This window comes from Psychrobacter sp. ANT_WB68 (assembly GCF_008369115.1).
GTDB lineage: Bacteria > Pseudomonadota > Gammaproteobacteria > Pseudomonadales > Moraxellaceae > Psychrobacter.
Window position 1 is genome coordinate 1 of sequence record NZ_VOAZ01000002.1, and the last position, 57671, is coordinate 57671.

Here is a 57671-nt window from a genome sequence, read left to right on the forward strand (position 1 = left end):
GTGAAACATCATTGCGCCAATGGTAGTGTGGCTCCGGCCATGTGAGAGTAGGTCATCGTCAGCTCTCTATTCTTAAAGCTAAACCCCCTTGCACTTTGTGTAAGGGGGTTTTCTTTGTCTGCGGATTTGGGTTTTAAGGGCAAACTCTCTTATTTGAGCTTGGTGAGCTTTATATCATAATATTTATCTCTTAAAACAATTCATCATAAAAATTATATTGTTATATTACTGGCTTGCAATACTTATATTTTACTTAAAAAATATTGAATTATTACCTGTATTAAGGAAGAGAATTGAAATTACGTAAAAGAAAGACTAAATCTATTCTCGATGCTTCAATTGATTCAGCCCTCTTAGCAGTTGAAATTTATAATAAACCGAGAACTACTTTTCGTAGTGAAGGTTTTATCACTATGATGATAATGGCGTGGACTAGATTATTTCATGCTTATTTTAATATAAAGATAGGTGATAGATACTATCACAAGAAGAAGAATGGTCATTATGATACAGTTATGGTGAAAAAAAGGCATGGGAGTTAGCTACATGTATTAAAGAGTATGATGGAAAGCTTGCTTCTGGAGTAGAATCGAATCTCAATTTTTTTATTAAGCTTAGAAATAAGATTGAACATCGACACATTGAAAAAGAGAGGTAGATACTCTTATATTTGGCGAGTGCCAATCTTTATTATTCAACTATGAAAGCCAGTTGATTGAATTTTTTGGTAGTTCTTATTCAATAAATGAAGCATTAGTATATAGCCTTCAGTTCTCTCAAATACGTTCACAACAACAAGAACAAGCGAATAGATCTGCATTATCAAAAGATTTATCGGAAATAGTAGCTTTTGTTCAAAAATATAGAAATACGTTAGATGATGATACGTACAATTCTATCGAATATAGTATTAAGCTTATACAAATTCCTAAAATTTCTAATACTAACAGAGCTGATGCAGCCATAGAGTTTGTAAAATGGGATGCCTTTAGCGATGAAGATATAGCTGCATACGAAAAGCTTAACGTAATTATCAAAGATAAAACTATAAAAATAGAAGCTGTAAATGTTGGTAAGTTAAAACCTTCAGAGGTTGTTAGAAAAGTTAATGAATTATTGAGTGGCAAGTCCATAACACAAAGTTTGCATACTACTTTATACAAAGTATTTGCTGTTAGACCAGCTAAAGGTTCAGAAGACCCTTTCAATACACAGGCAGAATTCTGTCTTTATGATGAACTACATGATGACTATGTTTATCAAGATGCTTGGGTCTCGTTCCTGACACATTTTATGCAAATTACAGATTTGGATGCACCTCAACTTAGACAAAAAGAGCGAAATGGAGAGCAGCTAGTTGTAGATGAGCATCGTGTCTAACAGATGTATGTTTTTGGATTGATTTCCCGCTTTTTAAGCAGTCAATACCTAAAGACTTTGTTTAAAAGTTTCTACACTAACTCCTTAGATACTGATTACCTAATCTAAAAATCTTGAAAGAGCTGAATTTCAACAAATATAACTATTAAAGAGAACAAGACCACTATGACAACCTCAAAAGTAACTTATCAAGGCGACCTACGCACTACTGCTATTCATCTACAATCTAATAATGAAATTATTACTGATGCACCGACTGACAATCAAGGTAAGGGCGAAGCATTTTCACCGACTGATTTATTAGCGACGAGCTTAGCTAGTTGCATGTTAACGATTATTGGTATCAAAGCTCGCGATATGGAAATCGATATTGCAAGAACTACGGCTGAAGTGACGAAAGTGATGGCAGCTGATCCAAGACGCGTCAGTGAAGTACATGTCGCGATTACTTTTAATCAAGAGTTAGATGACAAAACGCAAAAGATATTCTATAACACCGCACTCACGTGTCCGGTTGCTAAAAGCATTCATCCTGATATTATTCAAAAAGTGACTATCAATTCTAAGAGCTATTAATTCTAAGAGCTATTGATTCCAAGAATTACTAATTCCAAAAACTAGTAACCTCTATCATGGTGATTGATATGACTAGCAAAACCTTACTTATCGTCGCGCATGCACCGTCGCCTAATACCAAAAAATTAGCCCAAGCGGCTTATAACGGTGCTAATCATCCTAACTTAGATATCAATGTCATATTAAAGTCCCCACAGGACACCCAGCCTGAAGATGTATTAGCAGCAGATGCGCTATTACTAGGGACGACTGAGAATTTGGCCTATATGGCAGGACTGACCAAAGATTTTTTTGATCGCTGTTACTACCCTGTGTTAGAGAAGAAGCAGGGCATGCCATTTGCATTATATATTCGAGCAGGTCATGATGGTACGGGCACTAAGCTTGCTATAAAGACGATTACGACAGGATTACGTTGGGAATGGATTCAAGAAGCATTAATATTGCAAGGTGATTGGCAAGAGGCATTTACCGAGCAAGTCGAAGAGCTGGCGATGACTTTAGCAGCTGGGGTAGAAGCAGGAATTTATTAACCCTAGGTGTTTCGCTATTATTAATATCGAGATATCAATGATATAAAATTTAGGATGTTAATAATGCATAATAATACTGATTCTATTTCTGCTGCATTACCCTTTTCTCAAGCGTGTGAAAATAATAAGCAGCCGATATTGGAAGTTTTACAGCAAGAGTTGCAAGACTTTACTCATGTATTAGAAGTGGGTTCAGGGACGGGTCAGCATAGTGTATATTTTGCACCGAGATTGACGCATTTAAATTGGCAGACCAGTGATGTATTCGCGCATCATGCTACCATCAATGCTTGGCATGGTGCTTATCCTGCGCCTAATTTATATGCGCCGCTCACTTTTGATGTATCGTGTGATTCGGTACCAATAAACAAGGCTGTCGATGCGCCTTACGATGCAGTATTTACTGCCAATACTTTGCATATTATGTCGTGGTCTTTGGTGGAAAAATTATTTGAGTTAGTGGGTCATGCTTTACCTATCAATGGAAAGTTGATCATTTATGGACCGTTTAACGAAAACGAACATTACACCAGCGCCGGTAATCAGCAGTTTGATATCAGCCTCAGACAACGCGACCCAAAGAGCGGTATTCGTCATTTAGAAGACATAATAGCTTTGGCAAAGAGGCATCATCTAAACCTATCTGATAAGTATGCAATGCCATCTAATAATCAGCTATTGGTGTTCCAAAAATACTAAATCAGCGAAAATTTAGAACAAAAAAGACCTCTTAATCAAAATCTTATACGATCGATTGAGAGGTCTTTTTGTGTAGAGCTGCTAATATTTTTTGCATACAGTCAAATTATTTATAGGCTTCTGCTAAAAAATCTAAATAACGCTGCCAAGAACGCTCATCAGCACGAGCGTTATATCTATCGCTGCCGAACACGCTAAAGGCATGTGGCGCGCCACTATAAGTCACCATCTCATGCGGCACTTTTGCCGCTTCTAATGTCTTGCCCAAAGTAGCAAAGCTCTCTAAGGATACAGAATCATCAGCAGAGCCGTGGAAAACTAAGATCTCGCCAGTCGTTTTGTCATAACTTTGACCCGTTGGGATATCAAAGGCTCCATGGAAAGGTACAAATGCTTTTTGCGGGAATCCTGAGCGTGCTAGCTCTAGAGCAACCGTACCACCAAAACAATAGCCCATCGTAACGCCTTCACGGACATTATTACCTTGTTGTTGTCCTGCATTCAGTGCCCCTTGCAGTAAGCGGCGCATTTTACTGCGATCGTTATATAAGTCTCCAGTTAAGCGTTTATTGTCCTCAATGTTCGTCGGGCGGATGCCTTGCCCAAACATATCAGCAGCCAATACATTATAGCCTTGCTCCGCTAACATATCAGCGCGTTTGCGCTCATAGTCCGTGAGTCCATCCCAATCATGAATGAGTAAGATAAAAGGCGCATTGGCTTTGTCGGCTTTGGCGTAATAGCCTTCATAGGGTTGATTGTCTACCGTATAAGTGACATTTTTAGTGGTAATCGCAGTGGCGGTTTGGCTGAAAATTAATGCCATCAAGCCTAAAGAGGCGCTAGACAAAAACCTTGCGTTATAACACTTAGGTAAATCAGTAAAAATGGATATCATGGGTAGCCTCATTATGTCAGTGAAAAACAACACACATTAGAGTTAAAAACCTATCCATCTCTTTAACTAATAATAAATAGATTCTTATAAAGAATACGATAAAGAATAACTATATAACAACCCTATATTGTTAAAAATAATAGACTTGAAACGATTTTCAATGCTCATTAATGATTACCTTGCTTAACCAAATATCAACACGCTTAACTATATAGTTGACATACCTGCCTAAGATTTTTGAGTAAGATAATTATTGAGCTCAGCATTGCTATCTCAAGAGTGCTTGAGTCAATTTTTATCCTTAATCGTGCTACACGCAGAAAATTAAACGACATGTGAAGTCAAAACTATCTCCAAGGATATAAAAACTGTGTTAGCACCTATTTAATGGGCTATCTATAGCCCATTTTTACTCATTATCTAGGATATTTTATGAATAATAATATCGATCATACCGACCCCGCTAAAGACATGAATACTGAACGCGGCAATGGCGGTGAAACTCACCAACGTGCTAATGGCGACACTAAAGCCATGACAACCCAGCAAGGCGTTGTCATTTCGGACAATCAAAACTCCCTTAAGATTGGCGCTCGTGGCCCGACGATATTAGAAGATTTTGTCTTACGCGAAAAGATTAATCACTTTGACCATGAGCGTATTCCAGAACGTATCGTCCATGCACGTGGTAGTGCCGCCCATGGTTATTTCGAGCTGACCGAATCGTTAGAAGAATTTACCACCGCTAAGATTTTAACCGAAACAGGCAAACAGACACCGTTATTTGCCCGTTTTTCTACGGTTGCTGGTAATAAAGGCTCAAAAGATACACCGCGTGATGTGCGTGGTTTTGCGGTGAAAATTTATACTGAAGAAGGTAATTGGGATATCGTTGGTAATAATATGCCGATTTTCTTTATTCAAGATGCGATGAAATTCCCTGACTTGGTTCATGCGGTTAAACCAGAGCCTGATCGTGGCTTCCCGCAAGCGGCTTCTGCCCATGATACCTTTTGGGATTTTGTCTCGCTTAGCCCTGAGACCATGCACAATGTCATTTGGCTAATGAGTGATCGTGCTTTGCCTCGTAGTTTGGGGATGATGGAAGGCTTCGGTATCCATAGCTATCGCTTTATTAATAAAGATGGTAAAAGCACCTTTGTACGCTTCCATTGGAAGCCAGTACTAGGCGTACAGTCGACCACATGGGATGAAGCGGTTAAAATCTCTGGCGCGGATCCTGATTATCATCGCCGAGATTTATTTGAATCGATTAATAATGGTGACTATCCCGAGTGGGAATTTGGCGTACAGCTATTTACTGAAGAAGAAGCCAATGCGTTTCCGTTTGATCACTTAGATGCGACTAAACTGATTCCAGAAGAGATGGTGCCGGTACGCATCGTGGGTAAAATGGTGTTAAATCGCTATCCGGATAACTTCTTTGCCGAAACGGAACAAGTGGCGTTCTGTCCATCGCATCTGCCACCGGGCATCGACTTTAGTAACGACCCTTTATTACAAGGCCGTCTATTTAGTTATTTGGATACGCAGCTGTCGCGTTTGGGCTCACCGAATTTTGCGCAAATTCCAATTAACGCGCCAAAATGTCCGTTTGCTAACAATCAGCAAGACGGTCATATGCAAATGCAAGTGCCAAAAACTCGCGTGTTATATGAACCACAAAGTCTTGATCCAACAAGGCCACGCGAAAGTGTTAAGAAAGGCTTTGAGTCGTTCCATGAGCAGCTAGATGATGGCGTCAAAGGTCGTGTGCGCGCTGAAAGCTTTGCGGACCATTATAGCCAGCCGCGCATGTTCTACCTTAGCCAAACGCCAACTGAGCAAGCACATATTGCTTCAGCATATGCCTTTGAGCTTGGCAAAGTAGATACGGCGCATGTACGTACGCGTATGCTCGGGCATTTACGTAATATTGATGAAGACTTGGCAAAACGTGTCGCAACAGCATTGGGTATGGACTTGCCAGCAGCGGCAGAGTCTGCAGCGCCGATACAAGATATGGCGACTTCTGAGAAGTTACAAACGATTGGCTTGACGCCTAAAACCCTAAAAAGTCGCTTAATTGGCATTTTAGTCGCCGAAGGCTCAAAACACAGTGAGATTAAGAAGTTTGAAGAGGCCGCGAAAGCAGAGGGCGCTCGGGTGAAAATCGTAGCGCCAAGTAAAGAGGTAATCTTAGACGACGATACTCGCATACAAGCCGATGAGCGCGTTGCAGGTGGTCCGTCAGTAATGTTTGACGCGGTGGTCAGTATCATTATGCCTGAGCAAGCAAAGAAGCTGGCTGAAGACAGCGCTACCCTTGATTGGTTTACGGACGCCTACGCGCACTGTAAAGCCATTGCTTATTGTGGGGCAACCGATGAGTTTATCTTAAGTAAATTACCAATCGAGAAAGATGCTTTTGTCACACCACTGGCGGAATTGGATACCTTTATCGAAAATGCCAAATCTCGCTTGTGGGAACGTGAGCCAAAAGTCCGTGACTTGGCATAACGCTTTATAAAAGCTATCTATCGAGAAAGTTAGCTATTTTCATTTAAATGATTAAAAAAAACTCAGCTTAAGGGCTGGGTTTTTTTGTTTATGAACGAAGTGTAAAAGCCAATAAATGGTTGATAAACGCCTAAATACTAAAGCTTAGCCACAAGCGTTCACTGAATATCATTCATAAACCAATACTGAGCGTTATAATGACAAATCATATTGCTTAGAGCGTGTTGAAGGACGGCTGCGCTTTTATATATAAATGTTTATAAATAGCTAGGCTAAAGACTATATCAAAATAAAGGAATATTATGAGTTTAATAGATATCGTTGCCATAGAGGGATATATTCAGACAACGTATATGGCGGTTTATCCTGACAAGTTGCTATTGTTAGATTCAGGATGTCGCTGTGATGTAGATAAAGTTTTAGCATATATTACCGATAATCTAAAACGTCCGGTCGAGCAACTTAAGACAGTCATGGTCACGCATATGCATCCTGATCATGCTGGCGGCGCTGAACTTTTGAAACAAAAAACAGGCTGTCAAATCGTCACCGCTATGTCTAAAAAGCCTTGGTATCATGGTGTTTCGGGCAGAGTCGCTCATCTGAATGATTTGGGATTGACTTATTATGTGGCCAATCGACAAGGTAAGTCGGTTACCAATGTCTGGTACAATCCCATTCTAAAAGCAGATGTCAACGTTCAGGATGGTGACCCTGTGCCAAACTTTGAAGATTGGATCGTCTTGGACACACCAGGGCATACCGATCGGGACTTGTCTTTATGGCATCCGCCAAGCAAGCAGGCGTATACCGCCGATTTGATATTAATCATCAAAAATAGATTTGTCTCGCCTTATTTAATTACCTTGCCTGACGCTTACCGTGCATCATTGGCCAAGGTGAAAGCACTGCAACCAGATACTTTATTACTGGCACATGATAAAAGGGTTAAGCTCAGTGATGAAGACTTTGAGCGATTGATAGAACAGACACCGAATGAACCACGAGAAACCACGCTAAAAAATGGTTTTAAACTCATGCTTGCACAGGTTAAGTTTGCGCGCAAAAGAGTGAATACGCCTTAGTGAAATAAGTATTAAATAATATCGGCCAAAAAAAAGCCCAATCATTAAATGATTGGGCTTTCCTAAATATGGTGGGCCGACCGCGACTCGAACGCGGGACCAATTGATTAAAAGTCAACTGCTCTACCAACTGAGCTATCGGCCCTGAAGAGTGTATAAAAAAGCACTGCTTTTTTAACTCTGCAAGAGAATTTACATTTTCGTAAATTCTATAAAGCGTTCTAAAAGAAAGCTTCTTAAAACTTATTACGCTACTACCGGATAGGGTAGCATACATGATAAGGATAATACTAAATATGGTGGGCCGACCGCGACTCGAACGCGGGACCAATTGATTAAAAGTCAACTGCTCTACCAACTGAGCTATCGGCCCTGAGAAGCGTTAAAAAATTGCAGGACAATTTTAGCTTCGCAAGATAAATTTCCTTAAAGGGAAATTTATTAAAACCAGACATCTAAAAAATGTCTTAAAGCTTCATTTCTTTAGCTATTCATGAATCAATATCAAAAGAGACAATAAGCTTGTTTACTCGTTTAGATTATTTGTATCTCTAAACGTGAGAGCACATTATATATATTATTAAGACAATTACAACCCCGAATGTTAAAAAAAGTGCAAATCCATGTGAATTAATCCTATTTTTTTAAATTTAAGGCTTAATGGGTTTCGAAACACGCTAAAATCCTATCAAAGACGTACTTTTGACCGTTAGTTTTGAGCAGTTGGTCTTGAACGTTGTGTTCAAAATTCTTTTAATCCCTAGAAAGCGCTTCTACTGGATCTAACTTGGCGGCGTTGCGTGCCGGTAAAAAGCCAAAAACAACCCCAATAAGCGTTGAGCAGACAAAGGCGGCGATAATAGAGGTTGATGAGTAGATGACTTTGAAACTATCGCCGCCGACACGGTTAATCAGCTCACCAATCGCAAATGCCATGCCTATACCCAATAGTCCGCCTAAAATACAGACCAAAACGGCTTCAATCAGAAACTGCTGCATGATATCGCTTTGACGCGCACCGACGGCCATACGTACGCCAATCTCATTAGTGCGCTCGGTCACGGATACCAGCATGATGTTCATGACGCCAATACCGCCAACGATTAAAGAGATAATGGCGATGGATGAAATCAATAATGTCATGGCTGCCGTGGTTGATTCAATCGTCTGGCGAATGGAGTCGGAGTTACGTATGCGAAAATCATCGGTACCATGACGGCTTTTCATCAGCTCAGATATGGCAGACTCAGCGGCAGAAGAGGATATATTGTTGTCAATCAGCGCGACAAAGCTCTCAATATAGGCACTGCCTATCAGCCGCGACATCATAGTGGTGTAGGGCATATATAAAGTCGGCGAATCTGCGCCTCTACTAAAGCCGCTATCGTTCGGCTCTAATACCCCAATCACGCGCCCAGGAACGCTACCGATCAGTAATACCTCGCCAATCGGATTGGCATTGTCAGGAAAAAAAGTTTTATTGGCATTATTATCAATAATGATATCTTGGGTACGGCGCAGAATACTCTGTTCATCAAAGCCTTGACCTAGTGCCAGCTTCTCACCGCTCACATCGAGATAGTCTTTACCAACGCCACTGATACTGGCAGCTTCTTGAATGTTACGATAGCGCACGTTCATATTGCTATTGAGCTGCGGGCTGACACTGAGCACATAGGGTTGGTCAGCGACCGCTTGGGCGTCTTGTGGGGTTAAATTATCATCGTTGTACTGACGCCTAGGGTCACCGTAAGGGTAACCGTCAGTGACAGTAATGGTATTGGTACCTAAGGAGCTAATATTGGACAGTATCTGCTCTTGTGAGCCTTTACCCAAACCGACGACCGATACCACGGAAGCAATACCAATGATAATCCCTAACATCGTCAATAACGTGCGCATTTTATGCGCACGCATAGCAAGTAAAGACATCTTAAAGGCTTCAAATAGACGGTCGATAAAACTGCTAAAGGCACTTTTACGGTGTTTGTCTATCATAGCTGCTGGCTGTGCTTCTGGGCGCTGATAATCTTCATTTTTATAGTCGGCAATGATATAACCGTCTTTGATTTCAATCACGCGCTCAGCTTGGGCAGCAAGCCCCGGGTCATGGGTGACCATTATTATAGTATGACCTTGCGCGTTTAAGTCTTTGAGGATTTGTACGACGTCTTTACCTGATTTACTATCTAGGGCACCTGTTGGCTCATCGGCTAGGATGATATCGCCACCATTCATCAGCGCCCTTGCGATAGACACACGCTGCTGCTGTCCACCCGATAGCTGGCTTGGGCGATTATTAACTTTGTCCGCCAGTCCTAAATCTGACAATAGTTTTTCGGCACGGTCATTACGTGCTTGCCCGTCCATCCCAGCATAGACTGCTGGTACAGAAACGTTGTCACGGGCATTAATGTCGCCCAATAGATGATAGCGCTGAAAAATAAAACCAAAGTGCTCACGGCGTAGTTTTGCCAGCTCATCCGCATCTAGGCGGCTGACCGATTGACCAAATATCTTATAGTCGCCGGCAGTCGCTTGGTCTAAGCAACCCAAGATATTCATCAAGGTCGATTTTCCCGAGCCTGATTGCCCAATGATAGCCACCATTTCGCCTTGATTGATGGTCAGGTTGATATCATGCAAGACGCGAATGGTCTGCTCGCCAGCTTTGAACTCTCTAATCAGTCCTTTGACTTCCATCAAAGGCGTAGCGGTGGCATTAGAAGTCGGGTCTTGGTTACTCATTTGCTATCCTGCTTATATCAAATCAATATCAACGCTCGTTTTTTGCTATCATCGATTCAACGTAGGTTTTAGAGTTTTAAATTTCGAGCCTTTTAAAATTCAATAGTCTCAACGCTTCAACATCGTTAATCTTACGATGATAACCTCATATTAAAATGGTCGACCGCCTCTGCCACCCATGCCACCTCTGCCGCCCTTACTGCCAATATTAGGTCCTTCTTCGCTTAAGATAACCTCATCGCCTTTTTTGAGACCGCTCAAAATTTCCGCATTGACACGATTATTGATACCGACTTTGACGGTTTGTTCAACAACTTCACCATCAGCTTTAAGCACACGCACCGTTGCCATGGTTGCACTAGAATCGCTATCCAGCTTATTTGCAGTGGTAGACTCTGGTTTAGAGCCCTTAGGTTTTCTAGATTTGCCGGCAGGCTGCAGGGCAGCAGAGGGGATAAGCAGCGCGTCTTTTGCTTGATTAATGACGATATAAACTTGCGCGGTCATATCGATACGAAAGCGGCGCTCGGTATTGGGTACTTCGATATAACCAACATAATAAATGGCCGCATCGGTAGAGCTAGTATCACTGATTTTCTCAGGAGCGGGTTCAATCGCTTTGAGGGTCGCATCATATTTTTGATCGGGATTACCGATGATATTAAAATAGACTGGCAAGCCTGCTTTAACGTTAATGACATCGGCTTCAGAGATTTGCGCATTGATACGCACGGTGGATAAATCGGCTAAAGTCACAATGGTTGGCGCAGTTTGGTTGGCGTTGACCGTCGTACCTTGCTCAGTGGTCACCGATACCACCGTCCCTGACATCGGCGCACGAATGGTGGTGTAACTTAAGTCTTCCTGCGCGGTGCTGACGTTGGTTTGAGATTTGCGCAACGCGGCTTGCTGGCTATTGATATTCGCTTCGGTGGTAGCAATCGCCGCTTTTGCCGTCTCAATAGCAGCGCGAGCATTGGCGACAGATGCTTGAGCGGTGGCAACCTTTGTTGCTTGCGTATCATAATCTTGCTGCGATATCGCATCGATAGCCAGTAAGCCTTGCAAGCGTGAGAAGTCTGTTTGCGCTTGTTTCAACTCAGCTTGACGGCTGGCAAGATCCGCTTGCGCACTTTTTAGACTTGCCTGACGGCTTAGCGACTCGGCACGGGCGCTTTGTAGCGCCGCTTCACTTTGCTCAAGGCTTGCTTGCTCATTGCTTAAACTATTCTTTTGGGTGACTTGATCAATCTGTGCAATTAAATCGCCTTTTTTTACTTCATCGCCGACGTCAACAAACAGCCGCGTCACCTCACCAGATACCTGCGCGCCAACATCGACGGTATTTAACGCTTTTACTTTACCGGATGCCATGACGTTATTTTCGATATCGCCAATCTCAGCCGTCGCTGTTAGATAGTTGGGTGTGGTTTCTTTTGGCTTCAAGGTTTTGTAGGCTAAAAACCCTAAAGCGATGATGACGAGGGCAATAACGCCCCATTTAATAGCAGACTTCTTGCTCATTTTGCGCATGACAACAATCCAATCACAGTTAAATCAAGTGTAGCTATGATAGAGGCTTGGTGGACAAAAGGGAATGGCAATTAGTTTGCGAAACGTTAAGAGGGAAAATAAAGCATCAAAGAATGAACAAAAAAATAACCCTAGATAGAGGGTTAAATAAAAACGCGATGCATTATTCGTCATGAGTTGTTTGCGATGATTGATGGCGTTTTAAACAAACGTCGCCCTGAGAGCTCAAGCGCTGCTTGCAATAACAACTCCCACGCTGGCTGGCGCACTAAGCCTTTAATTGCTTGGTCACATTTATAAAGTAGGGCAGGCCAAGCTGCTATTTGTGCCTTTGATTGGCGGCGACAGGCTTGCTGATATAAGCCTTGCTTGCTACGCCAAATGCCAAGCGCTTGCGGGTCTTGCCCATCCATCAATAGCATGATTTGCCGCATGTCTTTACTTATTGCCCATAAAACCAAGGTTGTTGGCTCGTCAGTCGCTTTAAGCTGAAAAATGATTTTGGCGACTTGGGCGCTATTGCCAGCAAGCATCGCATCGGACAAATCAAACACGCTAAACTGCGCATCGCTGACCAATGCTGCTTGTAGATCATTAATATCTAATGCCACATTTGTCAGAGGCTGGCTAGAATTGTTGTCAAAATTAGTACTATGACTATTATCATCACTGTCATTAATTGCCATCAATTGTGGAGCAAATAAATACGATAACCGCCATAAGGTTTGATACGCACTGAGCAGATGATGTTCGGTATGCGACATCAGCAGCTGCCAAGCTTCTTGCGATAATGTTAAACCAAATTGCTGAGCTTGTATCTGCAATAACTGCTGACGTTGCTGCTCATTATACAAATTGCAATCGATGACATGACCATAGTACGCAAATGGCGCAAACCATTTATTAGTTTGCGCGCGTTTGTCTTGCTTTGGCGTCAACCATAATAAGCTATGGCTATGCGCCCCTGTTTGCGCATCGACGGCAAAACGTTCTAGCTCGGTGATAACCGCTTTATCAGGTTTATGGTTGCCGGTGACAATTAAGGCGCTAGCATCATCGAATAAAGACTGACTGCCAAGCTCTGATAATACTTCCTGCCAACTATTTACTGACACCAGCTCGATGCGCTTAATGGCGTAATTCTGCGCCCGCCAATGTGGGCGCAGCGCATCGATGAGCCATTGACTGAGTAATGGCTCGTCACCATGCGCCAGCCACAAGCCTGGTACTGCCACTGAGGGTTGTAGTATTTTTGGATAGGCTTGTATGAAGGTAGCTTGCATAGGCGAAGAAGGACACAAGGTTATGAATAGGAGGTTAAAACTGCCTTTATTTAAAACAGTAATTCAAATGAAAGGCAGCTTTAATAAGAATGTTTTTAAAAACTTGATTTTTAAAAATAAAAAACAGCAATATTAAGAACTCGGTACGATAACGGCGGTAGATACTGAGCCTTTACCATTTTGAGTAGCCGGTTTTACGCTATTAGGGGCGATTTTAGGCAGCGCAATCGCTACATATTGGTCAGTGATACGGCGCGCTAGGCTGTCGTAAAGCCAATCGCGAATTTGTTCGCCCTGCTGATCATCGGTACTCACTGATGCCTCATTATATTGATAGCTACGCTCAACTTGGATAGGGTTGGTCAGTGTCACCGGCTTGCCGTTTTCGACACTTTGATAGCTGACATCAGCTGACATTACCAAGCGAATTTCTGTTAATACACCGACCAATTCATAACGCTTAAAACGGACGTTGTTAACCGTAATGGCAGCGATGGTTTCTGCACCTACTTTTTGGTTATTACTGGCAACATCCGCCAAGGTCATATTATCAATCACATCAACGCCCAATGCCTGTAGACGTTTTGTGAGTGGTAACTTCAATGGAAATGAGGTGCGATTGTCTTCGATAATTATCGCTGTTTTAGCGACATCAAATAACATCGGTGCATCATAGCCGCGTAGCTGAAAGCCGCAACCACTGAGACTGGCACCCGCTCCCAAAACTGCGAACATTGGCAAGGCAGTCAGTAGCGCTGTTGCTAGTTTTTGGACACCTGATTTATGAGTCATGGTGCTTTTTTCGTCTGATTCTGCTTGATGTGACTGTCCAGCTGAGTGCTTATACGACATAATCGCTATCCTTATTTTGATAAGAAGACCTAAAACGCAATTGCTAAGAATGCTGGGTTTAAAAACACTAGGTTTGAAAACGCTGCATTTAAAAGCGCAACGTCTAAAAACCCAGTATTTGAAAACGTAACGTTGAAAAGGTCTAGCCTGCAACCACAATATTAACCAGTTTATTCGGTACGACGATTTCTTTTTTAATCTCGCCAGTAAGGAATTTTGCCACGCCTTCAAGCGCTTTTGCTTGGGCTTTTAGCTGCTCAGGGTCGCTATTAGGGGCGACATCCATTTTACCGCGCATTTTACCGTTAACCTGCACCACCATAGTAATCATGTCTTGCACTAAAGCGCTTGCATCGACTTCTGGGTAGCTTAGAGTCACGGTATCCATTCCTAGTTGCTCAAGCAAATGCTCACCAATGTGCGGCGCGTATACGGATAGGATAATCAATAAATCAATCAATGCTTCATGTTGTACTTGCAGATCTTGCTCACTGCTAGCTTTAAAGTTACTTAACTCATTGGCAAGTTCCATTAAGCTAGAAACTGGCGTATTGAGTGCTAAGCGTTTGCCCAAATCACTATCAATTTTGCCGATGGTTTCATGGGTCTTACGGCGTAAAGCTTTTGCTTCTTTGCTTAAGTTATCCGTATTTAAGGCATCATTATTTAGCTGCTCAAGGCTTAAATTGGCATCAGCTAATGCTTGCATATGCTCGGTCGCAATACGCCAAACTTTTTTAACAAAGTTATAAGGACCTTTTAGCGCATCGTCTGACCATTCTAGCGTTTGGTCGGCAGGGGCTGTAAATAGGGTATAAAGACGAACGGTATCCGCACCATATTTATCAATGGTAATTTGTGGATCAACGCCATTATTTTTTGACTTCGACATTTTCTCGATTTTGCCAATCGTCACTGGCTGCCCATCTGATTTTAAGATGGCTTTGATTGGCTGACCACGCTCGTTATAGTCGATATCAATATCTTCAGTAAAGTAATAGGTCGTACTGCCATCGGCATTGACGCGGTAGAACGTACCAGCAAGTACCATACCTTGGGTCATCAAATTGGCAAAAGGCTCATCACCTGATACTAAGTTTTCGTCACGCATTAGCTTATGGAAGAAGCGCGCATAAAGTAGATGCATTACGGCATGCTCGACACCGCCGATATACTGGTCAACCGGCAACCATTTATTAGCGGCCGATTTATTGACCATATTGGTCGTATCATGTGGGCTAGCAAAGCGCGCATAGTACCAGCTTGATTCAACAAAGGTATCAAAGGTATCGGTTTCGCGCTCAGCAGGATTGCCACATTTAGGACAAGTGGTATTCACAAATTCTGGAATATTTTTTAATGGGTTGCCGCGACCGTCAGGGACGACGTCAGTTGGTAAAACCACTGGTAAATCTTGTTCTTCAACTGGCACAGTACCGCAATGCTCACAGTTGACCATTGGGATAGGGCAGCCCCAATAGCGCTGGCGTGAGACACCCCAATCACGTAGACGATATTGGATTTTTTTCTTCGCAAGCGCTTGCGGCTCAAGCTTAGCAAGCATGGCTTCAAACGCTTGCTCGAAATCTAGGCCATCAAACTCACCTGAATTGACTAAGGTATTGCGCTCGGTATAAGCGCGATTGTCATTACCTTCTTCAGCGTTATCAAAATAGCCAGCAGGGATATCAATCACTTGCTTAATGGGCAAATTGTACTTAGTTGCAAACTCATAATCACGTTCATCATGGGCTGGTACTGCCATGACCGCGCCTGAGCCATAGCTCATGAGCACATAGTTGGCAACCCATACTGGCACTTCTTCGCCAGTGAGTGGATGGGTGACGGTAAGACCTGTATCCATACCAATCTTTTCAGCTTTAGCTAAGTCCGCTTCAGCAACCGAACCTTTTTTGCACAGGGCGCAGAATTGAGCAATTACTTCATCTTTTTCAGACGCGTATTGTGCCAATGGATGCTCAGCGGCAACGGCGACATAGGTGACGCCCATCAAGGTATCTGGACGGGTAGTGAACACATCTAAGGTACTGGTTTCGCCAGCAAGCTCATAAGGGAAATGAACTTCCATACCGGCACTACGGCCAATCCAGTTGCGCTGCATGGTCAGTACTTCAGAGGGCCAGTGACCTTCTAACTGGTCTAAATCATCAAGCAGCTCATCGGCATAATCGGTGATGTTAAAGTAATACATTGGAATATCGCGCTTTTCGACCGCCGCGCCACTACGCCAGCCTTTACCGTCAATGACTTGCTCATTGGCTAATACGGTGTTGTCGACTGGATCCCAGTTGACGGTGGCAAGTTTTTTATAAACCAAGCCTTTTTTATATAACTGTAAAAACAACCACTGTTCCCACTGATAATACTCAGGGCTACAAGTAGCAAATTCACGTGACCAGTCAATAGACAAACCAAGCAGTTTTAGCTGCGCGCGCATGCTATCAATATTAGCAAACGTCCATTCAGCGGGAGGTGTTTGATTGGCAATTGCGGCGTTTTCAGCTGGTAAGCCAAAACCATCCCAACCCATTGGTTGCATGACTTCGTAGCCCTTGAGGCGATAATAACGGCTCAGGACGTCGGAGATCGTATAGTTACGCACGTGACCCATATGCAGTTTACCGCTTGGGTAAGGGAACATCGATAGCATATAACGGCTTGGCTTATCGCTTGGCTCATTGCTCACTTCAAAGCGCTTATCCGTTGCCCATTTGGCTTGCTGCGCGGCTTCGATGAGTTGCGGCTGATACTGGGCGTTGTCGATAGAAGTATTATTGGTATGGGTAGTATTAGCAGTTTCTGCTGTCACGGCGTTGCTCATAGTTGGCTCGGAATAGGTTGTTACAGATAAATTGGATAAAATTTTACAATGCCATAGCATAGCGTAATTTGGCGAAAATTGCGACGATATGATAGAGGGTTTGCTCACTGTAAAGGCGATAAATTTACCCTGTGAATACGCTTAGGGATGTTTCACCCTCATAAAGAAAACGCTGATATGCTCAGATATAGCTGTCTACTTAGATATAATAGTGCGCGTTAGGTATAATAATTTGCTCAAGTGTAATAAGTAAAATAATGATAATGGATTTGGAGTTTTTATGAGCATCACTATTTACGGTATCAAATCTTGTAGCACCATTAAAAAGGTTTTTAATAAACTTGATGAGCTCGGCGTCAGCTATGACTTTCATGATTATAAAAAGCAGCGTATCGATAAAGAGAGCGTTCAACGTTGGGTTAACGAGCTTGGTATCGATAAAGTGCTGAATAAGCGCGGAACAACATGGCGCAAGCTCACCGATGAGCAGAAGCAAGCTGCTGACGATAACGTCAATAACGCCATTGATTTGCTTATAGAAAATACCAGTATGATTAAACGTCCGATAGTAGAAGGTAAGCTAGCAGATAAAAATAACGGTCAGCCGATCCTGTTATGCGGTTTTGATGAAGCTGAGTTTGATACAATTTTTTCATAGATAAATAGCTAATTTCGTCTACTATAAATTATGTAATGGTTATTGAAATTAAGTTTGCTAGCTCATGATGTTCAAGGACGAGGATAGGGTTATGAAAAAATTAATATTGATAGCGGCGTTTGCGGTAGCGCCTTTATTAACGGCCACCGCACAAGCTGCTGATACATCAACCAAGATTACCTTTGCTAAAGACAGCTATTGTGGCAATTTTAGTGGCAATCTCAAAAACGGCAAAGTATTTCGTTTATGGTTACTGCCCGATCAAAACTTAGTGATTCGTAACGTCGGTGACGACCAAATTAGTGTCGCTTATGTCTCAGGACCAAATGGTCGCTTAAACGGCGATCGCTACGAAAATGAAAACTCTTATATCACCCAGCGCAAAGGCAATCACCATATGAAGGTGTATGGTAATAGTAGCCATAGTAACGTGGAGTTTTGCGCTTATTAAACTAGTCTAAATCAAAAATCTTTGCATAAAAAAGCCCGAACTTAGATGTTAAGCTCGGGCTTTTTTATGCAAAGAATCGTCAGAGCTTGCTAGCTCATTGACGAATCCAAATCACGGCTAATCAAAGTACCGACGCCTTCGTTGGTAAAAATCTCTAACAGCGTGGCATGCGGCACACGACCATCGACAATAACTGCGCTTTTTACCCCGCTACGCACCGCATCAAGTGCGCATTGAATCTTAGGAATCATACCGCCTGAGATAATGCCGTCTTCAATCAAACCATCGACTGTCTTTGGCGTCAATCCTGTCACGACTTCACCGTCACGACCTAAGACCCCTTTGATATTAGTGAGTAGCATGAGCTTTTCTGCTTGCAAAAATTCTGCAACTTTACCCGCGACCAAATCTGCGTTGATATTATAAGTGTTACCTTCCTCATCGACGCCAAGAGGGGCGATAACAGGAATGAAATCAGAGGCAATCAGCATATTGATCACGTCTTTATTGACGCTGACCACATCACCGACGAAGCCTAAATCGACGGGTACCGCAACACCATCTGCGCCGATTTTTTCCATCATTAATTTCTTGGCTAGGATTAAATTAGCATCTTTACCAGTCAGACCAATGGCGCGTCCACCGTGCTTATTGATTAAGCTGACGATGGATTTATTGACGCTACCGCCCAATACCATCTCAACAATATCCATCGTGCTTTTGTCAGTCACGCGCATACCATCGATACGATCGGATTGACGACCGAGTTCTTTTAACAGATTATCCACTTGTGGACCACCGCCATGTACGACCACCGGATGTATACCAACGGTCTTTAATAAGACGATATCACGGGCAAATGAGCTTTCAAGCGCAGGGTCAGTCATGGCATTGCCGCCGTATTTGACTACAATGAGCTTATCAACAAAGCGTTGAATATAAGGCAGCGCCGTGGTTAATACTTCAGCAGTAATTTTGGCTTCATCCAAATTAAGCGTCATGACAAGCTCCTAAAAGACGGTGTTAAGCGGTCGGTTAATTGAGGGTTTCTGTTGCTTTCTTGCATTCTCTCATAAAATAAATGGCGAATAATTATTTAAATAATACCTACTCAGCAACAATAGCCAGTATTTGCGTCGCTAAATGTTCGTTAAATGGGCGGCATAAAGCGGCGAACCTCGTTTGAATTTCGATAAGGTCGTCGATGCTATCACCGGCGAAGCGCACAGTCAGATTTTGACTGGTATTTGATTGCCGTAATACGCCAAACCCGTGGGCAAAATCTAAGCGTACCCCATCGATACAGCTGAGCTTTGTGCCCACTGGCAATAACGCTTGCGCCTGCTCTAACGTTATATATTGGCTTTTAGCCGAACAAGTACAAAATGAGGGTGCACAGGCAATGATGGATTGCGGGTCAGGCTGTGTGCTAGATACAGTTGATGCTACTGATCTTGTCGACGTTGCATCGACCAATTGCTGTAAGTACTGACAGAATCTTGCCAGTTGCTGCACGATTGAGCAGTCACTTACAAGCGTCTCTGGCAGCGGCAGATAATGGTCAGCCGTACTAACGATAACCGGTAAACCATCAATGATGTCAGCTAGGTTTGTCGTACGCTCTGGATTAGCTAGTTGTGGTTTTGCCAGCCAATGTAGCAGTCTTAATGCGGCATACATGGCGTCATCATAAGGAATAAAGCGGCTATCATTAAAAATAAAATGACCAGATAATTCACCAGCAAAGATAATTTGACTATCAGAATGCTGTATTTTTTGCCGCATTAGGCTGCTGCCTGTTTTGCTAATCACCGGGGTTGCGCCAAGTTCAGTAATGAGCTTTGGCAGATGATGACAGCACTTAATATCAAAAAGCACTTTAGCATTTAATAAAGAGGCATTTAGCGATTGAGGGCGCTGATTGACCGCTACTGTTGCCAACAGATAAAGCAGATGGTCAGGCGTGACGACTTTGCCATTATTATCCACCACCATTAACCGATCGCCATCACCATCAAAGGCGATACCTATATCTGCCTGATTGAAAAGCACATTGTGCTGCAACTGCTTAAGTCGCTGCGGCTCAGTCGGGTCAGGATTGCCGGAAGGAAAGTCACCGTTTGGTGTGTCATTAAGCATGATGACTTGCTGGCAAAAATGCGCAAATAAAGGCTGGGCAATATTACTGGTCGCGCCATGCATACAATCAATAACGACCAACAAATCAAGTTTGCAAGCGGGTATTTGGCTCTCTGCTGGGTTCTGACTATTATGTTGATAAATTTGCTTAAAAGCTTGCGTAATGGCGTCGATATAAGCGCTTGTGACTCGGCTAACAGGTAAATGCTGTTGTTTATGATGAATGGGCCTATCAATGAGGCTTAAAGACTGGTGTTGAGCACTATTAATAGCTAGCTGCTGATAGAGCACTTGAATGTCTAAGCTGCTCGGAGAGGTATGGTTGAATAGCCACTTGACCCCTAAAATGTCTTTAGCTGAATGACTGGCCGTCGCGATAATGCCATGCCCCTGATATTGCTCGGCCCAAAAAACCATCATGGGCGTGGTCACTAGACCCAGTTGGATGACTTGCATGCCTTGCTGGGACAAAATGTCAGCGAGTGATTGTGCAATGGTATCGCTACCACAGCGCACATCATAACCAATGACGATGATGGTTTTTTTGTTAGTGCTTTGGCTATGTTTTTCGTTATTAGTTTTTTGCTGAACTTGATAAAGATGAGCAAAGGCGCGCCCCAATGCGTGAATAAAGTCATTGGTAAAATACTGGCGCGAACCACGAATATCATAAGCACGAAATAAGGATTGCTGCGTAGCAAAAGACGGCATCGCTTACTCTCCTTATTGTCGTGATAAATGGGGTAATGGTGAATAAAAAATAAATCGCTGATAGTTGTTTATACAACTTAGGTTATGCGATTTAGATTATACAATTTAGAGCAAATAATAATGACTACTGACGACCAGAATGTCCAAAACCGCCCGCACCGCGCGCACTGGTATCACTAAATTCTGCCACCACTTCAAACTCAGGACGAGCAACCGGTACAACCACATATTGCGCCATACGCTCGGCAGGATTTAACACAAAATCTTCATTACTGCGATTCCAAATACTGACCATCAGCTCACCTTGATAGTCGGCATCAATCAAGCCGACTAAATTACCCAAGACAATACCGTGCTTGTGACCAAGCCCTGAACGCGGTAAAATCATGCCAGCAAAGTTAGGATCTTGAATATAAACAGCCAAACCAGTACCAATCAAATGCGTCGCACCGGCTTTAATCGTCAATGGCTCATCAATACAAGCACGCAAGTCGATACCTGCGCTGCCGTCAGTGGCGCGCGTCGGTAAGGAGAACGCTTTATCTTCAGTAATCTTGGGGTTTAGGACTTTAACTTGTACAGCTTGCATAACGCACTCACTTAACGATTTAATAGTTTTATAAACAGAATGAATCTAGGGTAGGCCCTGATTTTTATATATACTTAACAACAACTATTCTTATTATAAATAGCTGCTGATTTCTAACTTTTCATAGGCGATTGACTAAAGAATCAGCACGCTTGCCAAGCCCAAAAACGACATAAAGCCGACAATATCCGTCACGGTGGTCAAAATAACCGAGGCGGATAGTGCAGGGTCGATGTTCATACGTTTGAGCATCAGCGGAATACTGATGCCTGAAACGTTGGCGGCAGTCATGTTAATCGCGATAGCCAGCCCGATAACGGCACTAATTTTAATGTCATGAAACCATAATTGAGCAATAAACGCCATGATTATCGCCCATATGATACCGTTTATCGCGCCAACCCACAGCTCTTTATTGAGTAGCCACAAGCGATTTGACCCACCAATTTGACCCATCGCCATACCGCGAATGACCACCGTCAGCGTTTGCGAGCCTGCAATACCGCCCATACTGGCAACCACGGGCATCAGTATTGCTAGCGCCACGACTTTTGCCAGTACCGCTTCAAACTGACCAATCACTGCAGCAGCTAAGAGCGCGGTGCATAAATTAATACCGAGCCAAATACTCCGACTCTTGGCACTGGTCAAAATAGGCGCAAACAGCTCTTCATCTTGGCTAACACCGGCAAGGTTTTTCATGGTGCTATCGACATCATCTTGGATAATCTCCATGATGTCTTCACCATTTAACTGACCGACCAGCTCGCCATGACTATTAATCACAGGGGCAAAGCGAATGTCTTCTGAACGAAAAATCGCTGCCGCATCTTGAATATCTAAGCGGTCATTAATCGTAATGGCTGCATCAATCAGCTCTTCAACTAAGGTACGTTGGTCGTGTTTAATCAAATCGACCAGACTGAGTAGCCCAAGTAATTGTTGGCTTTGGTCAACGACCAACAGTTCTTGGCTTTCGTCATCGAGCAAATCGGCATTTTCCCGCAGCCAGTTTTGTACTTCTGCAAGGGTGATATCGTCCCTGATCTGAATGAGATCGGGATCCATATAACTACCGACTTCCCAGTCGGCATAGGTATCAAGCTTATTGACCTGAATGCGGATATCTTCATCTAGAGTTGCCATCACCGAGGTACGCACACTTTCGGTAACGGTATCTAAAATTTCAGAGATATCTTGCGCATCAAGGTCTTGGGTAAATAGTGATATCTCTTTTGAAGAGACGTTTTCTAACAGCGGCTGGCGTGTATCAAACTCCAGCTCAGCAAGCACTTCACCTTTGATATCTTCTGGCACCTGCGCCCAAATCAATAAGCGGTTTTGGCTAGGGAATGATTCTAGTAAACTAGCAATCTCATACTCTGACTGCTTTTCTAAAAACTCAGTAATCGCCTCGTACGCTTTATCAGCAACCAAACCTTGTAAATACAGAAGCTTGTATTCGCCGCTCGACTCTGCCGGATTGTATTCGCCTTGTCGTGTCAATGGTCTTTCAGGATTCGGCGTCGAGGTGGGCATAAAGGTTCCAAGTTTTCAAAAGGTAGTAATATAAAAATTGAGCTTACCGCTTATTTTAAGCGCGGTAAGCATAAGCATGAGCGGCTTTTCTAAGTGTTAGGCTTAGCGATTCCCTAGTAAAGCACGAATATTGGCCAAGTATTCATCAGCGACTTTTTCAGGGTCTTTGCTGGCTTTTTTCTTTTTCGCTTTGGCTGGCCAGTCGATATGCTCTTCCGGCAATTCATCTAAAAAGCGTGATTCAGACGTTACGCGCATCTGCCCGCCGGCGCGGCGCTGAGTGGCGAGGGTCAATGTCAGCTCACGACGAGCGCGGGTGATACCTACGTACATTAAGCGCCGCTCTTCTTCGACCGTCTCGCTTAGGATAGAGTTGCGGTGCGGTAGCATCTCTTCTTCAAGCCCCATGATATAAACAAAATCAAACTCCAAACCTTTTGCCGCATGTAAGGTCATAAGGTTTACTTTATTGGTGTTTTCTTCTTCTTGCTGTTGCTCGAGCATATCAAGCAAAACCAGCTTACGAATGATGGTATCAATGGTGCGGTCTTCATCTTCTTCGGCACGATTAATCAGCGACTGAATACTGGTATAGAGCATATCGATATTATCGATACGGTTTTTTTCTTGTTGCGGCGTTTTTGAGTCGCCACGAACGAAGTCAATATAACCGGTCTCGTCAATCATTTGACGCACGATCGGCACGGGATCGGGATGCTGATCCAGCTCACGGGTATAGTGACCAATAAAGTCACCGAACTCTTTTAAGGTGCCATAGGCTTTTGATGGCAAAACGTGAGCAAGCCCGGCATGGGTACAAGACGCCAATAACGAAATGCTATGCTCTTGTGAAAATAAGCCAAGCTTTTCGAGCGTTGCCGGTCCCATTCCGCGCTTAGGCGTATTGATAATACGTAAAAACGCACTATCGTCTTCAGGGTTAAGAATTAAACGCAAATAACCCATGATGTCTTTGATTTCACTACGGGCAAAGAACGATTGACCGCCCGATAACTTATAAGGCACTTGCAGCTGGCGTAACTGTGCCTCTAGCATGCGCGCCTGAAAGTTACTGCGATAGAGGACCGCATATTGCTCCCACTCATTACCAAAGCGCAATTTATGCGTGACGATCTCTTTTGCCACGCGCTCCGATTCATCGTCGTCATTACGGCAATTAATAATACGAATTTTTTCGCCTTGACCTTTATCTGACCAGAGTTTCTTTTCAAATAAATGCTCGTTATTGGTGATAACGGCGTTGGCAGAGGTCAAGATACGCGTGGTTGAGCGATAATTTTGCTCAAGCATGACAATTTTAAGCTTCGGGAAATCTTCTTTGAGCAGCGCCATATTTTCAGGTTTTGCGCCGCGCCATGCATAGATAGATTGGTCATCATCGCCAACGACAGTAAAGCGTCCTTGCGGTCCAACCAGATATTTAATCATCTCATATTGAGCAGTATTGGTATCTTGATACTCATCCACCAATAAATAACGAATACGGTTTTGCCATTTATCGCGTAGCTCTCTATTTTCACGCAAGATTTTGGTTGGCAGTACAATCAAATCATCAAAATCAACGGCGTTATAAGCACGCAGGTTACGCTCATATAAAGCATAAAGGGTAGCAAAAATCATATCTTCTGGATCGTCTAAGGTTTCCATCGCCTTATCAGGTTCAATCAGATCGTTTTTCCAATCAGAAATCATTTTTATCGCTTTGCCGACCAACTCACGACTTTCCGCGCCGCTTAAGTTGTCACGCATCATCAGCTCCATCAGCAAACGCTTGCTGTCGTCACTGTCCATGATGGAGAAGTTGCCTTTGAGTGGCGTATGGATCAGCTCATAACGTAAAAACTGTAGCCCGAATTGGTGAAAGGTAGACACCGTCAGCCCGCGGGTTTTTTCACTCGGTAGCAATTTACTGACACGAGCTTTCATCTCACGCGCCGCTTTATTGGTGAAAGTCACCGCCGTGATACGCTCAGCTGGCATGTTACATTCTTCGATCAGATACGCAATCTTACGCGTAATCACCGACGTCTTACCGGAGCCGGCACCTGCTAGCACAAGCAATGGACCAGATACGTAGAGCATCGCTTCTTGTTGTTTGGGATTAAGTTGACTCATAAGGTGACCTGTAAGACAAAAGCAAAAAAGGAAAGCAAAAATAGGCTGACGCTGATATCGAGAGTCGCAAAGCCAAATGAAAAATGCCCATATTAGGCAAATCGGTGGTGCCACATGGCGTCGATAAGGTTAATCATACAATTCGCTCATCAAACTCATGGCTATTAATATTTTGTGACAATTAATCATAAGTGCCGTCATTAAACATCCCCTGACACCACCATGAAATTCGGTGGGTCATTATAAAGCAAAAACCCTATCTTTGGGTGAGGAGTTCAAGGATGAGTGCCTAGTAAAAAAGCGTTTGGATTGCGTGACTTACACTATATATACCAGCGCCTGTTCGGAAATATGGATTTGGGCTTAATATAAGGTAACGTCTATAGCATAGTTCATCGTAGAAAAAACACATTTTTTTTGCAGAGAAAATGACCGTCCAATGCAGTTAAAAACTAGCTTTTGATTGCCGATATGCGTATAGTACGTAAATAATTTATGCCAGTTGTCACGTCATTGTTGACCACGTGTAATGAGCTATTAAATCAATTAAGTAAACACGCGAATATGACATTGATTTAATAAGTTGATCTTACGTTGTTACAAGATACGTTGGGCGACCAGCCTTTTATCCGCGTACAGAGCGGGACATCTATAGTTGGTCACGTCTGACATCGTCGTCAATAAGCTTGATAATTGGTTATTACCAGCACAGTAGCTATAATAGTCGTTGATTGATCCTAATCACTGAGTTATTTAAACAAATTTACTCAAGTAAAGTGGCTCAATGACAGTTACTTTGTGTTTTCGTCTGCGTTATGCCTGTCGCCATTACCACCATTATTTGTGAGTATTTGCGGTGCGCTTGACACTCGATTGGGTGAGGAGCACGTATTATCATGTCTGCTTTTAATTGGTCAGCAATCGCTTTTATTTTAGCCGCCATTGGGCTAGTTGTCTTTATGCTGGTCGTTCCGCGCTTACTTGGCGGTCGCTCTCAAGGCACACAAAAAGAAGAGGTATTTGAAGCGGGTGTTGTCGGAGCTGGCAACGCCCGCATTCGTTTGTCTGCCAAATTCTATTTGGTGGCAATTTTCTTCGTTATCTTTGATTTGGAAGCGCTGTATTTATATGCCTATGCGGTCTCAGTTCGTGAGGCTGGCTGGCTTGGCTTTGCCGCTGCCGCGATATTTATCACCATCTTGATTATTGGCTTGGTATACGAGCTTAGTTTGGGTGCGATGAACTGGGCACCAGCAGATAAACGTCGCAAACAACCTCGTTTACACGCCGCTCCAGCAGGTTTCAATTTGGCAGATATCACCAGGTTTGATGGGGTTGATGAGCTGATGGTTGATCCGACGGGTAAAATACCGGCGCAGTCTTCAGGGCAGATTAATGTCTCGAACAATATTGAGACCAATCGTCGTCACTTGCAAAATATTGATCATATTAATATCACAGGTAATATTACTTCTGTGGATTTTGCCACGTCTGCACAAAAGGATAAGGTCGAACGCTAATTGTTTGTAGCTGTCTTACTTTAGCCTTATTCGAGCATGGTCACTTATTAATAATAGAAGTTATGGCGATAGTAATGGCAATCTGATTGCCATGTGTCGCTTAAAATAAAGGTTGTATGTTATGAAATACACATTAACAAAAGCCAACCCTGATGCAGATGTCTATCCTGCGCAGACTAGCCAAACGGTCAATGATCCGCTCGAAGACGAAGTCAATAAAAACGTCTTTATGGGTCGTCTCGAAGACCTCGTGCATTCGACAGCAAACTGGGGGCGCAAGCACTCACTGTGGCCATTTAACTTTGGTACTTCATGCTGTTATGTCGAATATGCGACTACCTTAACCGCGGTTCACGATTTATCACGCTTTGGTGCCGAAGTTATTCGCGCCTCGCCGCGTCAGGCGGATGTGATGATTGTTGCTGGTACCTGCTTTGTCAAAATGGCACCGGTTATTCAGCGCCTTTATGAGCAAATGCTTGAGCCAAAATGGGTCATCTCGATGGGTGCTTGTGCCAACTCGGGCGGCATGTATGACATCTATTCAGTGGTACAAGGCGTGGATAAAATCATTCCTGTTGATGTTTATGTACCCGGTTGTCCGCCGCGTCCCGAAGCCTTGATTCAAGGCTTGATGCTGCTGCAAGAGTCGATTACCAAAGAGCGTCGTCCGCTGGGTATTCATGTCAATGAGCAAGGTATCTATCAGCCACAAATGACGCCTGAGCGTGACCGTAAGCAAGCAGATCGTATCGCTGTGAAAAACTTGCGTAGCCCAGATAGTATCTAGCTATAAGTCATTTAATAGTTAACGTTGTAGTTTGGCTCAATCATTCATAATCCGTAAAAGTGCTCAGTACGCATATATTCATCGTAGTTTGGTTATGTTTAACATAGCTCAATTATGATTAATGAAGGAATACATCATTCATGGTCACGGTAGTCGAAAACATAGATCCTAAGATTAAGCCTGTTCCAGCGGTTATCACCGAGTTGGAGCAGAAGTATGCCGGTAAGTTTGTCGTGCAGCACACTGTGGATGAGATTCCAACGGTTTGGGTGGCGCGTGCTGATTTGCTGGATGTTCTCTTATACCTGCGTAAATTGCCAAAACCCTATGTCATGTTATTTGACCTATCAGCGATAGATGAACGCTTGCGTCAACATCGTCAAGGCTTGCCTGATAGTGACTTTACGGTGTTTTATCATTTGATGTCGCTTGAGCGTAATAGCGATGTGCGTATCAAAGTTGCGCTAAGCGAAGACGATCTCAATGTACCGAGCGCCACCAAAATTTGGCCAAATGCCAACTGGTATGAGCGTGAAGTTTGGGATATGTTCGGTATTGTTTTTAGTGGCCATCCGCATTTGACCCGTATTTTATTGCCTAAATATTGGGAAGGTCATCCACTGCGCAAAGAATATCATGCGCGGGCAACTGAATTTACCCCATATTTCTTGAATACTGCTAAACAACAATACGAGCAAGAAAACCTGCGCTTTGTCCCCGAAGAGTGGGGCATGAAACGCTCGGGTCGCGATGAAGACTTTATGTTCTTGAACATCGGGCCTAACCATCCCTCGGCTCACGGTGCTTTCCGTTTAGTGCTGCAGCTTGACGGCGAAGAAGTCGTCGATTGTATCCCCGATATTGGCTATCACCATCGCGGCGCCGAAAAGATGGCTGAGCGTCAAACATGGCACTCATTTATTCCTTATACCGACCGTATTGACTATCTCGGTGGCGTCATGAATGAGCTACCGTACATCATGTCGGTTGAAAAGCTTGCGGGTATTACCATTCCACCGCGCGCTGAAACTATCCGCGTGATGATGAGTGAGTTTTTTCGTATTACCAATAATCTGCTATTTGTGGGTACCTTTATTCAGGATGCGGGCGGTATGACGCCGGTATTCTATATGTTTACCGATCGCCAAAAAGCCTATGACGTCATCGAAGCCGTGACTGGCTATCGTATGCACCCAGCATGGTTCCGTATCGGCGGTACAGCGCACGATTTACCGCGCGGTTGGCAACGTTTGGTTCGCGAGTTCTTAGACTGGATGCCAAAACGCTTGGATGAGTATGTCAAAGCGGCACTGCAAAACAGTGTGCTTAAAGGTCGTACTCAAGGCGTTGCGCAGTATAATACCAAGCAAGCATTGGCGTGGGGCGTCACGGGCGCAGGTTTACGTGCGACCGGTTTAGATTTTGATTTGCGTAAAGCACGTCCGTATATGGGCTACGAGAACTACGATTTTGAAGTCCCAGTCGGCTATAACGGCGATGCTTATGATCGCTGTATGGTCAAAGTCGAAGAGATGCGCCAGTCGCTACGTATCATCCGTCAATGTATGGATAATATGCCGCAAGGTCCTTATAAGGCAGATCACCCATTGGCAGTACCACCGCCAAAAGATCGCACTCTAAACGATATTGAGACCTTGATTAACCACTTTATCTCCGTTTCTTGGGGTCCTGTGATGCCAGCGGGTGAGTGCACCACGATTGTGGAAGCGACCAAAGGTCTAAACAGTTATTACATCACCTCAGATAAAGCGACGATGAGCTATCGTACCCGTATTCGTACGCCGACGTTTGCGCACCTGCAGCAGATGCCATCAGTGATTAATGGCTCACTGGTATCCGATGCCATTATGTATTTGGCATCGATTGATATTGTGATGGCCGATTGTGACCGCTAGACGTCGACGGTGATGCGTTTATCGTCATCATCGTTTGTAAATGCTAAATGCTAAATGCTAAATGCTAAATGCTAAATGCTAAATGCTAAATGCTAAAAGTAAGACACGTTCATTAATATGTTATCGCCAAACTGGCACACCAAAACGCTGTCATTGCGCCATGAGCGCAACCTTAACAGTGGGCTGAGTGAGGAAAGAAAAAGATTATGAGAATTGTTTCCGATAAAATGCCAAAAGTAGATGTGGCAAGTATCTTAACCGCTGAAGAAATTGCGGCTATCCATGAGTTTATGCATCATTATCCCCACCCACGGGCAGCGTCTTTAGATGCGCTAAAAATCGTGCAAAAGCGTAACGGCTGGGTCGATGATGCACAAGTCAACGCTATCGCCAATATTCTAAATGTTCCGATAACTGATATGGATGGGGTGGCAACCTTCTTTAACCGTATTTATCGTCAGCCAGTCGGTCGCAATGTCATCCTTATTTGTGATTCAGTGGCTTGTTATCTAACCGGTTACGAAGCGCTGGCGGCTGAATTAAAAGCGCAGCTGGGCATCGACTATGGTCAGACAACCGCTGATAACCGCTTTACGCTATTGCCGATTTGTTGTTTGGGTAACTGTGATAAAGGCCCTTCTGTCTTAATTAATGAAGATACTTATGGTCCTGTGCAGCCTGAAGAAGTCGCCCAATTGTTGGAGCTATACGCATGAGTTTAACGATTTCAGAGCAGATTGCTCGTCGCGGTCAAGGCAAAGCGCCAAGCCAATTAAATGACCAGCGCATTCCTGTCTATGGCGATAAGGCGACCGCTACCAGTGAAACCAAACCGCTTACATGGCGTTTAGCACATCACGATGCGGTATTGGATTTGGCCACTTATGAATCGCTACGTGGTTTTGAAGCGCTAAAAATGGCCTTAAACCAATCACCAGATGATACCCTAAACACCATCAAAGAAGCCGTGGTCAAAGGTCGTGGCGGTGCAGGTTTCCCAGCAGGTATCAAATGGTCGCTGATGGCACCACCCGATGGTGGTCCACGTTATCTTGTCTGTAATGCCGACGAGATGGAGCCGGGTACTTTTAAAGACCGTCTGCTGATGGAGCGTCTGCCACTACAGCTTATCGAAGGTATGCTCATCTCTGCTTACGCCATCGGTGCAACAGCCGGTTATATCTTTATTCGCGGTGAATATATTTTAGCAGCAGAGCGTTTAAATACAGCGCTTGAAGAACTTCGTGCCAATAACTTAGTCGGCGATAATATTTTAGGGTCAGATTTTAGCTTTGATTTACACGTCCACACCGGTGCGGGTCGTTATATTTGCGGTGAAGAAACCGCTTTGATTAACTGCCTAGAAGGTCGCCGTGCCAATCCGCGTACTAAGCCGCCATTTCCACAAGTAGCGGGAGCATGGGGACGTCCGACGGTAGTCAATAACGTTGAAACCTTACATAACGTTTCAGCGATTATTTTGCATGGTAGCAAATGGTATCAAGATTTACCAAAAGCCAAAGGCGTGGTCGAAACCCCGGGCACTAAGCTGTTTGGCTGTTCAGGTCTAGTCAATGATCCCGGTCTGTGGGAGCTGCCATTTGGTTATACGGCGCGTGAAATTATCGAAGATTTTGCTGGTGGTATGCAGGAAGGCAAAAAGCTCAAGGCTTGGTTACCAGGCGGCGCATCAACTGACTTTTTAACCGCTGACCATTTAGACACCGTTGTCGATTTTGACACCATTCAAAAAGCTGGTAGCCGTATGGGTACGGGTTTATTAATGGTCGTTGATGAAGAGCAAGATATGGTGCCATTATTGCGCAACCTTGAGATTTTCTTCCAACGTGAATCATGCGGTTGGTGTACGCCATGCCGTGATGGTCTACCGTGGGGCGTGAAAATATTGACTGCCATTAACGACGGTCAAGGTCAAATCGGTGATGTTGAGAAATTAGAAGAGTTGACTCGTGACTTATGGATCGGCAAAACCTTTTGTGCCCATGCGCCGGGTGCGATGGAACCACTGATGAGTGCTATTAAATATTTCCGTCCTGAGTTTGATCAAAAAATTGCGCAGGCGGTTGGTGAAGATGTCATTGAGGCTGCAGCCAATCAACAGCCAGAAGTGAAATAAGGAGAGCGGCATGGCAGTCATACATATTGATGGAACCACTGTCGAAGTAGATAGCGCAGATAACTTGCTCCAAGCATGCTTATCACTCGGCATTGATGTGCCGTATTTTTGTTATCACCCCGCCTTAGGTTCAGTCGGCTCTTGCCGTCAGTGCGCGGTTAAGCAATATCAGTCTAAAGAAGATATGGAAGCGGGTCGCGGTCGCCTCGTGATGTCATGTATGGTCGCTCCAGGCGATGATATGTACATTTCAGTGACCGATGATGAAGCCAAAGCATTTCGTAAGTCGATGGTTGAGCTGTTGATGGTCAACCACCCACATGACTGTCCAACTTGTGAAGAAGGTGGACATTGTCATTTGCAGGACATGACCTATATGTCAGGTCATAGCCGCCGTCGTTATCGCTTTACCAAACGCACCCATCACAACCAAGAGCTTGGTCCGTTTATTGCCCATGAAATGAACCGTTGTATTGCTTGCTATCGCTGCGTTCGTTTTTATAAAGACTATGCAGGTGGCGAAGATTTGGGTGTTTATGGCTCAAACGAGCGCGTTTATTTTGGTCGTGATAAAGACGGTCAGTTCGAAAGCGAGTTCTCTGGTAATTTAACCGAAGTGTGCCCAACGGGTGTGTTTACTGATAAAACCCACTCTGAGCGTTATAACCGTAAATGGGATATGCAATATGCGCCAAGCATTTGTCATGGTTGCTCTGCCGGTTGTAACATCTCTCCGGGCGAGCGTTATGGTGAATTGCGCCGTATCGAAAACCGCTATAACGGTGAAGTAAACCGTTACTTCCTATGTGACCGTGGTCGCTTTGGGTATGGTTATGTCAATCGTGAAGACCGTCCAACGCAAGCGCTTGAACGTATCAATGACAAGCATGTCAAAATCAATATCGATTATGCGCTTGATGAAACCATCAAACGTATCAAAGATAAAAAAGTCATCGGTATTGGCTCACCACGTGCGAGCCTTGAGACCAACTTTGCGCTAAAAAACATGGTCGGCTTTGATAACTTTTCAACCGGTCTAAACCATCAGCAGCAAGCACTGGTCAATAAATGTATTGAAGTATTAAGTACCGAGGGTATTTATAACCCCGGTATGACTGATATTGAAAGTCACGATGCCGTATTGGTGCTAGGCGAAGATATTACCCAAACCTCATCACGTGTGGCGCTATCGATTCGTCAAGCAGCAAAAAATGAAGCCATTAAAATGGCGGCAGCAACCAAAACCCAATCATGGCTAGCCGAGCCAGTCAAACGTATTGGTCAAGGCGTACAAAGCCCAGTATACGTCATCGATGTTATCCAAACTAAGCTAGAAGATATCAGTAAAGTCAGCGTCGTTGCGACCCCTGAAGATATCACTAAGCTTGGCTTTAAAGTCGCTGATGCGATTGCTGGTTTTGCTGATGATTTAGCACAAATAGCAGATCCGCAAACAGCACAACAAGATGTCGATGATGCTAATACTGATGGTATGCAAGCGTTGGCACAGCAAATTGCTTATGACTTAATTCAAGCCGATAAGCCGTTAGTTGTCTCTGGTAGCAGCTTATCATCGACTGCTTTGATAGAAGCAGCGGCACAAATTACTCAGGTATTAAGCCAAAAGCGTGCAGCGATTAAAGCGACTGAGCAGCAGCAGGTTGAGGCGCATAACGCTATAGTTCGTGATGAACAGGTTCGCGCCGCTGAAGCACAAGCAGCAACTGCTCAGCAAAGCGAAGACAAAGACTTATCTGCTAAGCCGAACAAACCTGAAACCGGCGTTGATACAGAAGTGCAAGACTACGTCGAACGTAAGCCGGCAACCAAGCTTGAGCTAAAAGAAGTTAATAAACAATACCATGCGCAAGCTGGTATTTATTTAGCGGTTCCTGATGCCAATAGCATTGGTGTTTGTATGCTTGGCGGTCAATCCGTCGAAGAATTATTAGCGACTGATTTTGATGTGGTCATCGTTGCTGAAAACCAGTTGACTGATGCCATTGATGCGCATAAATTAACCCAGCTATTGACTGACAAAACCGTCATCGCCCTTGACCATCAGCTCCTTGATTGGCATAAAGACGTCGATATCGTCCTGCCAGCTGCTAGCTTTGCGGAAGCGGACGGTACGCTCATCTCTGCTGAAGGTCGTGCGCAGCGCTTCTTCCAAGTCTATGACAACGAATATTATCATCCGATGAGCAGTATCAAAGAAGGCTGGCGCTGGTTACATGCCGTTCATAGCAGCTTAGAAGGTCGCGATGTCGATTGGACACAGCTTGATGATGTCATCAATGCCTTGGTTGCCACTCATCCTAAGCTTGCTGGGATTAAAGGCGCTGCTCCGGATGCCGATTACCGGATGACCGGTCTAAAGATTGCCCGTCAGCCTCGTCGCTACTCAGGTCGTACTTCTATGCGTGCGCCAGTATCTGTGCATGAGCCGATGCAGCCAAAAGATTTGGATACCGGTTTAACCTTCTCAATGGAAGGCTATAGCGGTAAGCAAACGCCAAGCTCGATGATTCCTTTTGCCAGTGCAGCCGGTTGGAACTCACCGCAAGCATGGAATAAATACCAGGATAAAGTCGGCGGTAGTCTCAAAAATGGTGACCCAGGCGTCCGTCTGTTTGATCAATTAGAGCGCCTAGCCACGCGTCAATATGTTGCGCCAGAAGTTACCTCGGTGACGACAACGGATATGCAGCAAGGACAAGCAAAACTAGTACCTATTTATAACCTTTATGCCAGCTCTATGATGGCATCGCGTAGCCCCGTCGTTGCTGAGCAATTGCCGCTAGCAACATGGCGCGTCGGTATTGACGATGCAAAAGACTGGAATATCGCTGATGGAGATTATCTGGCGATTGAGATTGATAAGCAGCAAATCACGTTGCCAGTAGAGCTTGTTGGTTACTTAGCAGAAGGTTGTATCGGCTATCCGGTTGGGCAGGTGGATATCATTCATCCTTCAATGCCAGCATCGGTACGAAAAGTTGATGCGCCGGTCACGATGATGGGCAGCATGGCGACAGATAGTGCTATAACAGCCAATACCAATAACCGCGCGACACAAGTAAGCAGCGCGCCGACCACCACACAGGAGCTGTAATATGCAAGTTACCCGCATTATCCCTGATGTGCCAAGCTTTTTGGCTGGTATGATGACCTTTGATACCTGGTCAATACTCTTTATGGTCGTGCAATCGCTGGTTATCTTTTTAGTGGTGGTCATTGTAGCGGCAATGATGATTATTTATGAGCGCCGTATGCTAGCACTCTGGCAAGATCGTTACGGTCCTAACCGTGTTGGTCCATTTGGCTCATTGCAGCTGGTTGCTGATATGCTCAAAATCTTCTTTAAAGAAGATTGGACGCCAAACTTCACCGATAAGTTTATGTTTACCTTGGCACCAGCGGTTGCTATGTTTACCGCGTTGGCGTCATTTGCCATCATTCCTATCTCCCCAACCCTTGGGGTCGCTGATTGGGATATTGGTATTTTATTCTTCTTTGCTATGGCAGGTATTGCGGTCTATGCGGTGATGTTCGGTGGCTGGGCATCTGCCAATAAGTTCTCTTTACTTGGCGGCTTACGTTCAGCCGCACAAACTATCAGTTATGAAGTCTTTTTAGGCTTATCATTGATGGGTGTTGTTGCCTTAACAGGTTCATTTAACCTACGCGAAATCGTTGAATCGCAAATTGACGGCTGGTATATCATTCCGCAGTTCTTTGGCTTCTTAACCTTTGTGGTTGCTGGCGTTGCCGTTACCCATCGACATCCATTTGATCAGCCTGAAGCCGAGCAAGAATTGGCCGAAGGTTATCATGTCGAATATTCAGGCATGAAGTTCGGCATGTTCTTTATCGGTGAGTATGTCAACGTCGTACTGATTTCTGCGTTGATGACCTGCTTATTCTTCGGTGGTTGGCTTGCGCCGTTTAATTTAGATATTCCGTTTATTCCACCAGCTTTTTGGTTCATGATTAAGACACTATTCTTTATGACCATGTTTATTTTGGCTCGAGGCTCACTCATGCGTCCGCGCTATGATCAGGTGATGAACTTTGGCTGGAAAGTCTGCCTGCCGGTAACCTTGATTAATCTGTTGGTTACTGCTGCGGTCATTTTGATTTTTTCCCCAACGTTGTAATCGTTACTAGCCATCGCTGATGAACTAGGGTAAAGCTGATAAGGATAATAATCCATGTTTACTACTATAAAAAAGACGGTCATTGGTATGTTTACCATTGTCCGCAGTATGTGGATGGTCAACAGTCACGCCATCAGACCGCGCGATACCATTCTTTATCCTGAAGTGCCGGTACCTGTACCGCCGCGCTTTCGTGGACGCATCATCTTGTCTCGTGACCCCGATGGTGATGAGCGCTGCGTCGCTTGTAACCTATGTGCGGTGGCATGCCCGGTCGGCTGTATCTCACTGCAAAAAGCAGAACGTGAAGACGGACGCTGGTATCCAGAATTTTTCCGCATCAACTTTTCACGCTGTATCTTTTGTGGTTTGTGTGAAGAGGCCTGTCCAACGACCGCAATTCAGATGACCCCAGACTTTGAGATGGGCGAATACGTCCGTCAAGACTTGGTCTATGAAAAAGAGCATTTGCTGATTTCAGGACCGGGTAAATATCCCGATTATAACTATTATCGCGTGACGGGTATGGCGGTAGCAGATAAACCAAAAGGCGCGGCGCAAAACGAAGCTGCACCGATTGATCTAAGGAGCTTGCTACCATGATGAATATCTTAAATAGTCCTGAATTGGCAGGGTTTTATGCGCTGGCAGCGGTGGCAATATTTGCCAGCTTGCGCGTGGTGACCCTTGCCAATCCAGTGCATGCTATTTTATCGATGATTGTGTCGTTATTGGCGATCTCAGGTATTTTCTTCGTATTAGGTGCGCCGTTTGCTGGTGCGCTTGAAATTGTTGTTTATGCTGGTGCCATTATGGTGCTATTTGTCTTTGTTATTATGATGCTAAATCTTGGCATGAGTAATGACGAGCGTGAAGAGCGCTGGCTTGATGCCGGCACTTGGGCGGTACCGACAGGGCTAACGATTATCATCGCGGTTGTGCTGTATGCGATGATTGGTCTTAACCATGATGAAGCGGCGATGATAGGTGGTACCACAATTTCAGCCAAAGCAGTGGGTACGGCGTTATTTACCAAATATATTATGTTGATAGAAGTGGCCGCATTGCTCTTATTAGCCGCTTTGGTTGCTGCTTATCATTTGGGTAAAGAGTCTATCTATGATGAGATAGTCGGTAACAGTAGCCAAGGTAACGCAAGCCAAGCAACTAATCCAAATGTCGCCAGTATCAAACACTATGATGATAACGGCATGCCCATAGATACTGATGCGGTAAACATGGCTAAACCATACGAATATAAAGATGTCGATCCGCATGACTACGTCGGTATGAAAGTAGGTAAGCAGGTAGGTGTACAACGAGTCACGCGCAAGGAGTCGAACTGATGGTACTAGCAGCGAGCGTGGCACAGGAGGTTGCGAATGTGCCGTTTGCCCACGAAGTAGCGGGCTTAGTGCAGCCGGTTGCTGAGGCGCAGAATGTACTGGGTATGATACCCATGAGCCATGGATTGATTTTGGCCGGTATCTTATTTGCGATTGGTCTGTGCGGTGTCATGGTAAGGCGTAATTTCTTATTTATGCTGATGAGCCTTGAGATCATGATGAATGCGACGGCTTTGGCATTTGTGGTCGCAGGTAGCCGCTGGGTCGATCCAGATGGACAGATCATGTTTATCTTTATTCTGACTTTAGCAGCAGCAGAGGCGGCCATTGGTTTGGCAATATTATTGCGTTTTTATCATCAGCGTGGGCATCTCGATGTCGACAGCGCCAATGAGATGAAAGGATGATGTCATGAATTTATTACCATTAACCTTTATATTCCCGCTCATTGGCTTTTTGATTCTAGCCTTTATGCGCGACAAGTTAAGCGAGCAGGTAGCAGCGATTGTCGGTGTCGGTAGCATGCTGTTATCAGCGCTATGTACGCTAATTGTCAGCTATACCTTTTTAACCAGTAATCCTGCCGGTACAGTAGTCGAGATTCCGCTATGGACTTGGTTCCAAGTCGGCGATTTTGCCCCGAGTTTTGGCCTAAGCTTTGATGGCTTAGCATTAACGATGACGGGGGTGATTACCGGTATCGGCTTCTTAATTCATCTGTTTGCCGCTTGGTATATGAAAGGTGAAACAGGCTTTGCGCGCTTCTTTAGCTATATGAACTTATTTGTCGCTAGCATGTTATTGCTGGTATTGGCGGATAACTTGTTCTTGCTCTATCTTGGCTGGGAAGGCGTCGGTATTTGTTCTTACTTGCTGATTGGTTTTTATTACCAAGACCGCGCCAATGGTAGGGCAGCGATTAAAGCCTTTACCGTCACCCGCGTTGGTGATGTGTTTTTAGCTTTTGGTTTATTTTTATTATTCCGCGAATTTGGTACGCTTAATATTCAAGAGATTATTACCCGTGCACCGGAAATCTTTGATATTAACAATCCAACGATGATTTTAACCACCATGATGTTGGTTGGTGGAGCGATGGGTAAATCAGCGCAGCTACCACTACATACGTGGCTTGCTGATGCAATGGCAGGTCCAACGCCAGTATCGGCATTGATTCACGCAGCGACGATGGTTACTGCGGGTGTGTATCTGATTGCGCGTTTACATCCATTATTTCTCCTCACACCAGGCGTATTATTGTACTGGGTCGGGGCAGTGGGTGCATTGACGCTCGTCGTTGCTGGATTTTGTGCGCTGGTACAAACTGATATTAAACGTATCCTTGCTTATTCGACCATGAGCCAAATCGGCTATATGTTCTTAGCATTGGGCGTTGGCGCATGGCAAGGTGCGATCTTCCACTTAATGACGCATGCTTTCTTTAAAGCCTTGCTATTCTTATCATCAGGTGCGGTCATTCTTGCGGTTCATCATGAGCAAAACATCTTTAAGATGGGCGGCTTACGTAAAAAGATACCCTTAGTATTTTGGTGCTATATCGTCGGTGGCGGTGCTCTTGCGGCGATACCTTGGGTTACCGTTGGTTTTTATTCTAAAGAAGCGATTCTTTGGGAAAGTTATGCAACTGGTCACCAAGTCCTATTCTATATGGGCGTATTCGGTGCGTTCTTAACCGCGATTTATACCTTCCGTATGATTTGGATTATCTTCTTTGGTGAAGAGAAAACCCACGCACATAAATTATCTGGTGTGTCATATTGGCTGCCGCTTAGTGTGTTGCTAGTATTATCAACGGCAGTAGGTGCATTTATTACCCCGCCATTGCAAGGCGTATTGCCGGAGAGCGTTGGGCATTTACTAGAAGTTGCTGGTCAAGCGCATGGTAAGCATACTGCTGAATATATCGCCATGGGCGCTATGTTGACAGGTTTGATTCTCGCGGCATTCTTATATGTCTTGGATAAAGGTCGCATGCTGACACGCTTTAAGCGCACGACTATTGGTGCAGCGTTATATCATTGGTGCTATCACGGTATGGGCTTCGATGCGCTATACGATATAGTTTTTGTAAAACCCTTTTTGTTCATCGGCCGCTTATTTAAAGCCGACCCTGTCGATAAAACGTGGCTTTTATTGCCTAAGCTGGCATCTGCTGGCAATAAGGTATTGTCTGCGACGCAAACAGGGTCACTTCGAGGTTACGCTGCAAGCTTTGGCTTGGGTGTGGCTGTGCTGTTGGTGCTGGTAATGATGACGGTGGTATAAGATGATTGAGTTACAACAAACGTGGATGCTACCAGCATTAATCGCAATTCCTTTTATTGCAGGGTTGCTATGTTGGTTGGTCGAACGCTTTAATAAACGTCTACCGCGCTGGATTGCTCTAATCGGTATGACGTTGACCTTTGCCTTGTCACTAGTACTGTGGCAGTACGGCGATTATAGCGGTATGAGTCAGCAAGTGATTGCGCCAGATGCAAATGTGCCATGGGTCGCCGAATTTATGGTGCCGTGGATACCAAGCTTTGGTATCAGCTTTCATTTGGCGCTAGATGGCTTATCGCTGATGATGGTTGGCTTGACAGGTCTGCTTGGTATTGCCGCCGTTGCCTGTTCGTGGAATGAGATTCAACGCCGTGTTGGTTTCTTCCATTTAAACTTGCTATGGAGCTTGGGCGGCGTTATTGGTGTTTTCTTAGCTATTGACCTGTTCTTATTCTTCTTCTTTTGGGAGATGATGCTGGTTCCAATCTACTTCTTGATTGCCATTTGGGGTCATGACGTCGTTGGCAAAACCAAAGAATACGCAGCAACTAAGTTCTTTATTTATACCCAAGCATCTGGTCTTATCATGCTGGTCGGTATTTTGATATTGGTCATTATCAGCTACGCCCAAAAAGGGGTGGTGAGTTTTAATTATAATGACTTGCTCGGTACGTCACTTGGCGGCTGGGAATATCCCATCATGCTGTGCTTCTTTATTGGCTTTGCTGTTAAGCTGCCGATTATTCCGTTCCACGGCTGGTTGCCTGACGCGCATGCGCAAGCACCAACGGCAGGTTCGGTGGATTTGGCAGGGGTTCTGATTAAGACTGCCGCTTATGGTTTGATTCGTTTTGTCTTACCATTATTTCCAGCTGCGTCACAAGACTTTGCGCCGATTGCTATGACCTTAGGTACCATTGGTATTTTCTATGGTGCGTGGTTGGCCTTTATGCAAACTGATATGAAGCGCTTACTGGCTTATACCAGTATCTCGCACATGGGCTTTGTGGTATTGGCAATCTATGCAGGTACCTTACTCAGCTTGCAAGGTTTGATGATCCAGATGTTGGCGCACGGTTTAAGCTCGGCGGCACTATTCATCATGGCAGGGCAGTTATATGAGCGTCTACATACGCGTGATTTGACCTTGATGGGTGGTATGTGGGGTCAATTCCGTTATTATGCGCCGATATTGATGTTCTTTTGTGCCGCTTTACTGGGTATTCCAGGTACAGGTAACTTCATCGGCGAGTTTATGATTTTATTTGGCGCCTTTGCTGACTATCCTGTGTTTGTAGTATTTGCGACATTCAGCTTAGTATTAGCAGGTTTATACTCGCTTATTTTGATTCATAAGGCACTATTCGGTAGCAACAATATTAAAGAAGTGGCGTTACAAGAAACCAAGTTACACGGTTTGCCGACGCGTCCGTTAAAAGATTTGGGCAAGCGCGAGCTGTCCCTACTGCTCATGCTAGCGGCAGGATTGGTCTGGCTCGGACTGTATCCACAACCGTTCCTTGATACCTCAAGTCACGCGATGCAGTGGATTAATAACGCCTATATATACAGTCAAGTAACACAAGTAGATGCCTCGCAGCTGCTTGATGCAATGGAGGCACGTTAAGTCATGAACGATTTTACGATGAATGATTTGATGGGGCTGCTGCCTTATGCACCAATCATTGCGGTAGTCATTACAGTCTTGGTGGTGATGATTGCCATTACCATTAAACGCTCTCATATGGTGACCGGTACCATCTCGGTCGTCGGTCTGAATATCGGTTTGTTTACTTTGCTTGGGCAAATGGCAGGCATCGTCGGTAGCGGTCCGCTGGTACCAACGGCTGAGCAGTTATTTGTTATTGATAACTTCGCCCAGTTTAATATGGTGGTTATCTTTATCTGTGCATTGGCCTGCTTTACGCTATCTTATGCTTATTTAGCTGATTTAAAAGACCATAAAGAAGAGCTATATTTACTGATGCTGTTATCGACAGTTGGCGCATTGCTCATGGTCAGTGCTCAGCATTTGGCCTCATTCTTTATGAGCCTTGAGATGCTATCGATACCGCTATACGGTATGCTGGCATATACTTATATGCGTAAACGCTCGCTTGAGTCGGGGTTGAAGTACTTAGTGCTATCGGCAACGGCATCGGCAACGCTACTGATGGGTATGGCATTTATTTATGCAGAAGTAGGCTCGCTCGCCTTTAAACCTGTCAGTATGACTTTGGTTGATCTCTTTGAGTCGCCATTACTGATCCTTGGTGCGGCGATGATGATGTTTGGTATTGCCTTTAAATTGTCGGCAGCACCGTTTCATATGTGGACGCCAGATGTTTATGAGGGTGCACCAGCACCCATCGCTACTTATTTAGCTTCGGTATCAAAAGTAGCGATGATGGCGCTGGCGGTTCGTTTCTTAATTGATACATCGTTATTGGCACTGCCATCGGTACAGATGCTACTTATGGTCATGGCAACTCTGTCAATTTTGGTGGGTAACTTACTCGCCGTTCGTCAGACTAGCCTTAAACGTCTATTGGGTTATTCATCGATCGCTCATATGGGTTATGTGCTTATCGTGATTGTTAGCATCGGCTCAGCCGCTGATAGCATCTCAAGCATGTATATGGCAATTTACGCCTTTACCTCTATCGGTGCCTTTGGTGTCGTTACCTTGATGTCGAGCCCTTATCGTTTGGCTGGCGAAGCCGATGAGCTGACCCATTACCAAGGACTATTCTGGCGTCGTCCGGTATTGACTGCTGTGATGACGATTATGATGTTGTCGTTGGCAGGTATTCCTTTGACCGCAGGCTTTATTACCAAGCTATTTGCGATTCTTGCCGCCGTACAAGGGACCAACTGGTTCTTGGCAGCAATGATTATCTTGGGTAGTGCTATTGGTCTATTTTACTACTTGCGCGTCATGCTCACGCTCTTTAAACGTCCGAAACAATTCATTGAATTTGACGTCTCTAAGCAGTGGGGTCGACGTACCGGTGGTATCATGGTCATCGCCGTCACCGCCATCATCATATTCTTCGGTGTGTTACCGAACACTATGATTGAATGGGCAAGTTTGGCTCGTATCTGGTAAGCACAGAAAAGTCTGGTAAATAGCGGCACCTTGATGCGGCTACTTATCGATTGTAACGGTTCGAAAAACAAGATGCGCCAGCTTTATGATAAGCTTGGCGCATCTTTTGGTTTATAGCCTTTAAAAATTTATAAAAACAACAATCTATAAAAGAGTATCAATAACTATCCATAAAAAACGAGAGTGATTCATTATTATGAGTGACAATATTCAAAAAGTAACGGTGCTCAGTAAAACCACGTGGACGCCCAATCTATTTAGCTTTACCGTTAGTCGTCCTGATAGCTTTAAATTTACTGCGGGACAGTTTGTGCGTTTGGGCGTTAATCCCAGTCAATTAAAATACTATAAGCAGCTGAGTGCAGTAGCTGACTATGATGAAGATGATGAAGATGATGATGAAGAGCTGAACGAAGCACTAAACGAGGCGCTGAATGAAGATATTTTCCGCGCGTATTCGATTGTATCTTCACCTTTCGATGAGATATTAGAGTTTTTCTCTATTGTGATTCCTGATGGCGCTTTTACTTCGCAGTTACAACATTTAGAAGTGGGTGATGAGCTACTACTGAATACCATGCCCTTTGGCTTTTTAACCTTGGCGCGTTATCAAAAACCGCTACCAAAAGATTTGTGGTTACTAGCTACTGGTACGGGTTTAGCCCCTTTCTTGTCAATGCTCCAAGACTTAAAAACATGGGAGGACTACGAACATATCGTACTGGCTTATAGTGCGCGTTCAACAGAAGAATTGGCGTATATTGACAAGATTAAAAGCTTGCAAGAAGATTTTGGCTCATTGGTTGATAATCCAGCACAATTAATTTTCATACCTATCGTTACCCGTGAACCTGTTGAAGGCGCATTGACTGAACGTCTGCCGAAGCTATTATTAGACGGGACGCTGCAAGCACGGGCGGGTATTGCTTTAGACATTGATAGCACGCATGTCATGCTTTGCGGCAACCCAGAGATGGTAGAAGATACCAAAGAGACGTTAAAGAGCTTAGGACTGGTGATGAATCGCCGCGGCGAAGGCAATATCGCGGTAGAAAATTACTGGTAGTTGTATGACTGCTTTAAATTGATATAGACAGCCTTAATTAAAAAAGCGCTGACCCTTAAAGATAATCGTCTTCAAGGATTAGCGCTTTTTTATGGTAAGCGTTTAAATAGCATTTAGGCGGCTTTCGGTCTGCTTATGAAGAGGGTTCTAAGCTTGGCTCAGTGGCATCATCAATCGGGTTGATAGGGCCTTGCATCAGCTCCGGCTCATCTTTATCACTAATGATATCTTCATTAGCGCTGCTGGCTAAGAGGTCAAGATAATTGATTTGGGTTTTAAGCACCAGTTGTTCCTCTTCAAGCTCACCATAATTGACCTGTACCTTATATAAGGTGCTGATAATTTTTTTGTTCTTTTTCAGCCAGCGATTGATATCAAGGTAGATGATTTCATCTTTTGCACGGGCAATATTGATATAAGATAAAATGAAGCCTAATGGGTCTTTTTTCAGCACGCTATGATAAAACCAGATAAAAAGTTTGATACCTTGGCGTTTAATAAAGGATTCGCAGCGTAGGTTAAGGACGTCGGTATAAGTCTGCTGACCAAAGACGAGGCGCTGAACGTTGCGATCAAGCTGTACATGAACCAAATTAAAGTTACTCGCCACCTCCGCATATATACCGCCTGCATCGACGGTACAATACAAGCGAAACCAGTCGTCATGTATCTCAACGCGCAGCTCTAAAATGGCTTTGACATTGTCCGTGACGAACTTTTGCAGTGCATCGTTGACGTAGATTTGGGCAACTGGCAGGGATAGCTCATCCTCAAGCTTATCCGTGGTTTTGTTATAAATGTTTTTAATCGCTTGGGTAAGACGCTCCCAGCCATCGCTAAATGACTCGTCAAAACGGTAGCCGATATTCTCAAAGAATTCATCAAAACTGTCTGAATCATTCATATTGTCCATATGATCAAAGTTACTCAAACTTATTATCCTTATAATGATAGGGGTCGTCACGTAAGCGCTGGGGCAAAACTGTACCTGTGTTTATATTTCATATTATGCAGGCGCAAAATTCGTATTTGCTAATCGCTTACCTATAAAACAGTATATATCAAAATGATAGCATGCAAAATGAACGTCTAGGTTTTGTCTGATTGAGCAGACTTGCTATGTACGATAGCACTGGGGCTAGATAATTTGCAGCACTTCATATGAAGGATTTAATACGACGTTTTTAACAACAAACGTTTTATAAAGACATTCTGTAAATATCAGCTGATAGATAAGCCTGGAGACAAGTTAATAGCGGCGGTATACAGTTGTGCTAGCGGCACAATTCTATGTCATGTTATGATAGCGCCGGCATTGGTTGACAGACGCTTATATTATCATGCTTCTGACCGATAGCCCTTATATTCATTAGCTGAGATTAACTGTGGCCTATATCAAAGACTCGCAAAGCTACCATTTTTCAGCGCAAGCACCTAAGCGTGATATCAGCTTGCCGATGGCTATTGTGATTGCTGTCAGCGCCCATGCGCTGATTATTTTTGGGATTAGTTTCTCGATGGGGCAAGACCCCGCTGGCATGATGCAAGATGTTGCGAAAGCACTGACTGATAATATGCAACCGAATGAAGATGCGCAGTTTATTGCTAATGCATCACAAGAAGGCGGCGGTACCGTGCAGGAGCAATTGCGCCAAGAAACCGATCAGAGCAGTCCGTTGTCTGCTGAGCAAATGAGCGAGACGCAAGATGTGATTAGCTTGCAGCGCCAAGTCCGTCAGCAGCGCTATCAAGAAAGCTATCTGCGTACTACGCTTAGCTGGCGTCAAGCGAGCGTGGAATCAGATAACGATAGCAAACAAGAGCAAGATGATATGATGGCGCAAGAAGAGCGCCTACGCAAACAAATCGCCACCTTGGAAGCGCAGCTGTCTCAGCGTCAACAGCTGTATGCGAGCAAGTCAAAAGTCGTGACCGTCGATAGCAATTCGACGACGCGCGGTGCGGCAGCGGATTATATCAATACCTTTCGTGAGCACGTCGAGCGGGTCGGTAATCTGCAATATCCTGCCCAAGCGCGTGCCCAAGGTATCACGGGCGAGGTGCGCTTGATGGTCATCATCGGTAATGATGGTAATATTAAAGCCATACGTCTGCTTGAGAGCTCGAACTCAACGATATTAGATGAGGCTGCCAAACAATCGGTCAGACAAGCGGCACCATTTGGTAAATTTACCGAAGACATGAATGATATCGTCGAGTTGCGTCTGATACGCACCTACCGTTATAGTGATAAAGTAGATGTTACTTATTAATAGTATTCACAGTTAGAAAAAATTTATTTAGCGGCAATTTAGCTTTAAGCAATCATAAATCTTACATTTATGGAATCAGTAATAGAGTAAAGAGTCAGTATGGAATTTTTAGGTTTTACCCTTGATATTGCTACCTTAACAGAGAGCGCTTTTAGCATTGTGCTCAAAATTGCTTTTGCCTTATTGATATTTATCGTCGGGCGTTGGTTGGCAAAAAAAGTCGTGGCTATCAGCAATCGTATTATGTTACGTAGCCATCTAGAAGCGACGGCGGCCAACTTTTTAAGCCGATTATTATATGGCATATTATTAGTCGTCATCATCTTAGCAGCGCTCAGTAAAGTCGGCGTACAGACCACTTCGGTCGTTGCTATCTTGGGCGGTGCAGCGGTGGCGATTGGTTTGTCACTCAAAGATCAGCTATCGAATTTTGCTGCAGGTATTATGATTGTCACCTTCCGCCCGTTTGTCCGCGGCGACTATGTACAGGTTAGCAGTTACACTGGTACGGTGACCGAAATCACCTTGGTCAATACCCATTTGACGACCATCAACAATCACGACGTCATCATTCCTAATAGCGATATCACTACCTCAGCGGTCATTAATTATACCGCGTTACCCAATCGCCGCGTTGATATCACGGTCGGTATTGGTTATGACGCCGACATCAAAACCGCCAAGGATGTGATGCTAAACTTGGCAAAAAACAATCCAATGGCGTTTAGCGATCCTGCACCGGTTATCCGTGTTACCAACTTAGGCGATAACTCCGTTGATTTAACCTTAAACGTTTGGACGACCAATGACGATTGGTGGGCAATGCAGTGTGATTTATTAGAGCAATTTAAAAACGCCCTTGATGATAATAAAATCGATATTCCGTTCCCGCAGCGCAATGTCCATGTCAAAGGTCTAGATAAAATGATGAACCAGATGGATCAAGCCCAGAAATCCATGCTAAGGAAGGGCTAAAAAAGGATTAAAGATAAGGATTCGGCAGCGCTAAGCCTGCCAAAATATCAATCTCAAAACTTTCCATCTCATCTTGCTCAGCTTGTCCGAGCTCATGGTCAAAACCAAGCAGGTGCAGCAGGCCGTGGACTAATAAATGGCTGATGTGCTGATTGACAGTCTTGTTTTGCTCAGCCGCTTCACGAACCACCACGGCATGACAGATAACCAGCTCGCCTAGCGGTAGCGTTGGCATGAGTCCAATGATTGCCGCTGGCAAATCGCTTGGGTAGGATAGGATATTGGTTGCATAATCCTTCTTGCGCGCCTCTAAATTTAGCTCACGACCTTCCACTTCATCAGTAATATAGATATCTAGCGCTTTAGACTTTTCTTGCCATATTTCAGCATCGATGTCGGCAAAATAAGGCAGCGTCAAACCAGTTTTAATACACCCATGTATATAATCCAAAGTCGCCATCATGACTTGCACTAAGTTTTCACGACTATAAAACGACTCGAGTATATCGTCATGGATACTCTCTGAGGCGCTTATATCAAGTGCGGCTAAGTTTTCACTAGTATTAAACGCGACTAAGTTTTCATCATTACTAAAACGGCTATTAAAATTATCGTCAATATTGTTGTTAGCAGCATTCTGTTCGGCTTGGCTCATGCCATCCTCCTTTTTTATGTCAATTTAAAAGTAGTTAATAATAAATAGCTAACAGTAAAAAACCGGATATTAAATCCGGTTTTCTTCTAATACACCTATATTAAGATAAGTTATAGCTTAGCGGCTGCATTGGTAATCGCTTGTTTACGCTCTTGCTCTTTCATGCGCTCAAACTTACGTTTCTCTTGCAATGCCAATTGCTCCTCATCAAAAATATCATAAGCTTCAACGATTTTTTGTACCAATTGATGGCGCACCACGTCTTTTGAATCAAACTTCGTGATATGAATTTCTTCAATACCGCTTAAAATTTCCATCGCCTGTGCCAGACCAGACTTGCTACCACGTGGTAAATCGACCTGGGTAATGTCACCAGTGATAACAGCACGCGAGCCAAAACCTAAGCGCGTCAAAAACATCTTCATCTGCTCAGGCGTGGTATTTTGCGCTTCATCTAAGATGACAAATGAGTTATTAAGTGTCCGACCACGCATATAAGCAAGCGGGGCAACTTCAATAATTTGCTTTTCAAGCATTTTACCCACTTTATCAAAGCCTAGCATCTCATATAGCGCGTCATATAAAGGACGTAAATACGGATCGATTTTTTGGGTCAAATCACCCGGTAAAAATCCTAGCTTTTCGCCAGCTTCTACCGCAGGGCGCACCAGTAAAATACGCTCAATCTCATTACGTTCAAGCATATCGACGGCACAAGCAACCGCAAGGTAGGTCTTACCGGTACCGGCAGGTCCAATACCAAACGACACATCAGACGATAAAATATCTCTGACATAACGCTGCTGATTACCACCGCGTGGAATGATTTTGCCATTACGTGTACGCAGGCTAATGGGCGTAAAATCGCTTGGTGCGTCTAAATCTACCTCTTGGTCAGTCGGCTCTTCATCCTCTTCGATATCCTCATCGCGTGAGAGACTCGATTGAATGATGAGATGCAATTCTTCTGCGCTGATATCTTTGGTGTTTTGCGCTTCATCGACCATTTTATAAATAATACGTTCGCCACGCTCGACACCCAATATGTCGCCACTCAGGCAGAAGTCGCCTTGGCGTTGGCTGATTTTAATATCGAGGCGTTGCTGAATGTATTTCATGTGATTGTTGTATTCGCCAAGCACGGTTTTGAGCTGTGCTGGGGTCAAGGATTCAAACTTTATACGGCGGCTCATGGAATCAGTCAAGCGATTATCCTTGTATTGGTTGCCCGTTGTTATTGCTAATCTTTTATGATTAAGCTAATAAATGGCGATAGAGTAGCGGGCTTCAGAGATAAAATGGGTATTCGTAATTTATAGCTTTTAGTGTAAGGCTTTAGATAATAGAAAGTGACGGCAAAGTAGTTATAAATATAGTAAATAATAAGTAAATGTCCTGCCTTCATTATGGTAGATAGTTTTTAAAATTCAAGCGATATAAGGGAGGTAGCGCTTGGTTTTTGTATGGCGATTGCAACGACTGCCTGTATTTTTGATGTTAAATCATTATTGAAGCTATTAGTTTAGAGGTTTGGTATTTCTAAGATACCCGACATCATTAAAATCCATAATGATAAAATATCAAAAAAATCACTACAACCTTAAATAATAGGTGAGTATGCAAAATATTGCACGCTCGCTGTGGATACTGTTATGAGCACGGAATGCTAGATAATCTGTGGTAATCTAGTGCTTAGATAGGGCGGCCATAAAAGCCTGGTTTAAAAGTATCAGAGAACGAAAAATCTTCTAAAAATATAAGGTTTATGAGTGCATATTCATCACGTTTAATAGCGTGTTAAAAATGGCATATTAGGAATAATAACTATGCAAAATACTGAAGCAAATTTGTCAAAAACTAATCATGTTAAACACTCTGTTATGGGTGATAACGCTGAGAATTCTACCGCTATGACTGCGCAGCAGGTACTCATCGCGGGTGGTGGTCATGTCGGTTTGTCGTTTGCTTTGCTACTCGCACATCATGGTATCGCTAGTACGTTGCTTGAGAAGAATAGCTATCCAACCATCAGCCCCAAAGATGATAGTAAGCGTAGTCACTATTTAGACAGTCGCAATACCGCTTTGTCTCGTCGTACGGTACAGATTTATCAAGAGATTGGCTTATGGGATGAGCTACAAAGTCATGCTTGCCGCATTGATGCGGTGCAGATAAGTGAGCAAGGTAGCTTTGGGCGCGCGCAACTCAATAAAGCCGATGAACAAGTTGAGTCATTTGGACAAGTGATGGAAAACGCGTGGCTTGGACGTAAGCTACTATTAGCTGCACAGCAAGAGCAATTAATTACCTTAATTGATAATGCCAACGTCATCGCTGTTGAACAACAAGCCGATGGCGTAACGCTGAGCTTTAGTTATTACGGTGAAGAAGAGCATGAGCAGCAACTGCAAGCCAGCGTTTTGGTTGCTTGTGACGGTCGCGACTCTACGGTGCGTCAGCTATTAGGTATTAGTACCACCACTTATGATTATAAGCAAACGGCTATCGTCGGCGTGGTAGAGACCGATCAACCGCATGAGCATATCGCCATTGAGCGTTTTAGTCCTGCAGGCCCCCTTGCGGTGCTGCCATTGACCGATCCAGAGGGTGACGGCAATGATGAGTATCAAAAAGGTTATAGACGTTCAGTGGTTTGGGTTTGCCCAACAGGGGAAGAGACGCAGTATCTAGAAGATGATGCGCATTTCTTGGCAACCTTGCAGCAAGCCTTTGGAGAGCGGGCTGGCACGTTTAAGACTGCCGGTCGCCGCGGTGCGTATCCCTTGACGCGGGTGCTAGCAGACAAACAAGTAGAGGGTCGCTGTGTCATCATGGGCAACGCTGCGCATACCTTGCATCCAGTCGCTGGACAAGGTTTTAACCTCTGTATGCGCGATGCCCATGTACTGGCACAAATGATGAGTCGGCAGGTACTAAAAGGCGAAGATATCGGCAATCCTACGTTGCTTAAGCGTTATGAAAAAGCTCGTCAAACCGACCAAAAACGGGTCATTCGCTTTTGTGATGCCGTCGTGCATGGCTTTACTCATCCAAACCCAGCAGTGAAGTTGGCGCGTAACGTCGCCTTGGTTGCCTTTGATAAATTACCGAATATCAAACCCTTAATTGCCAATTATGCGATGGGCTTAAAATCATAGATTTATAATAAGCGTTCTAATATTGAGAGATAACTTATGAAAAATAACCATACGCTCATTATCGGTGGCGGTATCGTCGGTGGGACGTTTGCGCTAAAACTGGCGCAAGCTGAAATGCCAGTGACGCTCATCGATGCGCGCCCTGAACGTAACGAAGCAGATTGGCAGCAAGTACTTGGTCAACGTGATGCGCGTGTTTATGCGTTGAGTCTTGCTAGTATTAAACTCTTAAAAGAGGTTGGCGCTTGGCAGAAAATAGCAGCGTCAGAACGCAAGGCTGATTACTCACAGATGCAGGTTTGGCAGCTGAATGGTATGGGCGAGTTGTTATTTGGCGAGAGTGGTAACTCCAACGTCAGTCCTGATGGTAATAGTAATGTTGCTAATAACAGCGGTAATGCTGAGCCAAAAATGCTCGGTAGTATGGTTGAGCCTGCCGTCATCGAGCACGCATTATGGCAGCGTTTATCAGCGCCTGATGTTAGTCATTATTTAACGGTTATCGATGGTCAAAAGGTTGTCGATATGGACTGGCTCGGTGCGACACAAGGCTACCGCGTGACGTTGGATAACGATACCGTGATTGATGCAAATCTATTGGTAGGTGCTGACGGTCGTGGCTCATTCGTGCGCAAGCAAGCAGGCATTGAGCTGGATGTGCTCGATTATAATCAAACCGCCATTTGCTGCGCCATTCAAACTGAAAAACCGCATCTGGCAACTGCCCGCCAAGCCATGCTACCTACTGGTACGCTAGCACTGTTGCCGCTTGCTGATATCACTGATGAGGATAAAGCCAATCCACAGCATTGGCAGTCGATTGTATGGACACTGCCACGTAATCAGGCATTGGCGTTGATAGAAGAGCATCCGCGCTATATCGCTGATAAATTGGCTGCTGCCAGTCATTATGAGCTTGGTGCTATTCATAAAATTGAATCAATCGCTAGTTTTCCGCTAGCGGCGCAGCAAGCAAAGACCTATGTTGAAGATAATTTGGTATTGATTGGTGATGCCGCGCATGGTGTGCATCCGCTTGCTGGGCAAGGACTGAATTTGGGCATGCTTGATGTGAAGGCGTTAAGTGAGCAACTCACCCATGATTATGCGCGTAGTGGCAACAAGCTGTGGGGTGCCAATCAAACCTTGCGTAGCTATGAGCGTTTGCGTCGTCCACATAATAGTCTGATGATGCACAGCTTTTCGGCGCTTAACTGGCTGTTTGCAGGCTCGCTTGCTCAGATGCGTCCGATTCAACAACTTCGTAATGAAGGTATGTATCGCGTGAGCAAAATCAAACCGTTGATGCGGTTGTTTGCTAAGCAGGCGAGTGGGGTTTAGATAACTGTAGCTGTTATTAAATGATAAGAATATTTCTATGAAACATATTTTAATTGATTACGAGAACATCCAACCGAAAAGCTTTAACGATATAGAGACCAATGAATGTCATATATGGTTGTTCTTAGGCGTAAATCAGCAAAAAAGCTTGCCACTTGAGTTAGTTGAAACCCTACTTAAATTTGATAATAAAAATGTGCATATCATAAGAATGCAACATACAGGAAAAAATGCATTAGATTTTTATCTATCTTTCTATCTGGGCAAGATTTCTGAAATTGATTCTCAAGCGGATGTTTGCATCTTGGCAAGAGACAGTGGGTATGATGTTTTGGTTGAGCACCTTAATAGTGTTTACGATGGTATCGATATCATACGATCAGCAAATGCTAATCAGTTAAGTTTGGCTTACGATTTAGATGACAAAATAAAGTCAGATATAGAGAAAATTCAACTCGTCGTTCAAGAGAATCAAAACAATTTGTGCAATAGCAGTAATCATGTAGAGATGAAAAATGAATATGCTTTAGCTCAATCTCTCGAGGAGACAATATCCAAAACACTTATCCATGATTGTTATATCTTAGTGTTTGATACAATTTTAAATAGTGAGGTTTTTCTGCCAAACCATAAAGCCAATCTATTATCTGCAATGAAAAAATATGCTTTGACGACAACATTAGAAAATTTTAATAGTGCTGAACAAGATTGTATCGTTGAGAAAGTTTTTGAGAAATTTGTTAAAGCAGGACTGATTAGTCTTGACACAAAAACGAAAAAGTTAGGTTATAAAGTAAACAGTCAAGGGCTGCTAGACTTAGTAACTGATAAGGTTCTATTGAGTAAAGCCAAAACAATCGAAGGATTAAATAATGTCATTAAACAGAAGCTTGCAAATTATCGTCAAGTAAATAACGAAGAGCAAGTTAGTTTGGTTGTGACATGGCTAAAAAATCAAGGATTTATAAAGCAAGATAATCAAATTATCTCTTACCCACCCTTTGATAATATAAAAGTAAATACAAATAAGGTTTCAAGCGACAATAATGAGAAGAGCAAATCTTCTGCTACGATATATCAACGTGCAGTAGCGTTACTAAAAGAGCGACCTATAAGCACTCGACCATCAAAAAAGGCGAGTCTTACAAATTATCTTAAAAGCAATCTGCGAAATGAAGATGCTAAAGTAATTGATAACCTCGTTAAACAAATGGTTAGTAATAAAATAATCATAATTTCTGGCAGCAATAAACTTAGCTATAAGTTCTAACTAAGTTATCCCAACGCCGAAAATACCACCATCAGCACTGGTGCGACAATATTAATAATAAACCCAAAGCTAATCGCCAATGGCACGACCTTTAGACCACCTGATTGCTGGATAATTGGCAAAGTAAAATCTAAACTGGTCGCACCGCCAAGTCCAACTGAAGCGGATGGGTATTTACGCATAAAGACGGGGATAAATATCAACGCAAAGAACTCACGTATTAAGTCATTAAACAGCGCCACACTACCCCAAATCGCCCCATAAGCATCGGTCATCACAATCGCTGATAGCGAATACCAGCCAAATCCTGACGCCAACGCCATTCCCTTAGTCCAAGAGACATCGCTAAACATCAGCGCAAAAATAAGTCCGCCAACCAATACCGATAGCGTAAAGATAATGCTCATCTCCACGCCACGCTTATTTAGCAGCACTTCTTTTAAAGTAATACCCGAGCCTTTTAAGCCAATACCGACCAGTAATATTAATACCATGAGCATTGCGGTCATGGTGTTTTCGGGTGGCATATAATCCGATGGCAACAAATAGCCAATCACAAAGCCTATCACCACACAGATGACTTGAGTAAGGCTGCCGCGAATACTGACACGATGTTCTTTAGATTTTACACTGCTTTTTTTGGCATGCCACGGGCGCAGACGGTCGAACAGCATCAGCCCAAATAAGCCCGACCCAATCGTCAATATCGATAGTATCGTGACATATAGAGCGATTTCGCCTATCTGACTACCCAACCCTTCAACTTGTGCCAACTCAATACCAATCAAACCTAAAATAATAAAGACCAAATAAGACAAGCCTTTATCGGCAATTTTGGTCAGGGTTGGATTAGAGGGAATGGCAAAGCCAATAAACATCGGCATTAATACCAAAACAAGGGTAATCAGGCTTTGCATGTCGTCAGACTCGTCAGTTTGTAACAAGGCGTTTTTAGGAAGCTGGAGATTGTATCATATCAGGCTAGCAATACGGACAACCCCCAAGCAAAATTCGACATGAATGTACCAGTTTAGGGTGGGTTAGCAGATGCCTGCCAGTGCATCATCTTGGTTGGCTAAAGAGAACTGGCTTTGAATTTTTTTGACAGACTTATCACAGCAAAGGTTCTGTTTTTTCGGTTTCTCTAGTAGAGGCTCAATCACGCTCGTCCGAGGTGTGGTCGTCAAATTTGGATAATCTTTTCGATAATGTCCACCGCGACTCTCGTAACGCTGATAAGCAGACTGGATAATTAGTATCGCTAATTGCAACTGTCTTGCTAATTGGAAGTAGGGTAGTTCATTTAAGGTGGTTGCGTTATCTTTTTTATCGATAGCTAGTTTATTGGAGTTGCAGTAGTTAAGTTGCTGCTGCCATTGCCGGATTTGTAAAAGCGCTTGTTCTAGTTGCTCAGCATTACGAGTAATGCCCATATGGGATGTCATCAAAGCTTTTAATTTTGCTGTTATCTCAGTAATGTCAGCATTCATATTGACATGGATATTAGTATCGCTTTCATATTCAATGGACGATGGCAAAGTAATAAGCTGACTATCTCGCAGCGTTGGCGGTGTCCAAATATCACGGATTGATTGACTTAAGTGACTATTAGGTAAAGTCGTTTCTAATTTTTCCATTGCGGCTAAATAGCGTGGCAAATCCGTAGCAATATTGCGCCCAACCACGACGCACTCTAATAGTGAATTGCTTGCCAAACGGTTTGCTCCATGCAGGCCTGTATAGGCGACTTCGCCAGCTGCATAAAGTCCTTGTACGTCGGTCAAACCATTTGCATCAGTGACTACTCCGCCGCAGCTATAATGGGCAGTCGGGGCAACGGGAATAGGTTGTTTTGTGATATCAATGCCAAGCTCTAATAGGGTTTTATAAATCTGCGGAAAATGTTCGCGCAAAAACTCCGCTGGCAAGTGACTGACATCAAGATGTACGTAGCCAAGTCCATTGTGATTAATCTGTTCGGCAATGGCGCGGGCAACGATATCTCGTGGTGCTAGTTCTGCACGTGTATCAACGTCCAGCATAAAACGCTTACCAGTTTGTGGACAATATAGCCGTCCACCTTCACCGCGTAGGGCTTCAGATATCAAAAAGCTACTGTCGCCACATGCTAAGCCAGTCGGATGAAATTGGATAAACTCTAAATTTGCTAAGCGGCAACCTGCTTGCCACGCCATCATGACGCCATCACCAACACAGACATTTGGGGCGCTAGCACGCTTGAATAACTGTCCTAATCCGCCACTGGCTAAGACAACGGCGTGACTATGAAAGGTAAGTTTGCGTTGATTAAAGTGATCAAAAACAAGCGCGCCTTGGCATTGGTTACCTTTGCTTTCATTCAAAAGGCTCAGTGCTTCATGATACGGCAAGACAGTGATATTAGCTGCAGACTGAGCTTTTATAATCAAGGCTTCCATAATATGTCGACCAGTCGCATCATCAGCATGGGCAACGCGTCTACAGCCATGACCGCCTTCTTTGGTTAAATGCAAATCGGCAGTTTGTAGTTCAGTTAAAGGTTTTGTTCTATGTTCTTGCTGTTTATGCTCTTGTGGAATCTGAGTAAAAGGGACGCCTTGCTCACACAGCCACTGGACGGCTTGTTGTCCGGCGCTTAGAATGCTTGCCGTATTATCCGTTTCACATAACCCTGCGCCAGCAATTAAGGTATCGGCAATATGATCAGAGACACTGTCATTTTTATCTAAGCTGGCGGCGATACCACCCTGAGCATAATGGCTTGAACAAACTTCTAATGCCGCTTTACTTAATATCGTAATGCTCAGCGACGTTGGTAAGGCGAGAGCCGTGCTTAAGCCTGCAAGGCCAGCGCCAATAATGAGGACGTCTGTTTGTTTAGCAGCATCAGCGTTATTGTTTGTTCTATCCATTATGTGCGCCTCCTTCATGTTAGGCAGCTCCAACATTGGCGAACAGTGCGCGGTCTTTAACTATATCACCGCTCGCTGCCACACGTTGTTTTTGCGATTCAGCAAAATCAAGCATACGTTGTAGTGGCTTTTTGGCTGCTGCTGCTAGCTCAGGCGTCATCAATACTTCACCGCTATTATTCATCAAGCATTGCTCGATACCTTTTAAACCATTCATTGCCATCCACGGACAAAAAGCGCAGCTCTTACAGCTGGCGCTTTCACCCGCTGTCGGTGCGGCTAAGAAACGTTTATGTGGCGAGCGTTTTTGCATTTCGTGTAAGATACCTAAATCGGTAGCAACGATAAAGGTGTCGGCATCCATCTCATAAGTCGATTGCAATAGCTTGCTGGTCGAGCCAACAACATCCGCCAGTGCTACCACACTATCAGGTGATTCAGGGTGCACCAATACTTTGGCATTTGGGTGCTCTTCTTTTAATTGCATGAGCTCAGTCGCTTTAAACTCATTATGCACTAAGCATGAACCTTGCCAAAGCAGCATATCTGCGCCTGTCTCTTGCGCGATGTATTTACCCAAATGGCGATCAGGCCCCCAAATGATAGGCTCGCCTTGGGCATGCAAGTGACGAACGATATCAATACCAACCGACGAGGTCACGACCCAATCGGCGCGCGCTTTGACTGCGGCGCTGGTGTTGGCATATACCACCACGGTACGCTCAGGGTGGGCATCACAAAATGCGGAGAACTCATCAGCGGGACAGCCTAAATCAAGCGAACATTCTGCTTCCAAGTCTGGCATCAAGACGGTCTTTTCCATACTGAGTATCTTTGCCGACTCGCCCATAAAGCGTACACCAACAACCACCAATGTCTGTGCACTATGCGCTTGCCCAAAGCGTGCCATCTCAAGCGAATCACCAACACAGCCACCTGTTGCCAATGCCAAGTCTTGGATAAAAGGATCAACATAGTAGTGTGCAACCAGCACCGCATTATTAGCTTTTAATAACTGCTTAATATTCTCTTCAACTGCGAGACGTTCAGCACGCGGTAAGTCTGTTGGAATTTTAGCTTTAGCATATTCGATGTTCATCTGAGTCGCAATACGATTGTCATTGCTCATGATGGGTGCGTCATAGGGATAAGTTTTCATAAGTGAAACCTTGGGTGCATTAACGACAAGTTATCTGTCATTAGAAATAAAAAAATTAAATATAGCGAATATATAACCTGCTTTTTAATTATGCTCATTTTGAGCATAAACACAAGTATTTTTTATAAACTATCTATAAAAATATGAATGGTTAAGCAGAATTTAACTGATTGACTATGCTGTTTATCGTTTTCAATAGTGTCTATTTACGACCGCAGGCTATTATAGTTTTTGATTCACGCTATACTAGGCTTGGTTACCAGCACCACCTTTTTTAAGTGCTTAATCCTAAGTGTCACTATCAAGGAAATACTTACAGTCATGACGTTGTCTTATTCACACGCCCATCAACAAGGTAGCGGTACTACCGAAGTCGTAGCCGTGCTAGTCGCGATTACTGAGCATACGGCGCGTGTTTTAACAGTG

General features: G+C 44.0%; 47 protein-coding genes and 2 tRNA genes (1 of these 49 running past the window's edge). 30 read left to right on the forward strand and 19 right to left on the reverse strand.

Going from position 1 to position 57671, the window contains the following annotated elements; translation table 11 throughout:
• Positions 1–293: 293 nt before the first annotated feature.
• The 6 genes from FQ084_RS13445 to FQ084_RS05255 all read left to right on the forward strand — a co-directional run bounded on the left by FQ084_RS13445 (position 294) and on the right by FQ084_RS05255 (position 3188).
• On the forward strand, positions 294–542 hold the full coding sequence (locus FQ084_RS13445; protein WP_149489608.1) for a DUF3644 domain-containing protein: 249 nt from the start codon (positions 294–296) through the stop codon (positions 540–542).
• Positions 543–550: 8 nt separating this feature from the next.
• The gene (locus FQ084_RS13450; RefSeq protein WP_149490183.1) at positions 551–658 is read left to right on the forward strand and encodes a DUF3644 domain-containing protein; all 108 of its coding nucleotides are present in this window, start codon (positions 551–553) and stop codon (positions 656–658) included.
• A gap of 53 nt (positions 659–711) precedes the next feature.
• Positions 712–1380, forward strand: a complete 669-nt coding sequence (locus FQ084_RS05240; protein ID WP_149489609.1) for a hypothetical protein — start codon at positions 712–714, stop codon at positions 1378–1380.
• 165 nt (positions 1381–1545) lie between these two features.
• Positions 1546–1956 carry an OsmC family protein gene (locus tag FQ084_RS05245; protein ID WP_149489610.1) on the forward strand — a complete coding sequence of 137 codons (411 nt, stop codon included), beginning with the start codon at positions 1546–1548 and terminating at the stop codon, positions 1954–1956.
• A gap of 68 nt (positions 1957–2024) precedes the next feature.
• Positions 2025–2489 (forward strand): flavodoxin family protein, encoded by a 465-nt coding sequence (locus FQ084_RS05250; protein WP_149489611.1) that lies wholly within the window; start codon positions 2025–2027, stop codon positions 2487–2489.
• Positions 2490–2552: 63 nt separating this feature from the next.
• A complete protein-coding gene (locus FQ084_RS05255) occupies positions 2553–3188 on the forward strand; it encodes a DUF938 domain-containing protein (RefSeq protein WP_149489612.1) in 636 nt (211 codons plus the stop codon).
• Between the two features lie 106 nt (positions 3189–3294).
• Here FQ084_RS05255 and FQ084_RS05260 read toward each other — a convergent pair whose 3' ends face one another.
• Positions 3295–4086: a dienelactone hydrolase family protein gene (locus FQ084_RS05260; protein WP_149489613.1), complete on the reverse strand. Its 792-nt coding sequence runs from the start codon at positions 4084–4086 to the stop codon at positions 3295–3297.
• 432 nt (positions 4087–4518) lie between these two features.
• Here FQ084_RS05260 and FQ084_RS05265 point away from each other — a divergent pair, with 432 nt between their 5' ends.
• Together FQ084_RS05265 and FQ084_RS05270 are read left to right on the forward strand one after the other, a co-directional pair.
• Entirely contained in the window at positions 4519–6606 is a 2088-nt protein-coding gene (locus FQ084_RS05265) for a catalase (RefSeq protein ID WP_149489614.1), read from the forward strand.
• 302 nt (positions 6607–6908) lie between these two features.
• Positions 6909–7691, forward strand: coding sequence for an MBL fold metallo-hydrolase (locus FQ084_RS05270; RefSeq protein WP_149489615.1), 783 nt, complete (start codon positions 6909–6911; stop codon positions 7689–7691).
• A 69-nt stretch (positions 7692–7760) separates the two neighbouring features.
• Here FQ084_RS05270 and FQ084_RS05275 read toward each other — a convergent pair.
• The 7 genes from FQ084_RS05275 to leuS all read right to left on the reverse strand — a co-directional run bounded on the left by FQ084_RS05275 (position 7761) and on the right by leuS (position 16949).
• Positions 7761–7836: transfer RNA gene (locus FQ084_RS05275), tRNA-Lys, on the reverse strand.
• Between the two features lie 152 nt (positions 7837–7988).
• Positions 7989–8064: transfer RNA gene (locus tag FQ084_RS05280), tRNA-Lys, on the reverse strand.
• Between the two features lie 380 nt (positions 8065–8444).
• Positions 8445–10439 (reverse strand): MacB family efflux pump subunit, encoded by a 1995-nt coding sequence (locus FQ084_RS05285; protein ID WP_149489616.1) that lies wholly within the window; start codon positions 10437–10439, stop codon positions 8445–8447.
• Between the two features lie 150 nt (positions 10440–10589).
• Positions 10590–11972: an efflux RND transporter periplasmic adaptor subunit gene (locus FQ084_RS05290; protein ID WP_149489617.1), complete on the reverse strand. Its 1383-nt coding sequence runs from the start codon at positions 11970–11972 to the stop codon at positions 10590–10592.
• Positions 11973–12142: 170 nt separating this feature from the next.
• Complete coding sequence (locus tag FQ084_RS05295; protein ID WP_149489618.1) at positions 12143–13255, reverse strand: DNA polymerase III subunit delta; 1113 nt, start codon at positions 13253–13255, stop codon at positions 12143–12145.
• Between the two features lie 132 nt (positions 13256–13387).
• Positions 13388–14107 (reverse strand): hypothetical protein, encoded by a 720-nt coding sequence (locus FQ084_RS05300; protein WP_262880671.1) that lies wholly within the window; start codon positions 14105–14107, stop codon positions 13388–13390.
• Between the two features lie 142 nt (positions 14108–14249).
• Positions 14250–16949 carry a leucine--tRNA ligase gene (gene leuS, locus FQ084_RS05305; RefSeq protein ID WP_410477329.1) on the reverse strand — a complete coding sequence of 900 codons (2700 nt, stop codon included), beginning with the start codon at positions 16947–16949 and terminating at the stop codon, positions 14250–14252.
• Positions 16950–17229: 280 nt separating this feature from the next.
• Between leuS and FQ084_RS05310 the strand changes: the two genes are divergently transcribed.
• Both FQ084_RS05310 and FQ084_RS05315 read left to right on the forward strand, forming a co-directional pair.
• The gene (locus tag FQ084_RS05310) at positions 17230–17607 is read left to right on the forward strand and encodes a Spx/MgsR family RNA polymerase-binding regulatory protein (RefSeq protein ID WP_149489619.1); all 378 of its coding nucleotides are present in this window, start codon (positions 17230–17232) and stop codon (positions 17605–17607) included.
• A gap of 91 nt (positions 17608–17698) precedes the next feature.
• The gene (locus FQ084_RS05315; RefSeq protein ID WP_149489620.1) at positions 17699–18058 is read left to right on the forward strand and encodes a hypothetical protein; all 360 of its coding nucleotides are present in this window, start codon (positions 17699–17701) and stop codon (positions 18056–18058) included.
• 89 nt (positions 18059–18147) lie between these two features.
• On the opposite strand, the gene argB is transcribed toward FQ084_RS05315, so the two are convergent.
• The 5 genes from argB to FQ084_RS05340 all read right to left on the reverse strand — a co-directional run bounded on the left by argB (position 18148) and on the right by FQ084_RS05340 (position 25172).
• Complete coding sequence (gene argB / locus FQ084_RS05320) at positions 18148–19059, reverse strand: acetylglutamate kinase (RefSeq protein ID WP_149489621.1); 912 nt, start codon at positions 19057–19059, stop codon at positions 18148–18150.
• A 106-nt stretch (positions 19060–19165) separates the two neighbouring features.
• Complete coding sequence (locus FQ084_RS05325) at positions 19166–20908, reverse strand: phosphomannomutase (protein ID WP_149489622.1); 1743 nt, start codon at positions 20906–20908, stop codon at positions 19166–19168.
• 124 nt (positions 20909–21032) lie between these two features.
• Positions 21033–21497, reverse strand: coding sequence for a dUTP diphosphatase (gene dut / locus FQ084_RS05330; RefSeq protein WP_149489623.1), 465 nt, complete (start codon positions 21495–21497; stop codon positions 21033–21035).
• Between the two features lie 135 nt (positions 21498–21632).
• A complete protein-coding gene (gene mgtE, locus FQ084_RS05335; RefSeq protein WP_149489624.1) occupies positions 21633–23036 on the reverse strand; it encodes a magnesium transporter in 1404 nt (467 codons plus the stop codon).
• 102 nt (positions 23037–23138) lie between these two features.
• Positions 23139–25172, reverse strand: coding sequence for a UvrD-helicase domain-containing protein (locus tag FQ084_RS05340; RefSeq protein WP_149489625.1), 2034 nt, complete (start codon positions 25170–25172; stop codon positions 23139–23141).
• A gap of 896 nt (positions 25173–26068) precedes the next feature.
• Here FQ084_RS05340 and ndhC point away from each other — a divergent pair.
• The 14 genes from ndhC to FQ084_RS05410 all read left to right on the forward strand — a co-directional run bounded on the left by ndhC (position 26069) and on the right by FQ084_RS05410 (position 43502).
• Positions 26069–26692 (forward strand): NADH-quinone oxidoreductase subunit A, encoded by a 624-nt coding sequence (gene ndhC, locus FQ084_RS05345; protein WP_149489626.1) that lies wholly within the window; start codon positions 26069–26071, stop codon positions 26690–26692.
• Between the two features lie 121 nt (positions 26693–26813).
• Complete coding sequence (locus FQ084_RS05350) at positions 26814–27482, forward strand: NuoB/complex I 20 kDa subunit family protein (protein WP_149489627.1); 669 nt, start codon at positions 26814–26816, stop codon at positions 27480–27482.
• 140 nt (positions 27483–27622) lie between these two features.
• Positions 27623–29398 (forward strand): NADH-quinone oxidoreductase subunit C/D, encoded by a 1776-nt coding sequence (gene nuoC / locus FQ084_RS05355; RefSeq protein ID WP_149489628.1) that lies wholly within the window; start codon positions 27623–27625, stop codon positions 29396–29398.
• 206 nt (positions 29399–29604) lie between these two features.
• A complete protein-coding gene (gene nuoE, locus FQ084_RS05360) occupies positions 29605–30114 on the forward strand; it encodes an NADH-quinone oxidoreductase subunit NuoE (protein ID WP_149489629.1) in 510 nt (169 codons plus the stop codon).
• Positions 30111–31535, forward strand: a complete 1425-nt coding sequence (gene nuoF, locus FQ084_RS05365; protein ID WP_149489630.1) for an NADH-quinone oxidoreductase subunit NuoF — start codon at positions 30111–30113, stop codon at positions 31533–31535. Before nuoE ends, nuoF begins: the two co-directional genes overlap by 4 nt.
• Before the next feature lie 10 nt (positions 31536–31545).
• Complete coding sequence (nuoG, locus tag FQ084_RS05370) at positions 31546–34650, forward strand: NADH-quinone oxidoreductase subunit NuoG (protein ID WP_149489631.1); 3105 nt, start codon at positions 31546–31548, stop codon at positions 34648–34650.
• A 49-nt stretch (positions 34651–34699) separates the two neighbouring features.
• On the forward strand, positions 34700–35695 hold the full coding sequence (gene nuoH, locus FQ084_RS05375) for an NADH-quinone oxidoreductase subunit NuoH (protein ID WP_188032925.1): 996 nt from the start codon (positions 34700–34702) through the stop codon (positions 35693–35695).
• 54 nt (positions 35696–35749) lie between these two features.
• Entirely contained in the window at positions 35750–36298 is a 549-nt protein-coding gene (gene nuoI, locus FQ084_RS05380; RefSeq protein WP_079691073.1) for an NADH-quinone oxidoreductase subunit NuoI, read from the forward strand.
• Positions 36295–37041, forward strand: coding sequence for an NADH-quinone oxidoreductase subunit J (gene nuoJ, locus FQ084_RS05385; RefSeq protein ID WP_149489633.1), 747 nt, complete (start codon positions 36295–36297; stop codon positions 37039–37041). The genes nuoI and nuoJ overlap by 4 nt, the downstream gene beginning before the upstream one ends.
• Before the next feature lie 98 nt (positions 37042–37139).
• A complete protein-coding gene (gene nuoK, locus FQ084_RS05390; RefSeq protein ID WP_045445153.1) occupies positions 37140–37448 on the forward strand; it encodes an NADH-quinone oxidoreductase subunit NuoK in 309 nt (102 codons plus the stop codon).
• A 4-nt stretch (positions 37449–37452) separates the two neighbouring features.
• Positions 37453–39327, forward strand: coding sequence for an NADH-quinone oxidoreductase subunit L (nuoL, locus tag FQ084_RS05395; protein WP_149489634.1), 1875 nt, complete (start codon positions 37453–37455; stop codon positions 39325–39327).
• A gap of 1 nt (position 39328) precedes the next feature.
• On the forward strand, positions 39329–40954 hold the full coding sequence (nuoM, locus tag FQ084_RS05400) for an NADH-quinone oxidoreductase subunit M (protein WP_149489635.1): 1626 nt from the start codon (positions 39329–39331) through the stop codon (positions 40952–40954).
• A 3-nt stretch (positions 40955–40957) separates the two neighbouring features.
• Positions 40958–42436, forward strand: coding sequence for an NADH-quinone oxidoreductase subunit N (locus tag FQ084_RS05405; protein ID WP_149489636.1), 1479 nt, complete (start codon positions 40958–40960; stop codon positions 42434–42436).
• 196 nt (positions 42437–42632) lie between these two features.
• Positions 42633–43502, forward strand: coding sequence for a ferredoxin--NADP reductase (locus FQ084_RS05410; protein ID WP_149489637.1), 870 nt, complete (start codon positions 42633–42635; stop codon positions 43500–43502).
• A gap of 133 nt (positions 43503–43635) precedes the next feature.
• Here the strand turns inward: FQ084_RS05410 and FQ084_RS05415 are convergent, their stop codons facing one another.
• Positions 43636–44406 carry a hypothetical protein gene (locus tag FQ084_RS05415; RefSeq protein WP_410477332.1) on the reverse strand — a complete coding sequence of 257 codons (771 nt, stop codon included), beginning with the start codon at positions 44404–44406 and terminating at the stop codon, positions 43636–43638.
• Between the two features lie 481 nt (positions 44407–44887).
• On the opposite strand from FQ084_RS05415, the gene FQ084_RS05420 reads away from it, so the two are divergent.
• Together FQ084_RS05420 and FQ084_RS05425 are read left to right on the forward strand one after the other, a co-directional pair.
• Complete coding sequence (locus FQ084_RS05420) at positions 44888–45775, forward strand: energy transducer TonB (RefSeq protein ID WP_188032905.1); 888 nt, start codon at positions 44888–44890, stop codon at positions 45773–45775.
• A 99-nt stretch (positions 45776–45874) separates the two neighbouring features.
• Entirely contained in the window at positions 45875–46750 is an 876-nt protein-coding gene (locus FQ084_RS05425) for a mechanosensitive ion channel family protein (RefSeq protein WP_149489638.1), read from the forward strand.
• A gap of 7 nt (positions 46751–46757) precedes the next feature.
• Here FQ084_RS05425 and ybeY read toward each other — a convergent pair whose 3' ends face one another.
• Both ybeY and FQ084_RS05435 read right to left on the reverse strand, forming a co-directional pair.
• A complete protein-coding gene (gene ybeY / locus FQ084_RS05430) occupies positions 46758–47405 on the reverse strand; it encodes an rRNA maturation RNase YbeY (protein ID WP_149489639.1) in 648 nt (215 codons plus the stop codon).
• A gap of 110 nt (positions 47406–47515) precedes the next feature.
• The gene (locus tag FQ084_RS05435; RefSeq protein WP_149490187.1) at positions 47516–48598 is read right to left on the reverse strand and encodes a PhoH family protein; all 1083 of its coding nucleotides are present in this window, start codon (positions 48596–48598) and stop codon (positions 47516–47518) included.
• 687 nt (positions 48599–49285) lie between these two features.
• Here FQ084_RS05435 and FQ084_RS05440 point away from each other — a divergent pair.
• Genes FQ084_RS05440 through FQ084_RS05450 form a run of 3 tightly spaced genes read left to right on the forward strand, consistent with a single transcriptional unit; the run spans position 49286 to position 53174 of the window.
• Complete coding sequence (locus FQ084_RS05440) at positions 49286–50563, forward strand: UbiH/UbiF/VisC/COQ6 family ubiquinone biosynthesis hydroxylase (protein WP_188032926.1); 1278 nt, start codon at positions 49286–49288, stop codon at positions 50561–50563.
• A 36-nt stretch (positions 50564–50599) separates the two neighbouring features.
• Positions 50600–51904 carry an FAD-dependent monooxygenase gene (locus tag FQ084_RS05445; RefSeq protein ID WP_149489641.1) on the forward strand — a complete coding sequence of 435 codons (1305 nt, stop codon included), beginning with the start codon at positions 50600–50602 and terminating at the stop codon, positions 51902–51904.
• Between the two features lie 37 nt (positions 51905–51941).
• The gene (locus tag FQ084_RS05450; protein WP_149489642.1) at positions 51942–53174 is read left to right on the forward strand and encodes a PIN domain-containing protein; all 1233 of its coding nucleotides are present in this window, start codon (positions 51942–51944) and stop codon (positions 53172–53174) included.
• A 5-nt stretch (positions 53175–53179) separates the two neighbouring features.
• Here the strand turns inward: FQ084_RS05450 and FQ084_RS05455 are convergent, their stop codons facing one another.
• The 3 genes from FQ084_RS05455 to nadA all read right to left on the reverse strand — a co-directional run bounded on the left by FQ084_RS05455 (position 53180) and on the right by nadA (position 57245).
• On the reverse strand, positions 53180–54091 hold the full coding sequence (locus tag FQ084_RS05455) for a lysine exporter LysO family protein (RefSeq protein ID WP_149489643.1): 912 nt from the start codon (positions 54089–54091) through the stop codon (positions 53180–53182).
• A 123-nt stretch (positions 54092–54214) separates the two neighbouring features.
• On the reverse strand, positions 54215–56086 hold the full coding sequence (gene nadB, locus FQ084_RS05460) for an L-aspartate oxidase (protein ID WP_262880672.1): 1872 nt from the start codon (positions 56084–56086) through the stop codon (positions 54215–54217).
• Between the two features lie 19 nt (positions 56087–56105).
• Positions 56106–57245, reverse strand: a complete 1140-nt coding sequence (nadA, locus tag FQ084_RS05465; RefSeq protein ID WP_149489645.1) for a quinolinate synthase NadA — start codon at positions 57243–57245, stop codon at positions 56106–56108.
• Positions 57246–57566: 321 nt separating this feature from the next.
• Here nadA and FQ084_RS05470 point away from each other — a divergent pair, with 321 nt between their 5' ends.
• Positions 57567–57671 carry the beginning of an NUDIX hydrolase gene (locus tag FQ084_RS05470; RefSeq protein ID WP_149489646.1) on the forward strand. The gene runs 951 nt beyond the window's last position, so the window shows 105 of its 1056 coding nt (coding positions 1–105); the start codon lies at positions 57567–57569; its stop codon lies off the right edge, out of view.

Coding starts and splice junctions, on each gene's coding strand:
- FQ084_RS05245 (WP_149489610.1), top strand. CDS start 1,546: ATGACAACCTCAAAAGTAACTTATCAAGGCGACCTACGCACTACTGCT.
- FQ084_RS05250 (WP_149489611.1), top strand. CDS start 2,025: ATGACTAGCAAAACCTTACTTATCGTCGCGCATGCACCGTCGCCTAAT.
- FQ084_RS05255 (WP_149489612.1), top strand. CDS start 2,553: ATGCATAATAATACTGATTCTATTTCTGCTGCATTACCCTTTTCTCAA.
- FQ084_RS05260 (WP_149489613.1), bottom strand. CDS start 4,086: ATGATATCCATTTTTACTGATTTACCTAAGTGTTATAACGCAAGGTTT.
- FQ084_RS05265 (WP_149489614.1), top strand. CDS start 4,519: ATGAATAATAATATCGATCATACCGACCCCGCTAAAGACATGAATACT.
- FQ084_RS05270 (WP_149489615.1), top strand. CDS start 6,909: ATGAGTTTAATAGATATCGTTGCCATAGAGGGATATATTCAGACAACG.
- FQ084_RS05285 (WP_149489616.1), bottom strand. CDS start 10,439: ATGAGTAACCAAGACCCGACTTCTAATGCCACCGCTACGCCTTTGATG.
- FQ084_RS05290 (WP_149489617.1), bottom strand. CDS start 11,972: ATGCGCAAAATGAGCAAGAAGTCTGCTATTAAATGGGGCGTTATTGCC.
- FQ084_RS05295 (WP_149489618.1), bottom strand. CDS start 13,255: ATGCAAGCTACCTTCATACAAGCCTATCCAAAAATACTACAACCCTCA.
- FQ084_RS05300 (WP_262880671.1), bottom strand. CDS start 14,107: ATGTCGTATAAGCACTCAGCTGGACAGTCACATCAAGCAGAATCAGAC.
- leuS (WP_410477329.1), bottom strand. CDS start 16,949: ATGAGCAACGCCGTGACAGCAGAAACTGCTAATACTACCCATACCAAT.
- FQ084_RS05310 (WP_149489619.1), top strand. CDS start 17,230: ATGAGCATCACTATTTACGGTATCAAATCTTGTAGCACCATTAAAAAG.
- FQ084_RS05315 (WP_149489620.1), top strand. CDS start 17,699: ATGAAAAAATTAATATTGATAGCGGCGTTTGCGGTAGCGCCTTTATTA.
- argB (WP_149489621.1), bottom strand. CDS start 19,059: ATGACGCTTAATTTGGATGAAGCCAAAATTACTGCTGAAGTATTAACC.
- FQ084_RS05325 (WP_149489622.1), bottom strand. CDS start 20,908: ATGCCGTCTTTTGCTACGCAGCAATCCTTATTTCGTGCTTATGATATT.
- dut (WP_149489623.1), bottom strand. CDS start 21,497: ATGCAAGCTGTACAAGTTAAAGTCCTAAACCCCAAGATTACTGAAGAT.
- mgtE (WP_149489624.1), bottom strand. CDS start 23,036: ATGCCCACCTCGACGCCGAATCCTGAAAGACCATTGACACGACAAGGC.
- FQ084_RS05340 (WP_149489625.1), bottom strand. CDS start 25,172: ATGAGTCAACTTAATCCCAAACAACAAGAAGCGATGCTCTACGTATCT.
- ndhC (WP_149489626.1), top strand. CDS start 26,069: ATGTCTGCTTTTAATTGGTCAGCAATCGCTTTTATTTTAGCCGCCATT.
- FQ084_RS05350 (WP_149489627.1), top strand. CDS start 26,814: ATGAAATACACATTAACAAAAGCCAACCCTGATGCAGATGTCTATCCT.
- nuoC (WP_149489628.1), top strand. CDS start 27,623: ATGGTCACGGTAGTCGAAAACATAGATCCTAAGATTAAGCCTGTTCCA.
- nuoE (WP_149489629.1), top strand. CDS start 29,605: ATGAGAATTGTTTCCGATAAAATGCCAAAAGTAGATGTGGCAAGTATC.
- nuoF (WP_149489630.1), top strand. CDS start 30,111: ATGAGTTTAACGATTTCAGAGCAGATTGCTCGTCGCGGTCAAGGCAAA.
- nuoG (WP_149489631.1), top strand. CDS start 31,546: ATGGCAGTCATACATATTGATGGAACCACTGTCGAAGTAGATAGCGCA.
- nuoH (WP_188032925.1), top strand. CDS start 34,700: ATGATGACCTTTGATACCTGGTCAATACTCTTTATGGTCGTGCAATCG.
- nuoI (WP_079691073.1), top strand. CDS start 35,750: ATGTTTACTACTATAAAAAAGACGGTCATTGGTATGTTTACCATTGTC.
- nuoJ (WP_149489633.1), top strand. CDS start 36,295: ATGATGAATATCTTAAATAGTCCTGAATTGGCAGGGTTTTATGCGCTG.
- nuoL (WP_149489634.1), top strand. CDS start 37,453: ATGAATTTATTACCATTAACCTTTATATTCCCGCTCATTGGCTTTTTG.
- nuoM (WP_149489635.1), top strand. CDS start 39,329: ATGATTGAGTTACAACAAACGTGGATGCTACCAGCATTAATCGCAATT.
- FQ084_RS05405 (WP_149489636.1), top strand. CDS start 40,958: ATGAACGATTTTACGATGAATGATTTGATGGGGCTGCTGCCTTATGCA.
- FQ084_RS05410 (WP_149489637.1), top strand. CDS start 42,633: ATGAGTGACAATATTCAAAAAGTAACGGTGCTCAGTAAAACCACGTGG.
- FQ084_RS05415 (WP_410477332.1), bottom strand. CDS start 44,406: ATGAATGATTCAGACAGTTTTGATGAATTCTTTGAGAATATCGGCTAC.
- FQ084_RS05425 (WP_149489638.1), top strand. CDS start 45,875: ATGGAATTTTTAGGTTTTACCCTTGATATTGCTACCTTAACAGAGAGC.
- ybeY (WP_149489639.1), bottom strand. CDS start 47,405: ATGAGCCAAGCCGAACAGAATGCTGCTAACAACAATATTGACGATAAT.
- FQ084_RS05435 (WP_149490187.1), bottom strand. CDS start 48,598: ATGAGCCGCCGTATAAAGTTTGAATCCTTGACCCCAGCACAGCTCAAA.
- FQ084_RS05440 (WP_188032926.1), top strand. CDS start 49,286: ATGGGTGATAACGCTGAGAATTCTACCGCTATGACTGCGCAGCAGGTA.
- FQ084_RS05445 (WP_149489641.1), top strand. CDS start 50,600: ATGAAAAATAACCATACGCTCATTATCGGTGGCGGTATCGTCGGTGGG.
- FQ084_RS05450 (WP_149489642.1), top strand. CDS start 51,942: ATGAAACATATTTTAATTGATTACGAGAACATCCAACCGAAAAGCTTT.
- FQ084_RS05455 (WP_149489643.1), bottom strand. CDS start 54,091: ATGCAAAGCCTGATTACCCTTGTTTTGGTATTAATGCCGATGTTTATT.
- nadB (WP_262880672.1), bottom strand. CDS start 56,086: ATGGATAGAACAAACAATAACGCTGATGCTGCTAAACAAACAGACGTC.
- nadA (WP_149489645.1), bottom strand. CDS start 57,245: ATGAAAACTTATCCCTATGACGCACCCATCATGAGCAATGACAATCGT.